Source organism: Pseudolabrys sp. FHR47, from assembly GCF_005153485.1.
Classification (GTDB): Bacteria; Pseudomonadota; Alphaproteobacteria; order Rhizobiales; family Xanthobacteraceae; genus Pseudolabrys.
In genome coordinates this window covers 2,279,323-2,335,845 of record NZ_CP039740.1, presented here as the reverse complement: position 1 = coordinate 2,335,845, position 56,523 = coordinate 2,279,323, and the positions used below count along the sequence as shown (strand labels likewise).

56 protein-coding genes and 1 tRNA gene (2 of these 57 cut by a window edge) are annotated in these 56,523 nt (G+C 63.2%); 15 read left to right on the top strand and 42 right to left on the bottom strand.

Going from position 1 to position 56,523, the window contains the following annotated elements:
* The 10 genes from lpxD to E8Q40_RS11515 all read right to left on the bottom strand — a co-directional run.
* Nucleotides 1–137: the start of a UDP-3-O-(3-hydroxymyristoyl)glucosamine N-acyltransferase gene (gene lpxD, locus E8Q40_RS11560; RefSeq protein ID WP_137044703.1), read on the bottom strand. It extends 916 nt beyond the left edge of the window; 137 of the gene's 1,053 nt are visible here — the first part of the coding sequence; it begins with the start codon at nt 135–137; the stop codon falls past the left edge of the window.
* A gap of 68 nt (nt 138–205) precedes the next feature.
* A complete protein-coding gene (gene bamA, locus E8Q40_RS11555) occupies nt 206–2,707 on the bottom strand; it encodes an outer membrane protein assembly factor BamA (protein ID WP_137044702.1) in 2,502 nt (833 codons plus the stop codon).
* A 168-nt stretch (nt 2,708–2,875) separates the two neighbouring features.
* Nucleotides 2,876–4,021, bottom strand: a complete 1,146-nt coding sequence (rseP, locus tag E8Q40_RS11550; RefSeq protein ID WP_137044701.1) for an RIP metalloprotease RseP — start codon at nt 4,019–4,021, stop codon at nt 2,876–2,878.
* 214 nt (nt 4,022–4,235) lie between these two features.
* Nucleotides 4,236–5,471 carry a 1-deoxy-D-xylulose-5-phosphate reductoisomerase gene (dxr, locus tag E8Q40_RS11545; RefSeq protein WP_168197809.1) on the bottom strand — a complete coding sequence of 412 codons (1,236 nt, stop codon included), beginning with the start codon at nt 5,469–5,471 and terminating at the stop codon, nt 4,236–4,238.
* 5 nt (nt 5,472–5,476) lie between these two features.
* Nucleotides 5,477–6,319, bottom strand: coding sequence for a phosphatidate cytidylyltransferase (locus E8Q40_RS11540; protein WP_137044699.1), 843 nt, complete (start codon nt 6,317–6,319; stop codon nt 5,477–5,479).
* Nucleotides 6,319–7,071 carry an isoprenyl transferase gene (locus E8Q40_RS11535; protein ID WP_137044698.1) on the bottom strand — a complete coding sequence of 251 codons (753 nt, stop codon included), beginning with the start codon at nt 7,069–7,071 and terminating at the stop codon, nt 6,319–6,321. Before E8Q40_RS11535 ends, E8Q40_RS11540 begins: the two co-directional genes overlap by 1 nt.
* A gap of 14 nt (nt 7,072–7,085) precedes the next feature.
* Nucleotides 7,086–7,643, bottom strand: a complete 558-nt coding sequence (frr, locus tag E8Q40_RS11530; RefSeq protein WP_137044697.1) for a ribosome recycling factor — start codon at nt 7,641–7,643, stop codon at nt 7,086–7,088.
* Nucleotides 7,644–7,754: 111 nt separating this feature from the next.
* A complete protein-coding gene (gene pyrH, locus E8Q40_RS11525; protein WP_137044696.1) occupies nt 7,755–8,468 on the bottom strand; it encodes a UMP kinase in 714 nt (237 codons plus the stop codon).
* Nucleotides 8,469–8,528: 60 nt separating this feature from the next.
* A complete protein-coding gene (tsf, locus tag E8Q40_RS11520; RefSeq protein WP_137044695.1) occupies nt 8,529–9,458 on the bottom strand; it encodes a translation elongation factor Ts in 930 nt (309 codons plus the stop codon).
* Nucleotides 9,459–9,570: 112 nt separating this feature from the next.
* Nucleotides 9,571–10,575 (bottom strand): 30S ribosomal protein S2, encoded by a 1,005-nt coding sequence (locus E8Q40_RS11515; protein ID WP_137044694.1) that lies wholly within the window; start codon nt 10,573–10,575, stop codon nt 9,571–9,573.
* Between the two features lie 694 nt (nt 10,576–11,269).
* Here E8Q40_RS11515 and E8Q40_RS11510 point away from each other — a divergent pair.
* Both E8Q40_RS11510 and zigA read left to right on the top strand, forming a co-directional pair.
* Complete coding sequence (locus E8Q40_RS11510) at nt 11,270–11,545, top strand: hypothetical protein (protein WP_137044693.1); 276 nt, start codon at nt 11,270–11,272, stop codon at nt 11,543–11,545.
* Between the two features lie 46 nt (nt 11,546–11,591).
* Complete coding sequence (gene zigA / locus E8Q40_RS11505; protein ID WP_137044692.1) at nt 11,592–12,794, top strand: zinc metallochaperone GTPase ZigA; 1,203 nt, start codon at nt 11,592–11,594, stop codon at nt 12,792–12,794.
* 61 nt (nt 12,795–12,855) lie between these two features.
* On the opposite strand, the gene nhaA is transcribed toward zigA, so the two are convergent.
* Nucleotides 12,856–14,673, bottom strand: a complete 1,818-nt coding sequence (nhaA, locus tag E8Q40_RS11500; protein WP_137044691.1) for a Na+/H+ antiporter NhaA — start codon at nt 14,671–14,673, stop codon at nt 12,856–12,858.
* 39 nt (nt 14,674–14,712) lie between these two features.
* A complete protein-coding gene (dnaE, locus tag E8Q40_RS11495) occupies nt 14,713–18,159 on the bottom strand; it encodes a DNA polymerase III subunit alpha (protein ID WP_137044690.1) in 3,447 nt (1,148 codons plus the stop codon).
* 647 nt (nt 18,160–18,806) lie between these two features.
* Here dnaE and E8Q40_RS11490 point away from each other — a divergent pair.
* Nucleotides 18,807–19,436: a hypothetical protein gene (locus E8Q40_RS11490; RefSeq protein ID WP_137044689.1), complete on the top strand. Its 630-nt coding sequence runs from the start codon at nt 18,807–18,809 to the stop codon at nt 19,434–19,436.
* On the opposite strand, the gene E8Q40_RS11485 is transcribed toward E8Q40_RS11490, so the two are convergent.
* Entirely contained in the window at nt 19,406–20,443 is a 1,038-nt protein-coding gene (locus E8Q40_RS11485; RefSeq protein ID WP_137044688.1) for a DDE-type integrase/transposase/recombinase, read from the bottom strand. The two genes, E8Q40_RS11490 and E8Q40_RS11485, sit on opposite strands and share 31 nt — an antisense overlap.
* 107 nt (nt 20,444–20,550) lie before the next feature.
* On the opposite strand from E8Q40_RS11485, the gene E8Q40_RS11480 reads away from it, so the two are divergent.
* From E8Q40_RS11480 to E8Q40_RS11470, 3 genes are read left to right on the top strand one after another with little or no spacing between them, the layout of a single operon-like run.
* A complete protein-coding gene (locus tag E8Q40_RS11480) occupies nt 20,551–20,847 on the top strand; it encodes a type II toxin-antitoxin system RelE/ParE family toxin (protein ID WP_137044687.1) in 297 nt (98 codons plus the stop codon).
* Complete coding sequence (locus tag E8Q40_RS11475; RefSeq protein ID WP_137044686.1) at nt 20,847–21,989, top strand: HigA family addiction module antitoxin; 1,143 nt, start codon at nt 20,847–20,849, stop codon at nt 21,987–21,989. Before E8Q40_RS11480 ends, E8Q40_RS11475 begins: the two co-directional genes overlap by 1 nt.
* 11 nt (nt 21,990–22,000) lie before the next feature.
* Nucleotides 22,001–22,495 (top strand): hypothetical protein, encoded by a 495-nt coding sequence (locus E8Q40_RS11470; RefSeq protein WP_137044685.1) that lies wholly within the window; start codon nt 22,001–22,003, stop codon nt 22,493–22,495.
* On the opposite strand, the gene E8Q40_RS11465 is transcribed toward E8Q40_RS11470, so the two are convergent.
* Both E8Q40_RS11465 and E8Q40_RS11460 read right to left on the bottom strand, forming a co-directional pair.
* A complete protein-coding gene (locus E8Q40_RS11465; protein WP_137044684.1) occupies nt 22,492–22,695 on the bottom strand; it encodes a histone H1 in 204 nt (67 codons plus the stop codon). The genes E8Q40_RS11470 and E8Q40_RS11465 overlap by 4 nt on opposite strands.
* The gene (locus E8Q40_RS11460) at nt 22,695–22,928 is read right to left on the bottom strand and encodes a hypothetical protein (protein ID WP_137044683.1); all 234 of its coding nucleotides are present in this window, start codon (nt 22,926–22,928) and stop codon (nt 22,695–22,697) included. Before E8Q40_RS11460 ends, E8Q40_RS11465 begins: the two co-directional genes overlap by 1 nt.
* A 251-nt stretch (nt 22,929–23,179) precedes the next feature.
* On the opposite strand from E8Q40_RS11460, the gene E8Q40_RS11455 reads away from it, so the two are divergent.
* Nucleotides 23,180–23,344, top strand: coding sequence for a Flp family type IVb pilin (locus E8Q40_RS11455; RefSeq protein WP_137044682.1), 165 nt, complete (start codon nt 23,180–23,182; stop codon nt 23,342–23,344).
* A 60-nt stretch (nt 23,345–23,404) separates the two neighbouring features.
* Here the strand turns inward: E8Q40_RS11455 and E8Q40_RS11450 are convergent, their stop codons facing one another.
* From E8Q40_RS11450 to E8Q40_RS11435, 4 genes are all read right to left on the bottom strand, one after another.
* The gene (locus tag E8Q40_RS11450; RefSeq protein WP_137044681.1) at nt 23,405–24,139 is read right to left on the bottom strand and encodes an ABC transporter ATP-binding protein; all 735 of its coding nucleotides are present in this window, start codon (nt 24,137–24,139) and stop codon (nt 23,405–23,407) included.
* Nucleotides 24,132–25,400, bottom strand: coding sequence for a lipoprotein-releasing ABC transporter permease subunit (locus E8Q40_RS11445; RefSeq protein WP_137044680.1), 1,269 nt, complete (start codon nt 25,398–25,400; stop codon nt 24,132–24,134). Before E8Q40_RS11445 ends, E8Q40_RS11450 begins: the two co-directional genes overlap by 8 nt.
* A gap of 172 nt (nt 25,401–25,572) precedes the next feature.
* Nucleotides 25,573–26,895: a proline--tRNA ligase gene (gene proS / locus E8Q40_RS11440; RefSeq protein ID WP_137044679.1), complete on the bottom strand. Its 1,323-nt coding sequence runs from the start codon at nt 26,893–26,895 to the stop codon at nt 25,573–25,575.
* Nucleotides 26,896–26,979: 84 nt separating this feature from the next.
* Nucleotides 26,980–28,572, bottom strand: coding sequence for an asparagine synthetase B (locus tag E8Q40_RS11435; RefSeq protein WP_137044678.1), 1,593 nt, complete (start codon nt 28,570–28,572; stop codon nt 26,980–26,982).
* A 228-nt stretch (nt 28,573–28,800) separates the two neighbouring features.
* Between E8Q40_RS11435 and E8Q40_RS11430 the strand changes: the two genes are divergently transcribed.
* The 6 genes from E8Q40_RS11430 to copD are packed head-to-tail and all read left to right on the top strand — an operon-like array spanning nt 28,801 to nt 33,956.
* On the top strand, nt 28,801–29,187 hold the full coding sequence (locus E8Q40_RS11430) for a DUF2946 family protein (protein ID WP_168197808.1): 387 nt from the start codon (nt 28,801–28,803) through the stop codon (nt 29,185–29,187).
* Between the two features lie 55 nt (nt 29,188–29,242).
* Entirely contained in the window at nt 29,243–31,294 is a 2,052-nt protein-coding gene (locus tag E8Q40_RS11425) for a TonB-dependent receptor domain-containing protein (protein ID WP_137044676.1), read from the top strand.
* Nucleotides 31,295–31,302: 8 nt separating this feature from the next.
* Nucleotides 31,303–31,758, top strand: coding sequence for a copper uptake system-associated protein (locus E8Q40_RS11420; RefSeq protein WP_137044675.1), 456 nt, complete (start codon nt 31,303–31,305; stop codon nt 31,756–31,758).
* A gap of 14 nt (nt 31,759–31,772) precedes the next feature.
* Nucleotides 31,773–32,315, top strand: a complete 543-nt coding sequence (locus E8Q40_RS11415) for a YcnI family protein (protein WP_137044674.1) — start codon at nt 31,773–31,775, stop codon at nt 32,313–32,315.
* A 2-nt stretch (nt 32,316–32,317) separates the two neighbouring features.
* Nucleotides 32,318–32,677, top strand: coding sequence for a copper homeostasis periplasmic binding protein CopC (copC, locus tag E8Q40_RS11410; RefSeq protein ID WP_137044673.1), 360 nt, complete (start codon nt 32,318–32,320; stop codon nt 32,675–32,677).
* A gap of 13 nt (nt 32,678–32,690) precedes the next feature.
* Entirely contained in the window at nt 32,691–33,956 is a 1,266-nt protein-coding gene (gene copD / locus E8Q40_RS11405; RefSeq protein WP_137044672.1) for a copper homeostasis membrane protein CopD, read from the top strand.
* Between the two features lie 247 nt (nt 33,957–34,203).
* On the opposite strand, the gene E8Q40_RS11400 is transcribed toward copD, so the two are convergent.
* From E8Q40_RS11400 to E8Q40_RS11300, 21 genes are all read right to left on the bottom strand, one after another.
* Nucleotides 34,204–34,476, bottom strand: a complete 273-nt coding sequence (locus E8Q40_RS11400) for a DUF1467 family protein (protein ID WP_137044671.1) — start codon at nt 34,474–34,476, stop codon at nt 34,204–34,206.
* A 27-nt stretch (nt 34,477–34,503) separates the two neighbouring features.
* Entirely contained in the window at nt 34,504–34,908 is a 405-nt protein-coding gene (gene mce, locus E8Q40_RS11395) for a methylmalonyl-CoA epimerase (protein ID WP_137044670.1), read from the bottom strand.
* Between the two features lie 31 nt (nt 34,909–34,939).
* Nucleotides 34,940–36,628, bottom strand: a complete 1,689-nt coding sequence (locus E8Q40_RS11390; protein ID WP_137044669.1) for a ribonuclease J — start codon at nt 36,626–36,628, stop codon at nt 34,940–34,942.
* On the bottom strand, nt 36,625–37,380 hold the full coding sequence (locus E8Q40_RS11385) for a biotin--[acetyl-CoA-carboxylase] ligase (protein ID WP_137044668.1): 756 nt from the start codon (nt 37,378–37,380) through the stop codon (nt 36,625–36,627). Before E8Q40_RS11385 ends, E8Q40_RS11390 begins: the two co-directional genes overlap by 4 nt.
* A 47-nt stretch (nt 37,381–37,427) precedes the next feature.
* The gene (nuoN, locus tag E8Q40_RS11380) at nt 37,428–38,867 is read right to left on the bottom strand and encodes an NADH-quinone oxidoreductase subunit NuoN (RefSeq protein WP_137044667.1); all 1,440 of its coding nucleotides are present in this window, start codon (nt 38,865–38,867) and stop codon (nt 37,428–37,430) included.
* Nucleotides 38,864–40,432, bottom strand: coding sequence for an NADH-quinone oxidoreductase subunit M (locus E8Q40_RS11375; RefSeq protein ID WP_137044666.1), 1,569 nt, complete (start codon nt 40,430–40,432; stop codon nt 38,864–38,866). The genes nuoN and E8Q40_RS11375 overlap by 4 nt, the downstream gene beginning before the upstream one ends.
* Before the next feature lies 1 nt (nt 40,433).
* The gene (gene nuoL, locus E8Q40_RS11370) at nt 40,434–42,530 is read right to left on the bottom strand and encodes an NADH-quinone oxidoreductase subunit L (protein WP_137044665.1); all 2,097 of its coding nucleotides are present in this window, start codon (nt 42,528–42,530) and stop codon (nt 40,434–40,436) included.
* A 7-nt stretch (nt 42,531–42,537) separates the two neighbouring features.
* On the bottom strand, nt 42,538–42,846 hold the full coding sequence (gene nuoK / locus E8Q40_RS11365) for an NADH-quinone oxidoreductase subunit NuoK (protein ID WP_137044664.1): 309 nt from the start codon (nt 42,844–42,846) through the stop codon (nt 42,538–42,540).
* Nucleotides 42,843–43,493: an NADH-quinone oxidoreductase subunit J gene (locus tag E8Q40_RS11360; protein ID WP_137044663.1), complete on the bottom strand. Its 651-nt coding sequence runs from the start codon at nt 43,491–43,493 to the stop codon at nt 42,843–42,845. Before E8Q40_RS11360 ends, nuoK begins: the two co-directional genes overlap by 4 nt.
* A 5-nt stretch (nt 43,494–43,498) precedes the next feature.
* The gene (nuoI, locus tag E8Q40_RS11355; protein ID WP_056911164.1) at nt 43,499–43,987 is read right to left on the bottom strand and encodes an NADH-quinone oxidoreductase subunit NuoI; all 489 of its coding nucleotides are present in this window, start codon (nt 43,985–43,987) and stop codon (nt 43,499–43,501) included.
* A gap of 7 nt (nt 43,988–43,994) precedes the next feature.
* The gene (gene nuoH, locus E8Q40_RS11350; protein ID WP_205995803.1) at nt 43,995–45,029 is read right to left on the bottom strand and encodes an NADH-quinone oxidoreductase subunit NuoH; all 1,035 of its coding nucleotides are present in this window, start codon (nt 45,027–45,029) and stop codon (nt 43,995–43,997) included.
* A gap of 7 nt (nt 45,030–45,036) precedes the next feature.
* A complete protein-coding gene (gene nuoG, locus E8Q40_RS11345) occupies nt 45,037–47,112 on the bottom strand; it encodes an NADH-quinone oxidoreductase subunit NuoG (RefSeq protein WP_137044661.1) in 2,076 nt (691 codons plus the stop codon).
* Nucleotides 47,109–47,600 (bottom strand): DUF3291 domain-containing protein, encoded by a 492-nt coding sequence (locus tag E8Q40_RS11340; protein WP_137044660.1) that lies wholly within the window; start codon nt 47,598–47,600, stop codon nt 47,109–47,111. Before E8Q40_RS11340 ends, nuoG begins: the two co-directional genes overlap by 4 nt.
* 3 nt (nt 47,601–47,603) lie before the next feature.
* On the bottom strand, nt 47,604–48,905 hold the full coding sequence (nuoF, locus tag E8Q40_RS11335) for an NADH-quinone oxidoreductase subunit NuoF (RefSeq protein WP_137044659.1): 1,302 nt from the start codon (nt 48,903–48,905) through the stop codon (nt 47,604–47,606).
* 20 nt (nt 48,906–48,925) lie between these two features.
* Nucleotides 48,926–49,684: an NADH-quinone oxidoreductase subunit NuoE gene (gene nuoE, locus E8Q40_RS11330; RefSeq protein ID WP_137044658.1), complete on the bottom strand. Its 759-nt coding sequence runs from the start codon at nt 49,682–49,684 to the stop codon at nt 48,926–48,928.
* Nucleotides 49,681–50,871, bottom strand: coding sequence for an NADH-quinone oxidoreductase subunit D (locus E8Q40_RS11325; protein ID WP_137044657.1), 1,191 nt, complete (start codon nt 50,869–50,871; stop codon nt 49,681–49,683). The genes nuoE and E8Q40_RS11325 overlap by 4 nt, the downstream gene beginning before the upstream one ends.
* Nucleotides 50,871–51,530: an NADH-quinone oxidoreductase subunit C gene (locus tag E8Q40_RS11320; RefSeq protein WP_137044656.1), complete on the bottom strand. Its 660-nt coding sequence runs from the start codon at nt 51,528–51,530 to the stop codon at nt 50,871–50,873. The genes E8Q40_RS11325 and E8Q40_RS11320 overlap by 1 nt, the downstream gene beginning before the upstream one ends.
* 9 nt (nt 51,531–51,539) lie before the next feature.
* Entirely contained in the window at nt 51,540–52,100 is a 561-nt protein-coding gene (locus tag E8Q40_RS11315; protein WP_137044655.1) for an NADH-quinone oxidoreductase subunit B family protein, read from the bottom strand.
* A gap of 7 nt (nt 52,101–52,107) precedes the next feature.
* Nucleotides 52,108–52,473: an NADH-quinone oxidoreductase subunit A gene (locus E8Q40_RS11310; RefSeq protein ID WP_137044654.1), complete on the bottom strand. Its 366-nt coding sequence runs from the start codon at nt 52,471–52,473 to the stop codon at nt 52,108–52,110.
* 285 nt (nt 52,474–52,758) lie between these two features.
* The gene (locus tag E8Q40_RS11305) at nt 52,759–53,475 is read right to left on the bottom strand and encodes a haloacid dehalogenase type II (RefSeq protein WP_137044653.1); all 717 of its coding nucleotides are present in this window, start codon (nt 53,473–53,475) and stop codon (nt 52,759–52,761) included.
* Between the two features lie 151 nt (nt 53,476–53,626).
* Nucleotides 53,627–53,703 (bottom strand) — tRNA-Asp (locus E8Q40_RS11300).
* Between the two features lie 222 nt (nt 53,704–53,925).
* On the opposite strand from E8Q40_RS11300, the gene E8Q40_RS11295 reads away from it, so the two are divergent.
* Both E8Q40_RS11295 and pepT read left to right on the top strand, forming a co-directional pair.
* On the top strand, nt 53,926–54,225 hold the full coding sequence (locus tag E8Q40_RS11295; protein WP_137044652.1) for an HU family DNA-binding protein: 300 nt from the start codon (nt 53,926–53,928) through the stop codon (nt 54,223–54,225).
* A 110-nt stretch (nt 54,226–54,335) separates the two neighbouring features.
* Entirely contained in the window at nt 54,336–55,589 is a 1,254-nt protein-coding gene (gene pepT / locus E8Q40_RS11290; RefSeq protein WP_137044651.1) for a peptidase T, read from the top strand.
* Here pepT and E8Q40_RS11285 read toward each other — a convergent pair.
* Entirely contained in the window at nt 55,586–56,047 is a 462-nt protein-coding gene (locus E8Q40_RS11285) for a TIGR00725 family protein (protein WP_168197807.1), read from the bottom strand. The two genes, pepT and E8Q40_RS11285, sit on opposite strands and share 4 nt — an antisense overlap.
* 67 nt (nt 56,048–56,114) lie before the next feature.
* Nucleotides 56,115–56,523: the 3' portion of an ABC transporter permease gene (locus E8Q40_RS11280; protein WP_246662808.1), read on the bottom strand. It continues 398 nt past the right edge of the window; the window shows 409 of its 807 coding nt (coding positions 399–807); the start codon falls outside the window, past its right edge; the stop codon is at nt 56,115–56,117.

Here is a 56,523-nt window from a genome sequence, read left to right as displayed (position 1 = left end):
GACGCACGATCAAGCGGCGCCACGTTGACTACGCGACGTCCGCCGGCGCTGCCCGCCGCCATGGTGGCGCCGGTCAGCGTGACGACTTCATCAAGCGTCAGCCCGCCTGACTCGCGGAGAAATAGCGGCTCGCTCATCCCGACCTTGCTGCACTTGCCTGACGCCAGCCCCGACGCCGGATGGCCGCCGCCCGGGCGGGCGGCGATCAGAACTTGGTGCCGCCGCCGAACCGGAACATCTGCGTTTTGTCGCAGACTTCGCCGCCCAACGTCGCCTGCGCGCAGTACTTCTTGAGCGGATAAGCGAAGTCGAAGCGCAGCGGTCCGAGTGGCGAATCCCAGATCAGGCCGACACCGACCGACGAACGGATGTTGCTGGCGCTGTCGAGACCAACCGCGAGGGTTTCACCGGTGACGCTCCACGATGTCGGACCTTCATAGCCCCAGACGTTACCCGCATCGGCAAAGGCCGCGACCTTGATACCGATCTCCTTCGGCAGGAAGTAAAGCGGCGTCTGGAACTCGACACTTGCACCCCAGAACTTGGTGCCGCCCAACGCGTCGTTGTTGGTGCCGGAGGTCAGATCGCGCGGGCCGAGACCATTGGTGGCGAAGCCGCGCACGATGTTCGGACCCATCTGGAAGTGATCCAGCATGCGCAGGTCCTTGCTGCCCCAACCCGAGATATTGCCGCCTTGCACCTTGAGCACGCCGACCACATCCGGCACCACTTCGTAATAAGTGCGCGCTTCGGCAGTGGTACGGATGAAGTTCACGTCGCCGCCGACGCCAGCGAAGTCCTGCTTGAGTTCGGCATAGAGACCAGACGTCGGGCTCTTGTTGTTGTCGAGCGTGTTATAGGCGGTGGTGTAGCCGACCATCGACACCGTAACCGGGCCATTGGCGAGTTCCTTGCGGACGGCCAGCGAAGCTTCGCCGTCGGCATAACACTCATCGCCAGGCGTCACCGGCAGAGCATGCGCGTGATAGCCCGACGGCGTGCCGGACGAGAATATCGAACCCGGCGTCGTGCCTGGATACTTACAGTTATTGTACTGATCCGGCAGCGTGATTTCCTGCCGGTAGATCGAATAACGCGGCGCGAACGACAGCTCCTCCGTCAGCGCAAAACCGAGACGTAGGTTGGTGCCGTAGGTCGTGATGTCGTACGAAACCGAGTTCGACGCGTCGTTCTTGCGCGCGAACAGATCGATGCCGCCCGCCATGCGGTAGCCAAGCAAATAGGGCTCGACAAAGTTCAGGTCGATGCCGCGGGTGCGCTGACCCCAGGTCACGGCCGCCTTCGCGAACTGGCCGCGGCCCATCAGGTTACGGTCGGCAACGCTGGCTTCGGCGATGAAGCCGTCGGCGGTCGAGTAGCCGCCAGCGATGGAGAATTCGCCGGTCGAGGTTTCCTCGACATTGACGTTGACCACGACGCGGTCGGGCGCCGAGCCCGGCTCGTTGGTGATCTTCACCGTCTTGAAGAAGTTGAGGTTCTTGAGGCGGCGCTCCGCGCGGTCGATCAACGCGCGGTTATAAGCGTCGCCTTCCGAAATATCGAACTCGCGACGGATCACATAGTCACGGGTGCGGATATTGCCGCGGATGTTGATGCGCTCGATATAGGCGCGCGCACCCTCTTCGACGACAAAGGCAAGATTGATGGTGCGCGTCTCGGGCTTGCGCTCGCCGCGCGGGCGCACGTTGGCGAAGGCGTAGCCGCGCTTGGCGGCCTCGATCGACATCGCTTCGACGCTCTTCTCGACCATGTCGGCGTTGTAGATGCTGCCGGGAGACAGCTTGACCCTGCTGCGCAGGTCGCTGGTATCGATGGCCCGAACGTTGGAGATCACCTCGACGGTGCCAACGCGATACTGCGGGCCCTCGTCGATCGTGAAGGTGATGACGAAACCCTTCTTCGACGGATCGTATTCGCCGACCGCCGAAACGATACGCACGTCGGCATAGCCGTGCTTGAGATAAAAGCGGCGCAGCAGGTCGCGGTCGGCCTCAACGCGATCCGGATCGTAAATGTCCGTGGTCTGCAGGAAGCTCAGGAAGTTGCTTTCCGCGGTCTTGATGACGTCCTTCAGGCGGCTGCGCGAAAACGCATTGTTGCCGACAAAACGGATGTCCTTGACGCCGGTCTTCTCGCCTTCCTTGATCTCGAAGACAAGGTTCACGCGATTGTTCGGCAGTTCGATGATCTTCGGCGTGACGGTAACGTCGAAGCGGCCGCTGCGCTGATAGATCTCGATGATGCGCTGCACGTCCGACTGCACCGTCGGCTTCGACAAGGTGCCGCGCGCTTTCGACTGCACTTCGAGCTTGAGCTGGTCGTCCTTGGCCTTCTTGTTGCCCTCGAAGGCGACCTGATTGATCACAGGGTTCTCGACCACGGTCACGACCAGACGACCGCCGGCATTGCTGGTGCGGACGTCTTCGAACAGACCGGTCGCGTAAAGCGCCTTCAGGCCCTCGTCGATCTCGGCGGCGCCGAGACGGCCGCCCGGGCCGGCGCGGAAATAGGAACGGATGGTGTCGGCTTCAACGCGCCGGTTGCCTTGCACGGCGATCGAACTCGCCGACTGGGCCATAGCGGGCGTGGAGGCGGAAATGGTCACACCGGCGGTCCCAACAAGGATACCACCGAGGAAGACCAGAGAGAGGGTCAGTCCCCGAACAACCCGCACACTAAGTCCCATGCGCAACGCGCCCTTTTTTTAGTCCCTGCGGCCGATACCGCACCTGGCCCCGACCGACTCTTTTTGGCCCGTCGTCGGGTAGCGTTGTACAGCGTTTTGGGCGCGCTGCAAACGAAACTGCCAGCCGGACTTTCCCTTTCCCCTCATCAAGTTGCAGCTCGGCAACGATTATGACGTCGCCAGATGGAGGATGTCATTAAAGGTTGCAAAAATCATCAACATCAACACGATCGCCAGCCCGATTCTGAACCCTACCTCCTGGGCGCGTTCCGACAGCGGGCGGCCCCGGACGGCCTCGACCGCGTAGAACAAAAGGTGGCCGCCATCCAGCAGAGGGATCGGGAACAGGTTGAGTAGGCCAATGGACACCGACAGAACCGCCGTCAGGTGCAAAAGCGCCACGAAACCGGCGGTGGCCACCTGGCCCGACACCTGGGCAATACGGATCGGACCGCCGAGCTGGTCGGCGCTCTCTCGGCCCGCGAAAATCCCGCCGATGTAAGAGAGGGTTCGATCGACCACGAACCAGGTTTCCTGGGCGCCGGCCACCAAGGCAGCGACAGGTCCCATCGTCTCGGTCCGAATGTCTCCGGGAGCCATCGACCGGCTGATGCCGAGCACGCCGAGACGGTGGACGTTGCCGAAGTTGTCTTTCACTTCCCGCATCTGCGGTACGGCGGTGAGTTGGACGCGCTCGCCACCACGATCGACCTCAACCGCGAGCTTCTCGCCCGCGCTGATGCTGACGATACGCTGCATATCGGCAAAGCTGCTGATCTTGTTGCCGTTGATCGACAGCACCAGGTCGCCTGGCTTGAACCCGGCAGCCTGGGCGGCGCTGCTGTCCTGGATCGTATCGACGCGCGCGGTGGTGGTCTGTTTGCCGGCGACCATGAAGACGCCGGCGAAAATCAGGATCGCGAGGATGAAGTTGGCGATGGGGCCGGCTGCGACTACGGCCGCGCGCGGGCCAACCGGCTTGTGGACGAAGGAAACCTTGCGCTCCTCTTCGCTCATGGCCTTGGCGGCCTCGTGGTCGGGCACGCTCGCAGCGTTGTCGTCGCCGAGGAATTTTACGTAGCCGCCAAGCGGAATGGCCGACAGCTTCCAGCGGGTGCCGTAACGGTCGTTGAAGCCAACAATCTCGGGCCCGAAACCGATCGAGAAAGCCATGACCTTCACGCCGCACCAGCGCGCGACCAGGAAGTGGCCCAGCTCATGGAAGAACACGACGATGGTCAGGACGAACAGGAACGGAACGATGTAGCCGGCCGCCCCGCCACCGAAGGCGCCCAATTGCTCGAAAACGCTCATCTGAAATCCTCGTCCCGGCCCAGACGGGCCACACTATGTCCGAAAGGTGACTAGTGCCGCCGATTTGAAGTTCCTGTGCAGTCTACCGCAAATTCTTTCAGGAACTTCAAATCGATAAGCGGCACTAGTACGAATATACTTGCCAGTGCCCTTTCGTTTCCGAAGTTCGTGTCTGAGGTTGCCTCAACGTATCACGAACTTCGGAAACAGGGCACTAGAATGCCTTTACGGCATTATTGAGCAAGAGCTCACGGGCCAGTCCTCTCGCGGTATGGTCAACGGCGAGAGCCGCCTCGACGGATACCGGCTCGGCCAGAAGCCCACGCCTGGCGGCGGCTTCGAGGGTCGCCTCGACCAGCGCCGCGATCCCGGGGAAGCTCAGGCCCCCGGCCATGAATTGGGCGACCGCCACCTCGTCGGCGGCATTGAGCACCGTCGGCGCCGCGCCGCCCGTCATCATCGCCTGCCGGGCCAGAGCGAGGGCCGGAAACCGGGTGAGGTCCGGGTTCTCGAAAGTCAGTTCGCGCAAGGCTGCCAGATCGAGCCGTGGCACCGGGCCGTCGAGCCGCTCCGGATAGGCGAGGCAGTGGGCGATCGGCACCCGCATATCCGCCGGTCCGAGCTGGGCGACCACCGAGCCGTCGCGGAACTCGACCAGCCCATGCACCACGGACTGCGGGTGCACCAGCACCTCGATCTCGTCGGGCGCAAGACCGAACAGGTGATGCGCCTCGATCACCTCGAGGCCCTTGTTCATCAGCGTCGCGGAGTCGATCGTGACCTTCGGGCCCATCGACCAGTTCGGATGCTTGAGTGCCTGATCCGGCGTCGCTGCCCTGATCTGGTCCAGCGTCCAGGTCCGGAACGGTCCACCCGACGCGGTGAGGATCACCCGCGACACGTCCTCCCGCCGACCCGCACCGAGCGCCTGGAACACGGCGTTGTGCTCGCTATCCACCGGCAGCACCGCCGCGCCGGACATCTTCGCACGGCGCATGAACAAAGAGCCGGCACAGACGAGGCATTCCTTGTTGGCAAGCGCGACGGTCGCGCCCCGCTCGATCGCGGCCAAAGTCGGCTTCAGGCCGACGGCACCTGCAATCGCCGCCATCACCCAATCGGCCGGGCGTTGCGCGGCTTCGATCAGGCCCGCCGCGCCCGCCGCGGTTTCGATACCGGTACCGGCAAGCGCCGATTTGAGATCGGCGTAACCGGCGTCATCAGCGAGCACGGCGACACGGGCGCCGAGATCGCGCGCAATCGCAGCCAGCGCCGCTGCATTGCTGTTCGCGGTCACCGCTTCGACGCGGAAGCGTTCCGGCGAGCGTTTGATAAGATCGACCGTACTCGAGCCGATCGATCCTGTAGCGCCGAGAATGCTGACGCTGCGCGCTTTCGTTTGCGGCTTCGACGATGATAGCCTGGTCGCTGCGAGCCCGCCGACACTCATGCCGCTCACCATATCAACAGGCCGCGCGCCGGCTCGTCGAAACCGCCGCGCCACAGACCGATGGCAACCGCGACGATCACCGCCGCCCAGAAGCCGTCGAGCCGGTCCATGACACCGCCATGGCCGGGAATGAGCTGACTGGCATCCTTGGCGTTGAAATGGCGTTTGACCTGCGATTCAAGAAGATCGCCTGCCTGCGACACAATCGACAGCACAAACGCGACAGCGGCAATGGCCGCGATGTTGAGCCCGCCGAACATCGTAGCGACCGCCCATGACGCGACGATTGCGCCAATGGTGCCACCGACAGCGCCCGACCAGGTCTTCTTCGGGCTGACCGAGGGCATCAGCTTCGGTCCGCCAATGGCGCGGCCGGTGAAATAAGCCAGCACGTCGGTAGTCCATACGACGGCGAACAACAGAACGATGGCGGCGAAACCGGTCCAGTCCTCGCCGCGCAGGACGATCGGTGCCAGCATCATGCTGCCGGCATAGCCAATACCCGCGACGATCCACAGACGTTGCGTGCGTGGCACAAAAATCGATGCGGCGAGCGCGCCCAGCACGATCAGCAGCACCGCCGCGACGGGATGGTCGGTCCAGGCCAGCACCGCGGCCGCCACGATCGCACCGCCGCACGACACGAGCATCAGCCGGTGATCGCGACCGGCAACCAGGCCGATCCACTCCCAAAGCACCGCGAGCGCCGCGAGCACCCAGAAAACCGCGAACACCCAGCCGCCCAGATACGCCACACCGATGGCGACCGGCGCCATCACGGCGGCGGAGATAACGCGAAGCAAAAGATTGCTGGGCTTGCGCTCTGACGTGTCGGCCGGCGCCGTCATCACGATGCGGTCCTGGCAGCGAGACCGCCGAAGCGTCGCTCGCGCTGACGGAAGCTGTCGATCGCCGCCTCCAGCGCCGCGCGGTCGAAATCGGGCCAGTAGGTCGGCACGAAGACGAGTTCGCTGTAGGCCGACTGCCACAGCAGGAAATTCGACAGGCGCTGCTCGCCGCTGGTGCGGATGATCAGATCGGGATCGGGAATATCCGGCGCATCGAGGAAGCCCGCGAAGCTGTCCGGCGTAATATCGTCCGGCTTGAGCTTGCCATCGGCGACGAGTTGCGCGGCGCGTTTCGCCGCGCGCACGATCTCCTGCCGGGCGCCGTAATTGAAGGCGACCACCAGCGTGAGGTTCGTGTTGTTGCGGGTCAGTTCCTCGGCTTCGGTAAGCAGCCGCGCAATGTCGGGTTCGAGCCCTTCGCGCTCGCCGATGATGCGCACGCGCACGCCGCTCTCATGCAGTTGCGCGAGATCGTTGCGGATGAAGCGGCGCAGCAGCCCCATCAATTCGCCGACTTCGCTCGCCGGGCGCGACCAGTTCTCGGCGCTAAACGAGAAGATTGTGACGACCTTGATGCCGAGTTCGCCGGCGGCGCGGATCGTGCGTCGCACCGCTTCGACGCCGCGGCGGTGGCCCTCCACCCGCGGCATGCCCCGCGCCGACGCCCAGCGCCCGTTGCCATCCATGATGATGGCGACGTGATGCGGCACTTCCGTGGAAGCCGCGGTCTGCTGGTGCTCGGCGTCGGACATTCTCTGGCTCGACCTCAGACCGTGAGGATTTCCTTTTCCTTCGCAGCGAGCAACTGATCGACTTCGGCGATGCCGGCGTCGGTCGCCTTCTGGATCTCGGCGGTGAAACGCTCGATCTCGTCTTTGCCGTGATCCTTCTCGAGCTTCTTGAGCGTGTCGAGTGCGTCGCGGCGCACATGGCGCACGGCGACGCGCGCGGTCTCGGCATATTTGTGCGCGAGCTTCACCAATTCCTTGCGGCGATCCTGGTTCAGTTCGGGAATGCGCAGGCGGATGGTCTGACCTTCGGTCGCCGGCGACAGGCCGAGGTTGGAATCGACGATCGCCTTCTCAACTGCCTTGACCAGCGACTTGTCCCAGACGCTGACCGCGATCAGACGCGGCTCCGGCACCGTGACGCTGGCGCACTGATTGAGCGGCATGCTCTGGCCGTACGCGTCGACCATCACCGGATCGAGCAGATGGGTCGAGGCCCGGCCCGTGCGCAGGCCCGAGAGTTCGGTCTTCAGCGACGCGGCGGCTCCGGCCATACGACGCTTGATTTCGTTCATGTCATGAGTGGCATTGGCCATGACGCTTCCCCTGCTTGTTTAGGCGGCCGCCGTTCGATCGTATCGCGTGTGGCCTTCACCGTGCGCACATCGCAGCGGTAAGCCGGATTTAGTTCGTCCAGGCGGATTCGACTAGCCGACCAGCGTCGAACGCCCCTCGCCGCGCAACACAGCCTCGACCGCCCCCTTGGCCGCCATCGAGAAAACGATGATAGGCAAGCGGTTCTCGCGGGCAAGCGCGAAGGCCGTGCCATCCATCACCTTGAGGTCCTTTTCGAGGGCTTCCTGGTGGCTCACGCGGTCGTAGCGCGTCGCGGACGGGTCTTTCTTGGGGTCGGCGGTATAGACGCCATCGACATTGGTCGCTTTCAGCACCGCCTGGCAATCAAGTTCCGCGGCGCGCAGCACCGCAGTGGTATCGGTGGTGAAGAATGGATTGCCGGTCCCGGCGGCCAGCAAGACGACCCGGCCTTTGGCCAGATTCTTCATCGCGCGCTTGCGGTTGTAGGTCTCGCAGACAGCGGTCATGGCCAGCGCCGACAAAGTGCGCGCCTCGACCCCGGCGCGCTCGATAGCAGCTTCCAGCACCAGGCAGTTCATCACCGTGGCCAGCATGCCCATCGTGTCGCCGACCGGGCGCGGCACGCCGCGGTTCGACACTTCGACACCGCGGAAGATGTTGCCGCCACCGACGACGACGCCGAGTTCGACGCCCAGCTTCGCCGTCGCGGCGAGATCCGCGGCGATGCGCTCGACAATGGCCTGATCGATGCCGAAGCCCTTGTCGGCGGACAGCGCTTCGCCCGACAATTTGACGATGACGCGTTTGTACTTGGGATCAGCCATCGGCCCGCGGTCCCCTCATTGCGAGAGCGGCGGCGCCTTATGCACCGCCGCTTCCTTCGTTCAGTTCGGCTTGACCGCCGCCGCCACCTCGGCGGCGAAGTCCGATTCCTGTTTCTCGATGCCCTCGCCGAGCGCATAGCGCACAAAGCCGGTGATCTTGATCGGACCGCCGACCTTGCCTTCGGCTTCCTTCACCGCCTGCGCGACGCTCTTCTTGCCGGAGTCGTCGAAGATGAAGGGCTGCTCGAGGAAGGTCTGCTCCTTGTAGAAGGTCTTCAGGCCGTTCTCGACGATCTTCTCGATCATGTTCTCAGGCTTGCCCTGCTGACGGAACTTGTCGGCGAGCACGTCCTTTTCGCGCTTGATGACGTCGGCCGGCACGCCCGACGCGTCGAGCGCGATCGGGTTCGACGACGCGACATGCATCGCGAGCTGGCGGCCGAGCGCGGTGAGTTCGTCCACGTTGCCTGGCGATTCAAGGCCGACGATGACGCCGATCTTGCCGAGGCCCTCGGACACCGCGGTGTGCACGTACTGGCCGATCACGCCCTTGCTCACTTCGAGCGAGGCGGCGCGGCGCAAGGTCATGTTCTCGCCGATCTTGGCAATGGTGTCGTTGAAGGCATCGGCGACGGTGATCGAACCGACCTTGGTCGCCTTGATCTTCTCGACATCGGTGCCGACGTCAAACGCAACATCCGCGCTCATCAACACAAGACCCTGGAACAGATCGTTGCGCGCGACAAAGTCGGTTTCCGAATTCACCTCGACGACCACGGCCTTGGTGCCCTTGACCTTCACGCCGATCAGACCTTCGGCGGCGACGCGGCCGGCCTTCTTGGCAGCCTTCGACAAGCCCTTCTTGCGCAGCCAGTCCTGGGCCTGGGCCATGTCGCCGGCAGTCTCGTTCAGCGCGGCCTTGCAATCCATCATGCCGGCGCCGGTCGACTCGCGCAGCTCCTTGACCATCTGTGCGGTGATATTTGCCATCGGTAAAATCCTTTATCCGCCAAGGCGGCCAAAGTCCGGGACTTTGGCCGCTGGCGTCTTTCGTTCAGAGCGAGTTGCCGGCACCCTATATGGGGGCCGGCCGATCATTTTGTTACTCGGCGTCCGCGAGCATGGTCTTCGCCTTGGCGATCCAGCCATCGACGCGACCCGGCAGGCCGACTTCTTCGCCGACATTATGCGCAGCGGTCGGTGACAGTTCGGCGATCTGCGAATAGTGGAAGATGCCGAGATCGTTGAGCTGCTTTTCGATCGCGCCCGAGACACCGGGCAGCTTCTTGAGGTCGTCGGCGACGCCGCGCGGTCCCGGAAGCTGTTCGAAGCCGAGGTCGGCGGTGGCCGGGGCCGTCGGGATCGGCTCCGCAATCGGCTTTTCCGAGGCGCCGAGATCGACGCCGCGCTCGCCCTGCGCTCGCGCGATGCCGTCGATGGCGGCCTTCGCGATCAGGTCGCAATACAGCGACAAAGCGCGGCTGGCGTCATCGTTGCCCGGCACGACGTAGGTGATGCCGTTCGGATCGCAGTTGGTGTCGACGACGGCGGCGACCGGGATGTTGAGCCGGCGCGCTTCCTTGATCGCGATGTCTTCCTTGTTGGTGTCGATCACGAAAATCAGGTCGGGCACGCCGCCCATGTCCTTGATGCCGCCGAGCGAGCGATCGAGCTTGTCGCGCTCGCGCTGCATCGTCAGGCGCTCTTTCTTGGTGTAGCCGCCGGCATCCGCCGAGTTGAGGATCTCTTCCAGCTTGCGCAGGCGCTGGATCGAGCCCGAGATCGTCTTCCAGTTGGTCAGCGTGCCGCCGAGCCAGCGCGAATTGACGTAGTACTGGGCGCAGCGCTTGGCAGCGTCGGCGATCGGGTCCTGCGCCTGGCGCTTGGTGCCGACGAACAGGATGCGGCCGCCCTTGGCGACGGTATCCGACACGGCCTTGAGCGCCGTGTGCAGCAGCGGCACGGTCTGGGCGAGGTCGACGATGTGAATGTTGTTGCGGGTGCCGAAGATGTATTGACCCATCTTCGGGTTCCAGCGGTGGGCCTGATGGCCGAAATGGACGCCAGCCTCGAGAAGCTGACGCATCGAGAAGTCAGGAAGAGCCATAGATATTCTCCGGTTGATCCGCCGCGGAGGGTGTGTGAGCCCTTAAATTAGCCTTTGATTTTCAAAGGGAAATTGGGCCACCGGACGGCTTCTTCGCCCATTGTCGGGGCGAGAGGCCAACTCTCCGCGTGAGTGATGAGCCGGGCTTATATAGGCATGAATCGCGGGTGGCAAGGCGCCGGATGGCCCTTAAGGCCCTGAAAAGACGCACGTCATCGCCCCTGTTCTTTGAAGGCCCGGGGCGGCCTGCCTTCCCCTTCCCCCCTCGGCATACGCCGAGGGGATGGAGCGCCGCGAGGCGCTCTTCGATTTCGCACCTTGCGGTGCGCGGTTCTCCATAACGCGGAGAACCTGCGCCCCGCGGCGCTCCATCGCGGTGTCATTACGGCGGCGGGCCGCGCTTCTGGCGGCTGATCCGCTCTCGCGGGTAGCGCTCACCATCAGCAAGCTCCTTGCAGCCGGTCATATTGCCGGCGGGCGGAGCCCCGTCGCCGCCCGAGCGCCCGGCGTGCGTTTCGCCAGGCCCGCAGGCACCGCGCCCTGCTCCGTCAAAAAGACGCCTCTAGATGACGCCCTCGGCCGAGCAGGACGGTTATAGGAATAATCGCCGTAGGAATTAAAGTCAAGAGTCCTCGCGCCTCGTTCTTGACTCAATTACGTTATGTTATAACATTGCACTCATAGGATAGCTCCCATGCACAAGCTCCGCGACCAGATGCTCGCCGCCCCGGAATTCTTCGACCCCGAGCGGCTGCCGGCCCGTTTTAGCGAGGCCCAGGACCTGCTGCGCAAAGCCATCGCCAAGGCCGAATGCACCGGCATCACCGACGACACGCTGGCCGCCACGCTCATCAGCGAAGCCATGCCGCGCCTCGTCGCTGCCTACGGCCCGGCCCATGCCGCGCGCATCATCGCGATGTTCGCCGCCTGCCTCACCGCCGGCGCGCCGTCCAACGACCATCTGCAATGAGCCGACGCGCTCGTCTTACCGACAATGGACTCCCAAGAAGACTCCCATGAGCAAACTCCCCGTCACCGTCCTTTCGGGCTTTCTCGGCGCCGGCAAAACGACGCTGATGAATCACGTTCTCAACAACCGGCAGGGCCTGAAGGTCGCTGTGATTGTGAACGACATGAGCGAAGTGAACATCGACGCCGACCTGATCAGGGATGGCGGTGCGAACCTGTCGCGGACGAATGAAACGCTGGTCGAAATGACCAATGGCTGCATCTGCTGCACCTTGCGCGAGGACCTACTCAAGGAAGTGCGCAAGCTGTCGGAGGAAGGCCGCTTCGATTATCTGCTGATCGAATCGACCGGCATTGCCGAGCCCCTGCCCGTCGCCGCCACCTTCTCGTTCCGCGACGAGAACGGCGACAGCCTGTCCGACGTCGCACGCCTCGACACCATGGTAACGGTGGTCGATGCCGCCAATCTGCTGAAGGACTATGCTTCGCGCGACTTCCTGCGCGACCGCGGCGAGTCGCTCGGCGAGGACGACAAGCGCACCCTGGTCGATCTGCTGGTCGATCAGATCGAATTCGCCGATGTGGTCGTGCTCAACAAGATCGCCGACGCAACCGAGGCGCAGGTGCAGGCGGCACGGCAGATCATCCGCTCGCTCAATCCCGACGCCGATCTCATCGAAACCGATTTCGCGCAGGTGCCGTTCGACCGCGTACTCGATACCGGCCGCTTCGATTTCGAAAAGGCCGAACAGCATCCGGTATGGGCCAAAGAATTGTACGGCTTCGCCGATCACATGCCGGAAACGGAAGAATACGGCGTGAAGAACTTTGTCTATCGCGCGCGGCGTCCGTTCGATCCGGAGAAATTCCAGCAGTTTCTCAATGAGCCCTGGCCCGGCGTGATCCGCGCGAAAGGTCACTTCTGGCTGGCGACGCGGCCGGAATGGCTCGGCGAACTCAGCCAGGCCGGCTCCATCGTGCGCACCGGCGCGCTCGGTTTCTGGTGGGCGGCGGTGCCGGAAGCGCGCTGGCCGCGCGATCCGAACTGGCAGCAAATGCTCAAACGCAACTGGAGCACGCTCTACGGCGACCGCCGTCAGGAGATCGTGTTCATCGGCACCAACATGGACGAGGAAGCGATCCGCGCCCGGCTCGATGCCTGCCTCGTGCGCGGCAAGCCCGGCATGGACATCGCCGCCTGGCGCAAGCTGACCGACCCGTTCCCGGTCTGGCAGCGGCAGGCGGGTTAGGCGCTTTTCTTTTGACGCGTTTTCTTCACGCGAGCCGGTGTCCACTTCGCTCGAAAACGCTTTAGCTCTCCTCCGGCGCCTTGGCGTTCCACAGAATGGCGACGCCGACGATGGCCGACAGCACCGAGGCGGCGAATACGGCGATCTTGGCGGCGGCGTAATCCGTCGCCACCGGAAAGGCCTGCCCGGCGATAAAGAGCGACATGGTGAAGCCGATGCCCGCGAGCGCGCCGGCGCCCGTGAGTTGCCGCCATGAATATTCCTCGGGCTTGACCGCCAGGCGCAGCGCCACCGCCAGCGCCGAGGCGCCGACGATACCGAGCGGCTTGCCGATCAGAAGCCCCACCCCGATCGCCAGCATCAGCGACTGGTGGCCCTGGAACACGTCGAGCGAGAACGCGACGCCGGCATTGGCCAAGGCGAACAGCGGCAGCACGATGTAGCTCGAGCGGTCGCCGGCGTGGCGCAGCAGGCGATCGGCCGGCGATTCAAACCGGTCGAAGATCGCATCGAGCGCGCGCAACGCGGCCGCCGATGGCCCATGGCGCAGCGCCTCGCCCGCGCGCTTGGATTCGGTGCCCATGATGGTGTTGGCCTGCGTGATCAGCGCCTGCATGTTCGCCGGCGGCCGCGTCGGAATGAACAGCGCCAGCAGCACGCCGGCGAGCGTCGCATGCAAACCGCCGGCATGGACGCAGGCCCACAGCACGATGCCAAGCACCGCATAGGGCGTAACGCTATAGAAGCGCCAACGGTTGAGCATCGCCAGCCCGATGAGCACGATGACGGCGCCGCCGAGCCAGCTCATGTGAAGCGAGCCGGTATAAAAAATCGCGACCACAACGATCGAACCAATATCGTCGACGATGGCGGCCGCGGTGAGAAAGATGCGCAGTTCGACCGGCACGCGGCTGCCCATCATGGCGATGAGTGCGATGGCGAAGGCCGTATCGGTCGCCATCGACGTGCCCCAGCCGTGCAGCCACGGCCCGGCCGGAATGATAGCGAGATAAAGCAGAGCCGGCACCACCATGCCGCCGATGGCGGCGGCAATCGGCAAGGCCGCCAGCCGCGGGCTCGACAGATGGCCGACGGTGAACTCGCGCTTGATCTCAAGGCCGACGACAAGAAAGAAGATCGTCAAGAGACCGTCGTTGATCCAGTGCAGCAGCGACAGATTGAAGGACGCGCCGCCGAGCGAGAAACCGAACGGAATGTTCCAGAACTGCGCGAAGGCTTCGCCGGCCATCGAATTGGTGAGCACCACGGCCAGCACGGTCGTGAGCAGCAACAGGATGCCGGCCGACGGCGCCCAACCGGCGAAATCGAGCGCCGCGATGCGGAAGCGATGGCCGAGCCGGTTGAGCAGCGCATCGAGGAACGAGCTTTCGTCCCACGGCCCGTCGTAGCGGCGGTTGTTGATGAAGAAAGTCGGCGTCACGAACACGCCGCTCTCCTTGGCGCTGTCGATATCGCGCTGAACATGAGCGGCCGCTTTCTGCGCGGCATCGCTGTTGACGTCCTCGAGCGGGATGCCGAGCAGTTCGGCCGCGGCGCCTAAGTCGTCTTCGGTCAGTTCGCCCGACCGCGTCATCAGGAGGACATGGGCTTCCCAGAATTTGGCCGGGTCGCCGCGTTCGATCAGCTCGGCGGCGCGCAGCGCCAGTTCGCTGCCGGTCAGCGGCTTGTGGCGGAAGATGTAACAGAGCCGGTCGCTCAGTTCCTCGCGCACCTCGATGATGCGCTCATTGGCGGCGCGGCAATAGGGACAGGCATAGCTGCCGTACTCGACGAGCGAGATCTGCGCTTTTTCCGAGCCGAGCACATGATCGGTTTCGGGATCGACCTGACGGTCGAGATAAGCACGGATCGTCGTCAAGGCCGACCTCTTCACCGATTGAGCGACGGACGCCCGCCCTCAGAGCGCCTCGACCTGCACGACGCCGGGCACCGCCTTGATGGCGCCGGCGATCTGCGGCGATACCTTATAGCGCCCATCGAGCTTGATCTCGACCTCGCGGCCCTGCGCCAGCAGGAGGATCATGCTGACCTCGCCGGCGCCGCTGGCGCGCGGCGGCGCCGGCTCGAGCCGCTTGGCGACGCCCTCGAGCGGCGCGGCTTCGCGCAGGAACACGCGCAAGCCCTTCTGCAGGTTGGCGGCGGCCTGGTCGAGCGGTTCGGCCGACTGGATGCGGGCGCGCACCTCATCGCCCTGCACTTCCGCCGACAACACCATCAGCACGGCTTTGCCGGGTTCGAGCAGATCGCGATATTCGGCGAGGCCTTCGGAGAAGATCACCGCCTCGTAGGCGCCGGAAGCATCCGACAAGCCGAAAATCCCCATCTTGTTGCCGGTCTTGGTGCGCCGCTCCTGCCGCGACACCACGGTGCCGGCGACCTTGCCGGCGGTGGCACCGCTTTTCACGGCGCGCGAAAACTCGGCCCAGCTCTGCACGCGCATCTTCTTGAGCACGGCGGCGTAATCGTCGAGCGGATGGCCGGAGAGGAAGAAACCGATCGCTTCGTATTCGCGCTTGAGGCGCTCGGCCGGCAACCACGGCTCGACATTCGGCATCGCGATCGGCTCAGCCTTGCCGGAGCCGCCGAAGAAATCGTTCTGGCCCACGGCCTGCGTCTCGTGGGTGCGCTGGGCGATGCCCATCACCTTGTCCATCGCCGCGAAGACGCGGGCGCGGTGCTTGTCGAACTCGTCGAAGGCGCCGGCGGCGGCGAGACTTTCCAGCACGCGCTTGTTGACGGCGCGCGGATTGATGCGCGCGGCGAAGTCGGCGAGATCGGCGAACGGCTTCTGTCCCCGCGCTTCGACGATCGATTCCACCGCCTGGCGGCCGACACCTTTGAGCGCCGCGAGCGCGTAAATGATGGTGTTGCCTTCGACGCCGAATTCGACGCCGGAACGGTTGACCGATGGCGGCTCGACCTTGATGCCGAGACGCTCGGCCTCGGCGCGGAATTCCGACAGCTTGTCGGTGTTGCCCATGTCGAGGGTCATCGAAGCAGCAAGAAATTCGACCGGGTAATTCGCCTTCATATAGGCGGTCTGGTAGGCGACCAGCGCGTAGGCTGCGGCGTGCGACTTGTTGAAGCCGTAGTCGGCGAAGCGCTCGAGCAGTTCGAAGATCGCTTCGGCCTGCGCCTTCGGAATATCGTTCTTGGCGCAGCCCTCGACGAAGATCGAGCCCTGCTTCTGCATCTCGGAGCGGATCTTCTTGCCCATGGCGCGGCGGAGCAAGTCGGCGTCGCCGAGCGAATAGCCGGCGAGCAACTGCGCGGCCTGCATCACCTGCTCCTGGTAGACGATAACGCCGAAGGTTTCCTTCAGCACCGGCTCCAGTTTCGGGTGGATGTATTCCGGCACTTCGTCGCCATGCTTGCGCGCGCAGTAGGTCGGGATGTTCGCCATCGGGCCCGGGCGATAGAGCGCGACCAGCGCGATGATGTCCTCGAAACGGTCGGGCTTCATGTCGAGCAGCGCCCGGCGCATGCCCTGACTTTCCAGTTGGAACACGCCGACCGCTTCGGCGCGGGTCAGAAGGTCGTAGGTCTTCTTGTCGTCGAGCGGGATGGCGCCGAGATCGACCTCGACCCCGCGCAATTTCAGAAGCTCAACCGCCGTCTTGAGCGTGGTCAGGGTCTTGAGGCCGAGGAAGTCGAACTTCACCAGCCCCGCCTGCTCCACCCACTTCATGTTGAACTGGGTGACCGGCATGTCGGACTTGGGATCGCGATAAAGCGGCACCAGCTCGTTGAGCGGCCGGTCGCCGATGACGATGCCGGCGGCATGGGTCGAGGCGTGGCGCGTCAGGCCCTCGAGCTTCCTGGCGATGGCGAAGGCGCGCGCCACGGTCGGATCGCTCTCGGCCTCGGCCTGCAGCTTGGGCTCGTCTTCGATCGCCTTGGCGAGGCTGATCGGCGCCGCCGGGTTCTGCGGCACCATCTTGCAGAGCCGGTCGACATGACCGTAGGGCATCTGCAGGACACGGCCGACGTCGCGCAGCACGCCCCGCGCCTGCAAAGTGCCGAAGGTGATGATCTGTGCGACCTGATCGCGGCCGTAGCGCTCCTGCACGTAGCGGATCACTTCTTCGCGGCGGTCCTGGCAGAAGTCGATGTCGAAGTCGGGCATCGACACGCGCTCGGGATTGAGGAAGCGTTCGAACAGCAGGCCGAAGCGCAAGGGATCGAGGTCAGTGATGGTCAGCGAATAGGCCACCAACGAGCCTGCGCCCGAACCGCGGCCCGGGCCGACCGGGATGCCGTGATCCTTTGCCCACTTGATAAAGTCAGACACGATAAGGAAGTAGCCGGGATACTTCATCTTCTCGATGACGTTGAGCTCGAAGTCGAGCCGGTCCCGGTAGTCCTTTTCGGTGAAGCCTTCGGCGATGCCGGCGGTTTCGATGCGGCGGGCGAGACCGGCCTCGGCCTGCTGGCGCAGTTCGGTCGCCTCGTCCGTGCCCATGGCAAAGCGCGGCAGGATCGGCTTGCGCGTCTTCGGCCGGAAGGCGCAGCGCTGTGCGATCTCGACCGTCGAGGCGATCGCCTCCGGCAGGTCGGCAAACTGCGCCACCATTTCGGCGCGGGACTTGAAGCGGTGCTCGGGCGTGAGCTGACGGCGCTCGCCATCGGCGACGTAGCGGCCCTCGGCGATGCAGATCAGGGCATCGTGGGATTCGTAATCGGCGCTCGAGGCGAAGAACGGCTCGTTGGTCGCGACCAGCGGAATGCCACGCTCATAGGCGAAATCGATCAAGACCTTCTCGACGCCGCGCTCGACCGCGGTGCCATGGCGCTGCAGCTCGATATAGAGACGGTCGCCGAACAGCGCGGCGAGCCGGTCGAGGCGCGTCGCGGCGACCTGGCTCTGCCCGGCGGCAATCGCACGATCGAGTGGCCCCGACGGCCCGCCGGTCAGCGCGATGATGCCCTTCTCGATGCCGGCGCGCTCCTCCTCCAGCCATTCGATGCGGGCGCGCGGCGGCTCGTTCGGCGGCGACTCCATGAAGGCGCGCGAATTGAGCCGCATCAGGGTGCGGTAGCCCTCCTCGCTCGCCGCCAACAGCACAAGGCGCTGGCGTTCATGGGCGGCAAGCGCGGCGCGCGGCCCGTTCTCGGTATCGCCAAAGTCGACGGCGAGCGCGACGCCGACGATCGGCTGGATGCCGGAGCCGGCCATCTTCTCGGAGAATTCCAGCACACCGAACATGTTGTCGGTGTCGGTCAGCGCCAGCGCCGCCTGCTTGTCGGCCTTGGCCAGATCCGCAAGCTTGCCGATCGGCAGCGCGCCCTCGAGCAGCGAGTATGCGGAATGAACGTGCAGATGCACGAAATCGAGATCGGCCATGATGTGCGTTCGGCGGCTTTGAAGCGATTCCCTTGGGTCCCCACAGTGGGGACACGCGGCCGCCTCGTCCACCCTCGCCGGCGCATCGCTGCCGGTTCTGCCGATTTTACACAGGGCACGAGGCATACAGGGCCGGCCCGTCCTCCCGCCCGATCCCCAGGCGGCATGGACAGCCGGAACCCTCGACCTTTATCGCGCGAACCGACCCGTCATGCCGGCGAAGGCGTCGGGGAACGCCGGCCGGACATGACTAGACGCGGGCTACGCTACAGACAGCAGTGGTACGCAACAGACACGTTGGCTAAACGTGAAACTCTCAACTGGAACGCACGGCGAGACACTAACCCGAGACCGGTACAGGCAACCGATCTTTCAGAGATTCCCGATGACCTGGGACCAGATCGCGACCATGCCGACGAACAGCGACAGGGCGGCAAGCGTGGCGGCTTCCTGAACGACGATCTTGAACATGTGACCCTCCACAAGAACGTAGAGAGAACATAGTTCACTTTCTGTTCTAACGTCAAGCGGGGGTAGTGGGTCAGTTTGAAAAAAGGCAGCCCGGAGCGGGCGAAGATTAACAGACAGTTATCGGGATTCGGCCCTCCGCCCCTTGGCAGCCGCCGGAGGCGATGGGACAGTTCCGTATGTCCTATTACTGGCAGAAAGTCCTCAAAACTGCAGGTCGCGAGACCATTAGTTCCTTCGGCTGGAACAAGAAGACGCTCGCAGCGGTGCTCACCGCCTTGGGAACGGTCATTGTGGCGGGACTGCGAGGAGACTTGTCAACGATGACATCAAGCGCATCTGGATATTTCTGGTTAGCGCTTGCTCCGTTTCTTGCGGCTTTAGTTCTGTTCATTTGGAGCATAATCGAAACGCAAGCCCAGATGTATGCGGACCTCAGTGCGGCGACCGCATTTGAAATTCACACCCTGAAAACTGAATCTCGATTGGCATCTGCCAGAACGCCGAATTACGGCGCATGGAGCCACGTCGATCGACTTTCATTGAAACAAGCCGCATTCCTATGGTCTGATGAAGAACCGGGAATTTCCATGTCAAAAAATGTGACTGCTTGGTACTACGCTCTCTCTTCGGCAATTCAAAAAGGAGAGTTGAAATTTGAACCTCACTATTCAGGTCCAATGTCGAAACATATCCAATATGACATGCTTAAGAAGAATCCGAATCTCGATACTGTGGTCACGCGATCACACTTGAAAGAGTTTGCATCCATTCACAACTACACGCCGAACTTCTTAAAAGACTCCTGACGTTGCTGCCAAAGCCAAACGACCGCCTCGCACCTGATCCATTTGATTGCTGCCGCCTTGTCTGCAAACCCATAGACCGCTTCGGTTTCGCCGCTCCGAAATGTGACGCGGACGAAATGCCCCTCGCCGATCTTGTTGGCTTCAACGTCGAACGTCGGTTCAGTTACGCGCTCGGCTTCCCAAGCTTCCAGAACCGCTACGATGTCCGAAACATCCCAAAGGCGATCCGTGACGCCAGCGGCCATGGCCGGGCTTATCTTCAATGTCTGATGAATGCGGACGAAGTTGTAATACATCGTGTGCAGTGCGACCGCCGCAGTGTGGTTTTCGATCTTCTTTGAAAATGCATTGGTCAGCCGCGTGAAGCGACGCATATGCATCCGCATCGTCAGATTCTGGCGTTCCGCATATGACGTGCTGACGTGCCTCACGTCCGGGTTGCCGGTGACGCGCTTTTTCTGAGCGCCGATGCAAACCGCCGGGCTGTAGCGACGCTCGCCGCTCGGGGCAGCGCCGTAAATCTTGTTGAGCATCGCGTAATCAACGTCAGCGCCGAACACGGTATCCACGGCCTGCAAATAAGGCCTGTGGCCGTCGCTGGTAAGCTGGACGCGGTTCGCGAGGCGCGACTTTAGGTCATCCACGAAACGCAGCGCGCTGTACGTTGTACGGTCGCCCACAAGCCATGAAACCAGAAGCTTGCTGTCCGCGTCGATCGCGGTCCACGTCCAGACGTCACCGGCATCCGCCGGGGCGGACTTGGCGCGCTTCACGTTGTCATTCTTGGCGTAAACAAACGACCAGATTTCATCCATCTGGATACGTTGCGAGGTCAAGCCCCGGACGTGTTGGTCATGGTAGGCGGCGCAGGCCTGCCCCACGTCCGCCAGTAGCTTCGCCACGGTGTTTTTGCTCGCCCCGGTGACCCGCGTAATGGCGCGGATGGCCATTCCCTCGCAGAGCAGGGTCAGGATTTGAGCGCGGGTCTTCGGGTCCAGCTTGTTCATGCTGGGGAACCTACTGCACAAATCGCCTTCTGTCAAGCATATGGGTCAGTTTAAGCCATTGCCTTTATCGGTGTTGAATGCTATGTGAATCAATGCAATAAGGCGGGATGGATGTGCTGTTTTCGACCCCTGATTTGAGCCTTATCGAGACCGATGAAGCGGGAAAAACCCGTTTCCCGGTGGCGGTAATAAGGTCCGCGCGTCGGAAATTGACTGTTTTACGAGCCGCGCCGGACGACCGCGCGTTGCGTACCTGGAAAAGCCTCCATTACGAGCGCCTCAAGGGCGCGCGGGACGGACAGAGGTCAATCCGGCTGAACGACCAGTTCCGTATGGTTTTTACGTTGGACGAAACAACGAATCCCCAGACGGCCACGATTATAGCGATTGAGGACTACCACTGATGAGCAATCCGAAACCTGCCCCTGTGGAGCATCCCGGGACGTTCATCGTCGAGGAGTTGACTGCCCGTGGATGGCAGCAGGCAGACCTCGCTTACATCCTTGGAATGTCTCCGCAACAGTTGAACCCCCTGCTGACCGGCAAGACCAGCATTACCCCTGACCTTGCTGCGCGACTGGGCGCGGCTTTTGACATGCCCGCTGACTTTTTCGCGAACTTGCAGAAGATGTACGACCTCAATCAGGTGAAGCCTGTTGACCCGGGCGTTCGGACGCGTGCGTCATGGCTTGCTCACTTTCCCGTTCGCGAAATGATAAAGCGCGGGTGGATCGAAGAAACCGAACCAAGTTTGCTTGATGCTCAAATGCTGCGGTTCTTTGGAAAGAACCGAGTGGAGGACATCCCGTTCATTGGACATGGAAAGGTTGGCGCGCACGCTGCCAGAAAAGGCAGCGACTATTCGCAGACAACAGAACTACAGTATACGTGGCTGCACCGCGTAATGAAGATAGCCGAGATGATAGATGCTCCGCTTTTCTCCGAAGAGAAGCTGCGGGACCATCTGCCCATCATCCGTTCGCATCTTTTGGATAAAGATGACCTTTCGCAGATTCCTGAATTGTTGCGCCGTTGCGGCGTTCGCTTTGCACTTGTGGAGTCATTGCCGGGGTCCAAAATAGACGGCGTGTGCGTCTGGATTGATGGACAACCTGCAATCGGCATGACCACAAGGCTGGATCGTCTTGATAATTTTGCATTCGTTCTGCGCCACGAGATTGAACATGTTTTGCGCGGCGACGGGCGCGAAGAAACATTTTCTCCGGTAGATGAAATTGGGCCGGATGTCGATTTAGAAAACAGACCCGAAGAGGAAATTATAGCTGACAAGGCTGCAACGGAATTTTGCATTCCTCAGCACCAGCTTGAGTCCTTCCTTATTAGAAAGGGCAAATTCATCTCTGAGCAAGACGTCATTGCCTTTTCAGGACGCCTTGGCATTCACCCGACTATAGTCATCGGTCAAATTCAGCACCGTAGAAAGAACTATGGCTGGCTCCGGAAATATCAGACCAGCATCCGTGAGTATCTATTCGATTGGAAATTTGTTGATGGATGGGGCCGCGTATGCCCCACCGGATTATAGGGAACAGACCAATGGCAAACTTCGATGAACAGGTTCTCCGCGCTTGGGATGAGTTTGAACAGGCGACAGGTGCAGACGCTATTAATCCCGACGATTTTTTGGCTTGGGCACTCGAAAACAATAAGCTTGCCCCTCGCCCCCAAGACCTCCGCAAGCTTTTGCGAAAGCAGGTAACCAGCGCACTTCGAACTGCGATCCGTCGTGATGACGGCGGGTTTAGCTATCGTGCGAAACAGTGCGTGAAGATTATTGAAAACGGGGTTCAGATCCCGCTTTGGTTTGACACGGACAGCGGCGGAACCAGCAACCTGCGACAAAAGGCAATCAGGCAGCGCCGCGATGGAATTGCCAACGATGTCTATCGTGCCGTGTGCGACGTGGAGCACATGAACAAGGTCTTCCCAGAGGATCAGCTAAGCTTCCACCTCGACTTTGTCGATGACGTAGCGGAGCGCCGCATTGCGGAAGCAACGTCGTCGGAAAAAGACGACGACGAAGCGGCCTAGCGTTTCTTCCACCGCGCGTCCGCGCCCGCCTGTGCGATTTCTGAGCGCTGCTGAGGCGTGAGGACGCGCGACCGTGCTTTGCCGCCTTTTTTTCCCGCCTTCACCTTGGCGGCGACCGGCGGCCGGTCCTCGACCTCCCCCGTGGCAATGCCGACGATGGCTTTGGCTAGCTGGTTAGGGTCGCGGGGGCGCTTGGTCATTAGCCCCCCTCGAATTTGATTTCAGCGGCGGTCAAGTAATACCCTTTGTCGTGGATGCCCATTAGTACTGCATCCGTATTGACGCCCACTCGGGCAGTTTCGCCGGGATTCATTTCCAAGGATTTGAACGGTTTCCACGGACCCTGCTCAGTAGGCAGATTTGCGCCCGAAGCATCGCCCGTAAAACCGTAAACCTTTGAACTAATTGTAGAATTAAATACGTACACCTTCATGACGACCTCCAACGCCAATATGGCCTCGAATTCGGCCTCAGGCCAGCCCGGCAAAATGCCTTATTCAAACTGACCCACTACCCAAGCGGGAAATTTGCCGCCTTCCCGATCTCTGACCAAGCGGTGATGGAACCCGCGCAGATTGTGTCACAATTTTATTCGCGCGAATTAACGCTCCCTTTAACCCGCAGCTCTAGGTTGTCCTCACCCGTTGAACAGGGCGGGTTTGGCACTGTCTGGAGTAAATGCGTATGTTCAACAAGCTCATGGCCTTCGCCAGAGACGAGAGTGGCGCCACGGCCATCGAATACGGCCTCATCGCCGCCGGCATCGCGGTTGCGATCATCGCGATGATCAACACCATTGGCACGCAGCTGAATACGGCCTTCACCTCGATCTCGACTCAGCTGAAATAAACCGCGGTCGAGCGCGAGCACGACAATCGAAACCACCCCGCCCGGGGTGGTTTCTTCGTTTCAGTCCATCTCCACCACGAGCCCGTCACGGATAGTCACGCGCCGGTCCATGCGGGCGGCGATGTCCATGTTGTGGGTGGCGATGATGGTGGCCAGCCCCGAAGCGCGCACGAGCTGCGTGAACGCGGCGAAGACGTGCTCGGCAGTCTTGGTGTCGAGATTGCCGGTCGGCTCGTCGGCAAGCAGGATGCGCGGCGCATTCGCAACGGCGCGGGCGATGGCGACGCGCTGCTGTTCGCCGCCGGACAGTTCAGCCGGGCGGTGGTTCAGGCGCGCCTTCAGGCCGAGATAGCTCAGCAATTCGACCGCCCGCGTCTTCGCCTCGCTGCGCCCCAAGCCGCGAATGAGCTGCGGCAGAACCACGTTTTCCAGCGCCGTGAATTCCGGCAGCAGATGGTGCGACTGGTAGACGAAACCGATCTCGGTCCGGCGAATGCGCGTGCGCTCGGCATCCGGCAGGTTCGCGGTCGCCTTGCCGCCGATATAGACGTCGCCATGGTCGGGATGCTCGAGCAATCCGGCCAGATGCAACAGCGTCGATTTGCCGGCCCCCGACGGCGCCACCAGCGCTACCGACTGTCCCGGCCACACCGCCAGTTCCGCGCCACGCAGGATGTCCAGGGTCGTCTCGCCCTGGCTGTAGTGACGCTCAACCTGATGCAGGAACAGGATCGGATAATCCTGCGTCTCCTGCTGTTCGATCTCGACCTGCGTTTCGACGATGACCTCACTCATAACGCAGCGCCTCCACCGGATCGAGGCGCGCGGCGCGCCAGGACGGATACAGGGTGGCGAGAAGCGACAGGATCAGCGCCATGAGGACAACGGCCACGGTCTCGCCGGTATCCATGCGCGCCGGCAGATGCGACAGGAAATAGAGCTCGGGCGAGAACAGTTCGGTGTTGGTCAGCCACGACAGGAAGCGACGGATGCTCTCGATATTGAGGCAGACCACGACACCGAGCAGGAAGCCGACAATGGTGCCGACCACGCCGATCGCCGCGCCGGTGATCAGGAACACGCGCATGATGGCACCCTGCGTCGCGCCCATGGTGCGCAGAATGGCGATGTCCTGGCCCTTGTCCTTCACCAGCATGATCAGGCCGGAGACGATATTGAGCGCCGCCACCAGCACGATCAGCGTCAGGATCAGGAACATGACGTTGCGCTCGACCTGCAGCGCGTTGAAGAACGTGGCATTGCGCTGGCGCCAGTCGATGATGAAGATCGGCCGCTGCGCCGCCTCCTGCACCGCCTTGCGGTAGACGTCCACACGGTCGGGATTGTCGGTATAGACCTCGATAGCGGTGACGTCGCCGGCGCGGTTGAAATAGGCCTGCGCTTCCTTGAGCGGCATGAAGACCATGGCGCTGTCATATTCCGACATGCCGATCTCGAACACAGCAGCGATCTTGTAGACCTTGATGCGCGGCGTCGTGCCCATCGGTGTCACCGCCCCGCGCGGCGCCACCAAAGTGATGTTGTCGCCGGCTCGCAGCGAGAGCTGATCGGCGAGGCGCCGGCCGATGGCAACGCCCTGCCCTTCGTCGAAGCCGCCGAGCGAACCCTGCTTGATGTTGTTGACGATGGACGGCAGGCCTTCCATGTCCTTGAGACGGATGCCGCGCACCAGCACGCCGCCGGCATTGAACGGCGAGGACGCCAAAGCCTGGCCCTCGACGATCGGCGCGGCGAGCCTGACGCCCTGCGCCTTGGAAATGCGGGCGGCGACCTCGTCCCAGTCGGTCAGCGGCTTTTCCAGCGGCTGCACCAGAAGGTGGCCGTTGAGGCCGAGGATCTTGTCGAGCAGTTCGGCGCGAAAGCCGTTCATCACCGCCATGACGATGATGAGGGTGGCGACGCCCAGCATGATGCCGAGGAAGGAAAACCCGGCAATGACCGAGATGAATCCTTCTTTGCGGCGCGCGCGCAGATAGCGCAGCGACAGCATCCATTCGTACTGGGAGAAAGGCCGCGTGCCGCTCGGCTCAGGCATTGGTGAGGAACCCCATAGGGTCTGGGTTTTCACACGATTCGGGCGGTTTCGTGGGTGAAAAAGCCAAGCGCGGCCACAGGTTTATTCTCAATCTCGTCATGCCGGGACACAGGCGAGCGAAAGCGCCGCCATCCTCCGGACGGCTATGCCCGGCCATGACGGCAGGGAACAGTTAGCGCCCCAGCAAATCCACCGCGGCGGCCGGCGACATCTGCTCTTTCTCGCCGGTCTTGCGGTTTTTTACCTCGACCTTGCCCTCTGCCAGGCCACGAGGTCCGACCATCACCTGCCACGGCAGGCCGATGAGATCGGCATTGGCGAACTTGGCCCCGGCGCGCTCGTCGAGGTCGTTGTAAAGGACATCGACGCCCTTGGCGGTGAGTTCGGCGTAAAGCTGGTCGCAGGCGCCGTCGGTCGCGGCATCGCCCTGCTTGAGGTTGAGGAGCGCGACCTTGAACGGCGCCACCGGCTCCGGCCAGACGATGCCGGCTTCGTCATGCGAGGCCTCGATGATCGCCGCGACCAAACGCGATGGGCCGATGCCGTAGGAGCCCATGTGGACGGGCACTTCCTTGCCGTCCGCAGTGGCGACCACGGCCTTCATCGGAGCTGAATATTTGGTGCCGAAATAGAAGATGTGGCCGACCTCGATGCCCCGCGCCGACACCTGGGCATCGGCCGGCACCGCGGCGAACTTGTCGGCCTCATGCATGTCTTCGGTCGCCGCATAGAGCGAGGTCCACCGATCGACGGTCTTTTGCAGGCCGGGAATGTCGTCGAAATTCACCTTCTCGTCCGGCACCGCCATATCGAGGTAGTCCTTGTGACAGAACACCTGGGACTCGCCCGTGTCGGCCAGCACGATGAATTCGTGGGACAGGTTGCCGCCGATCGGGCCGGTGTCGGCGCGCATCGGGATCGAAGTCAGACCGAGGCGCTTGAAGGTGCGCAAATAGGCGACAAACATCTTGTTATAGGAGTGCCGCGCGCCGGCCTCGTCGACGTCGAACGAGTAGGCGTCCTTCATCAGGAATTCACGGCCTCGCATCAGGCCGAAGCGCGGGCGCACCTCGTCACGAAACTTCCACTGGATGTGGTAGAGGTTGAGCGGCAAGTCTTTGTAGGAACGCACCGAGGCGCGGAAAATCTCCGTGATCATTTCCTCGTTGGTCGGACCGTAGAGCATCTCGCGCTCGTGCCGGTCTTGGATCCGCAGCATCTCCTTGCCGTAGGCGTCGTAGCGGCCGCTCTCGCGCCACAAATCGGCCGACTGAACGGTCGGCATCAGAAGCTCAATGGCGCCGGAACGGTTCTGCTCCTCGCGCACGATCTGCTCGATCTTGCGCAGCACTTTGAGGCCCAGCGGCAGGAAGGCATAAATGCCGGCCGCTTCCTGGCGCATCATGCCGGCGCGCAGCATCAGGCGGTGCGAGACGATCTCGGCCTCGCGGGGCGGTTCGCGGAGCGTAGGCAGGAAATAGCGGGACAGGCGCATGGGTGTCGGAGCCGGCTTTTCGAGGGAATTCAGGGAGGAAAGTGAAAGCGGATCGGCGCTGAAAAGACAAGGCCCCGCTTGGGCCTAGAGGCTGAAATGCGCGTAGGCCTTGAGCTTTTCGAGGTGCTGGACCACCGGGAAGGAAATCCAGGCCCGGTCGGTCAGGTGCGGCACGCGGGCGACATCGATCACCGCGGCGAGCCGCCGCAGGTAATAGAGCTCCTCCTTGGACTGCACCTTGAAGGCCGCGAATTCCTGCTGGCCTTCGTGCAGGTCCCGGTCCGAATAGACGTCCTCGAAGCGGCTCATCCACCCGTCCCGTCCGGGGTCGAGGCCGGCGCCCTCACCGAAGGCAACCTTGGCGCGGTCGCGGATGACCGTCGGCAACTGGTCCGGATAAAGATCATAAAGTTCGCGCAGCGGCATCTTGCCGGTCGGTAGCCCATCGACGGAACGGACCAGCGCCTCCGGCGAAAGGCCAAGCGCGTAGTTGACCACATTAGGGTCAAGGAACGGCTCGCGCATCTCCAGCGAGTACCGCATCGAGCAGCGATCGACGCGCTGCAGGCTGACGCGATGCATCAGCGACAGACATTCGTCCCGGCAGAAGGCGCCTTCGGCCGGCGCCTCGTGGAACGCGATCTCGAGCGGGGCATAGCCGCAGAACAGTTCGTCGGCGCCCTCGCCGCACAGACCGACGCGGAATCCGTCGCGGTGCATGGCCTTGCTGGCTTCCAGCGACGCCAGCGCGCTGCGCACCAGGTTCGGCTCGAAGGATTCGGTGGCGGTGACGACATCGTCGATCGCGGCGAAAGCTTCCGCGCTCTGCGTATCGAAGGCCACGAGCCGCAGGTCGTAGCCGGTCTTCTCGGCATAGGCCTGCGCGAAACGATAATCCGGCGCATTCGGCCCGCCAACGAAATAGCCGGGCGCTTCGGGACGGAATTGCCGCGCATAATGCGCGACCAAAGTTGAATCGATGCCGCCCGAGAACCAGGTCGCAACCGGCAGGTTCGGCGGCAGACGTCGTTCGACCGCGCCGCGCAGGATATCGTCGAGCATCCGCGCCGAGCTTTCGATCGGCACATCGACGCGCGGCCAGATCGGCGAGCGATAGCGCGCCACCGCCTTCTTCGACATCGCATAGCCCGGCGGCAACAGCATCACATCACCGACCGGAACGACATCGAGCAGCGGCTTCATCTCCGAGCAGAACAGAAAGCTCGCGCCCTGCTGCATCACATAGAGCGGCTTGACGCCGAACGGATCGCGCGCGGCCAGGAATTCGCCGCTCGAAAGATCAACGGCGACGAAGGCATACATGCCGTTGAGACGTTCGAGCGCGCGATGGCCCCAGACCTGCAGCGCATTGGCCAGCACTTCGGTGTCGGAATGGGTGCGGAACGTCACGCCGAGTTCTTCCATCTCCCGACGCAGTTCGACGTGATTGTAGATCTCGCCGTTGTAAGAAACGGCCAGCCTTCCGAAGAACGAAATCTGCGGCTGGGTGCCGTGCTCGGCATCGACGATGCGCAGGCGCCGTGTGCACATCGCGACGTTCGGGAACGGCGTGAACAACGGATCGGTGATGTCGCCGCGGTGCAGGATGCCGTCGATCAGGCGCGCGACGGTGAGTTCGGCATCGGCCCAACCGATCGCGACCGCAAATCCGCACATCCGCCACGTCCCCGTTATCGCCCTGGGCGCCTCGTTGACTCGGAAGGTCCTGAGTCGGGGCGCCGTTTAGGATGTGTTTACGATAGCGACCCTGCGGTTAACCGCTGATTAAACACCAGACCCATGCGATTTTGCCGGTGCAATCGCACATCTTCCGCGGCCATGCGGCGCTCGAAGGGCTGGCACCGGCCAAAAGTTAATGGTACGTGAATGCCCGGGAGTATCGGGATGCGTCTGGGCTGGCGTCAGTGGATATCGGTTCTCGCGATGTACGTCATCGCGCTGAACACGATTCTCGTGGCCGCATTGGCTCCCGTGCCAGCTGTCGGATCGTTCGATCCCCTCTCCGCCATCTGCCACAGCATCGCGCAAACCGCCGACCAGACGGCCGCACAGGTGCAGGACGGACAGCCGGCCAAGCCGAGCAAGGCCTGCGATCACTGCAGCCTGTGCAGCGCGACGACGGCATCCTCACACGACGTCGACAGCGTGCTGGCCGGCATTCTCGCGCCCGGCCGCCTGCTGCGCGTTCTGCACCCATCCGACGCCGCGCATACGACGAGCGTCGATTCCTCCCCCAGCCTCGCCCGCGGTCCTCCGTCTCGCAACGTCTGAACGTCACGCGACGGTTTCGTCGCACGCTCGTCGTTTGTGAAAAAGGACCTGAATTATGCCCACCAGCCGCCTGCTCGGCTGCGTATCGCTATGTGCGATCGCGCTGGCTTCTCCCGCTTATGCTCAATCTACCGTTCAACTGCCTCAAGTCGTCGTCCAGGGCGACGGCAACACGTCGCTGGTGTCTCCCGGCACTGCCGGCGCGGAACGCGAACTCCGGCAAACGCCGGGCGCGGTCGAGGTCATTCCCGACACTCAATTCAAGAACGCGCCGGCACAGACCATCAAGGACGTCGTCGACTGGACGCCCGGCGTCTGGGCGCAACCGAAATGGGGCGACGATACCCGTTTGTCGATCCGCGGCTCCGGCCTGTCGCGCAACTTCCATCTGCGCAGCACGCAGCTTTATCTCGACGGCATCCCGATCAATACCTCGGACGGTTACGGCGATTTCCAGGAGATCGACCCCTCCGCCTATCGCTACACCGAGGTATTCAAGGGCTCGAACGCGCTGCGTTACGGCGCCAATTCGCTCGGCGGCGCCATCAATTTCGTGACGCCGACCGGCCGTGACGCCCCGACCTTCGAAGGCCGGCTCGACGGCGGCGGCTTCGGCTATTTCCGTCAGGCGGTCAGCTCCGGCAAGGCGTTCGGGCCGTTCGACTATTTCATCACCGGGTCGAACTTCACCAACCAGGGCTATCGCGACCATAGCGACGGCAAGGGCCAGCGTCTCAGCACCAACTTCGGCTACCGTTTCAACGAAAACATCGAGACGCGGCTGTATCTCAACTTCAATCACATCCGGCAGCGCATCCCGGGCGACCTGACCAAGAGCGTGGCCCTGACCAGTCCCAAAACGGCCTGGAGCGACAACGTCACCAACGACCAGCAGCGCAATATCGATACCGGACGTATCGCCAGCAAGACGACCTTCCGTATCGGCAACGCGACCGTCGATGTCGGCCTGTTCGGCGTCGACCGCCATCTGATGCATCCGATCTACCAGTGGCTCGACTACCGCTACAAGGACTACGGCGCCTTCGGACGCATCGTCAATGACGGCGAAATCGGCGGGTACCGCAATCGACTCGTCGCCGGCGTCAACATGCTCAACGGCAAGATCGACGCCCTGCAGTACGTCAATTCCGGCGGCAACAAGGGCGCGCTGACCCGCTCGGTGGTGCAGAAGCCGGAGAACTACTCGGCTTACCTTGAGAACTCGTTCTACGTCCTGCCGACGGTCGCGCTGGTCGGCGGCCTGCAATATCTCTATGCGGTCCGCGAGCAGGAAGTGATCTACACGACGTCGGGCGACGTCAACGGCCGTGCCACCTATTCGATCCTGAGCCCGAAGGCCGGTGTGCTGTGGGACGTCGATCCGACCTGGCAGGTCTACGGCAACGTCTCGCGCAGCGGCGAAGCGCCGAGTTTCGGTGAAGGCACCGGATCGACCGTGCCGTTCTACAGCATCAGTGCTCAGACGGCGACGACCTATGAGATCGGCACCCGCGGCCGGCGGCCCGACTACACCTGGGATCTCACCGCCTATCGCTCCGCGATCAAGAACGAGTTGCTCTGCTATTCGAACTCGTTCGGCACCTGCAACATCACCAATGCCGATCGCACCGTTCACCAGGGTCTGGAAATCGGCTTCGGCGTGAGCCTGCTGAAGTCATTGTGGTCGCCCGGGCCCGATCCCGACCGCATCTGGCTGAATGTCGCCTATACGCTCAACGATTTCCGTTACGATGGCGACGCGACGTTCGGCAACAACAAGCTGCCGGGGGCGCCGCCGCAATATGTCCGCGCCGAAGTGCTCTACAAGCATCCGTCGGGCTTCTCCTTCGGGCCCAACATCGAATGGGCGCCGAACGAGTACTATGTCGACAGCGCCAATACGACGACGACGGCCTCCTACCTCTTGTGGGGTCTGCGGGCCGCCTATGACACCAAGACCTACAGCGCCTATGTCGAAGGCCGCAATCTGACCGACGAGAACTACATCTCGGCGGTCAGCATCATTGATCGAGCGACCGCGGCGTCGCGCCTCTACAGCCCCGGCAATGGCCGTGCTGTCTATGCTGGCCTGCGGCTGAAACTGTAGGAGGCGCCATGAACCTCCTGCGCACGACGATGATCGTCGCCGCTGTCGTCCCGACAGCGGCGACGGCATGGGCGGAATGGTATGAGCCACCTCAGGCGGGTGCCATCCGTCACGCATTAGTGGCGGCATTCGACAAGCCCGAGCAGCGCCTTGTCGTCGATCCGGTCGCCGTCGTCGGCGACCATGCGGTCGCCGGCTGGACGCAAGGCGACATGGGCGGACGCGCGCTGCTGCGGCTCAAGAATGGCGCCTGGGCGATCGTTCTCTGTGCCGGCGATCAACTGCTCGACCCGAACGCCCTGCGCCACGCCGGCCTCACCGAGACCTCCGCCAAACAACTCGCCGCCGCGACCCGAGACGCGGAACGTCAGACGCCGCCTGCGCGCGTCGCGATGTTCTCGCGCTTCGAAGGGCTCGTCTCCATGGAAGATCATTCCCACCCTCAACCGCACCCGAAACACTGAAAAGGACAACGACCATGAACAGGACCGCATCGATCATGCTCGCCTCCGCGCTGCTCGCGGCCATCGGCGCCAGCCAAGCGCTCGCTCACATCACGCTGGAACGGAAAGAAGTACCGGTCGGCTCATTCTACAAGGCGGTACTCGGCGTGCCGCATGGCTGCGACGGTTCGGCGACCGTGAAGGTCTCCGTGCAGATTCCCGAGGGCATCATCGCGGTGAAACCGATGATGAAGCCGGGCTGGACGCTCGAGGTGAGGCGCGGCGACTACGCGAAGCCCTACAGCTACCTGCACGGCGCCAAGCTGACCCAGGGGCCCAAAGAGGTGACCTGGTCAGGCGGCAATATTCCCGATGCCTATTACGACGAGTTTGCGATGCAGGCCTTCGTCGCCGGCGAACTGGCGCCGAACACGACTCTCTACTTCCCGGTCGTGCAGACCTGCGAGAAGGGCGAGCATCGCTGGATCGAGACGCCCTCGACGCCCAAGACGGGCAGCGGACATGGCGAGCCGGCGCCGGCCCTGAAGTTGTTGCCGGCGGCAACGAAGGCGCATTGAACATGAAACGGTTCTTCATAACAGGGCTTCTGATGGCCCTCGCGCTGGCGCCGATGGCGGCGCTGGCGCATGGCCATCTCGATCACGCACAGCCGGCGGTTGGTTCGACTGTCGCAGCGCCGAAGGAAGTGTCGCTGTGGTTCACTGAAGCGATCGAGGCGAAGTTCTCTTCGATCGTTGTGCAAGACGCCAAAGGCACGGCTATGCAGATCGGCAAGGCCGAGGTCGCGGCGGACAACAAGGCCAACCTCAAGATCAAGGTGAAGCCGCTGCTGCCCGGCGTCTACAAAGTGACGTGGAAGATCCTGTCGGTCGATACGCATCGAACGCAGGGCAGCTTCAGCTTCACCGTCGCGCCGTAACGAGGCGCCGCGCGTGCTGCTCGACCCGCTGGTCATCGTTCGCGCCGTGCACTTTGCCGCCTGCACGGTGGCCATGGGCACGCTCGTCGTCGCGCTGCTGGTGCGCGCGGCCGGGCGCGGCGGGCCGACCGGCGGCGCGGGTTTCAATGGCCACTGCCGCGGGCTCGCCCTGGCCTCGCTCGCAGTGGCCGTCGTGTCCGGCGCGGCCTGGCTGGCCCTCGTCGCGAGCAACATCCTCGACGTCCCCACCGCCGAGGTGTTCGACGATGGCGGCCTCGCCACGGTCGCGCTGGACACGCGCTTCGGCCGCATCGCCTGCTTGCGGCTGGCCCTCTTTCTGGCGGCAGGCGCCCTACTGCTGTGGCGGGGGCCTGGCTGGCCCGCCTTGGGCGCGACCGCAGCGCTTGTGGCGTCCATCGCGCTGACCGGCCATGCCGGGGCCGGGACCGGGGCAACCGGCCTTTTTCACTTAGCTTCCGATGTAGTTCATCTCGTCGCCGCCGGAGTCTGGCTCGGCGCCCTTCCCGCGCTGGCGCGGCTGCTATGGCGGAGCCGGACGGAACCCGCACAGGCCGACCTCGCGGCGGCGGTTACGCGGCGCTTCGGAACATTTGCCCTGATCGCCGTGGCGGCCCTGCTCGCCAGCGGCATCGTCAATACGGCGATCCTGGTCGGATGGCCCGCCGAGGCTCTCACCACGACCTATGGCCGGGCGCTAGCCGTGAAAATCGGGCTGTTCGCCGCCATGCTGGGGCTGGCGGCGGTCAACCGGTTCCGGCTGACGCCGGCCTTGCCCAGGCCCGGCGCCCTCGCCGCGCTGGCCGGAACGACGCTGGCGGAGGCAGCCCTCGGCCTCGGCATCCTCCTGCTCGTCGGGCTGCTCGGTACCCAGCCGCCCGCCGCGCACGTGCACACATCTTCGGCGGCGATCAATCGCGAGGCAGCCTATGTCCATATCCACACATCCCAAGCCATGGCGGACCTCATCATCGATCCTGGCCGTGCCGGCACCACGAGGGCGACGATCCAGCTATGGCACGAAGATTACAGGCTGTTTGCGGCAGATCGCGTCGTTCTCACCCTCGAACCGGCAGCGAAAGGCGTTGCTGCCTTAACTCTCGATGCCGTATCCACGGCCGAGGGAACCTGGGTTATCGACACCTTGCGTATACAATCCGGCGGCGCGTGGACCGCACGTATAGCAATCGAACAATCCGGTAAGGCATTCACCCTCGAGGGTTCGGTCGTATTGGCGCAGTGCAGCAACGATTGCTGGTGACACACCTGATTCCTTCGACTAGCATTCAAACACCGCGAAGAGGATAACCGGCGCAAAGATCGGCGTTCCGACAAGCGGTGCAAGTCAGACGGTCCAAGTCTTGGGAGGAAAGTCTCCGGCGCGGAAATCGCAGCCGTCCCGATCAAAAAGCCGCAAAAGGCTCGGGGCTGAGAGACAGATACAACGACGAGCAGGGCAAAGCGCCCTGCTCTTTTTTTTGCCCGGCGCCGGAGCGAAACGCCGTGCGTCAGGACACCGGCGGCTGCGAAATGCGCTTGAGGAATTCGAGCGGCAGCAGGTCGTAGATATACGCAAAATACATCGCCGCGAAGATCGCCGCCGAGATGATGGTCGTATAGAACGCCTTGATCCAGACGCGATGGATCGCCGGCGCACCGGGATCGGTGCCGGGGGCGAAATCGCCGCTCTCATGTTGGCTGCGCACGCCGAACGGCAGCACGGCGAAGAACGTCACCCACCAGACGAGGACGTAGATCGCGATGATGGTGGTGACGGTCATGACCGGTCCTTGAACTGATGACGGTTCTCAAGCCTGCTCGAGTTCGACCAGGGTGCCGCAGAAATCCTTCGGATGCAGGAACAGCACCGGCTTGCCATGAGCACCAATCTTCGGCTCGCCGTCGCCGAGTACGCGCGCGCCCTGGCTCTTGAGCTTGTCGCGCGCGGCGATGATGTCGTCGACCTCGTAGCAAACATGATGGATGCCGCCGTCCGGATTCTTGTCGAGGAACTTGGCGATCGGCGACGTCTCGCTCATCGGCTCGAGCAGTTCGATCTTGGTGTTCGGCAGACTGATGAACACGGTGAAGACGCCATGGTCCGGCTGCGCCACCTTGTCGGTGACATCGGCGCCGAGCGTGTCGCGATAGACCGCTGAAGCCTTGGCGATATCGCGCACGGCGATGGCGACGTGATTGAGACGACCGATCATTGAACTCCCCTACCTTTCATTTCCGTTCTCATCATACGACGAGCACATGCACGTGGCACATGGGCTTCTTGCCCCAGCGCTGCGACACCGCCGCGCGCACGGCGCGGCGCACGGCCTCCGCCAGGGCATCCGGGTCACCGCGGCGCTTGCGCGGCAAGGTCTCGCAGGTCGACTCGATCGCCTCCAGCACGGCGTCCTGGATCAGTTCGCCACCGGCGTCGCGTTCCGGAATGCCGATCATGTCGAATTCCGGATCAGCGGCGAGTTCGCCGCGCTCGGTGACCGCCAGCGCCACCGAAACGGCGCCGCCGAAAGCGAGCCGCTTGCGGTCGGCGACCGTGCGCGCATCGGCCTGGACCAATAAATAGCCATCCTTGTAGGTGCGGCCGGCCGGCACTTCGTCGATGATGGCGGCCTTGCCCTCGACCAGCCGGACCAGATCGCCGTTACGGCATTGGACCACTTCGGGAATCCCCATGGCGCGGCCGAGCTTGGCGTGCTCGGACAGATGCAACGCCTCGCCATGCACCGGGATCAGGATCTTCGGCTTGACCCAGGACAGGAGCTGCTCGACCTCGCCGCGGCGCGGATGGCCCGACACGTGGACCATGTGGGTGCGGTCGGTGATGACTTCTATGCCCTGGTCGATCAGGCCGTTGACGATGCGGCCAACTTCCTTCTCGTTGCCTGGAATGGTGCGCGCCGAGAAGATCACAGTGTCGCCGCGCGACAAGGTCACGTCGGGATGCTGGTCTTCGGCGATACGCGCCAACGCCGCGCGCGACTCGCCCTGGCTGCCGGTGCACAGCGCCACCACCTTGTCCGGCGGCAGGTAGCCATAGGCATCCACCGAGCGGAACGGCTTGACGCCATCGAGTAGGCCGAGCTCGCGCGATATGGCGACGACACGGTCCATGGCGCGGCCGACCACCACGACGTCGCGGCCGCATTCCTGCGCCGCCAGCGCCACGCTACGCAGCCGCTCGACGTTCGAGGCAAAAGTGGTCACGGCGACGCGGCCCTTGGCATTCCGGATCAGGCCCGCAATGGTCTTCTCGACGTCGGCCTCCGACGGCGAAATGCCGTCGCGCACCGCATTGGTGGAATCGCCGACCACGGCGAGGCATCCCTCCTCGCCAAGGGCGCGCAGTTTGGCCTCGTCGGTGCCGGACCCCAGCATCGGCGTCTTGTCGATCTTCCAATCGCCGGTGTGCAGCACGGTGCCGGCCGGCGTGCGAATGATGAGCGCGGTCGCCTCTGGAATGGAGTGCGCCATCGCCACCATCTCGACGTCGAAGGCGCCGACATTGAAGCGGCTGCCGGGACGGACGATGGTTACCGGAATCTCGGGCACACCCGCCTCGCCGGCGCGTTTGCTCTCCAGCAGCGCCGCGGTGAACGGCGTGGCGTAGACCGGCACCTTCAGCTTCGGCCACAGATCGAGCAGCGCGCCGAAGTGATCCTCATGCGCATGCGTGATGACAATGCCGGCGAGATTTTTTCGCTCGGACACCAGGTACCCGATATCCGGCAGGATCAGGTCGACGCCGGGCAGGTGTTCTTCCTGCGCAAAGGACACGCCGAGATCGACCGCCAGCCACGACCGTTTGTGATCGTTGCCGAGGCCGTAGACCGACAGGTTCATGCCGATTTCGCCGACGCCGCCGAGCGGCGCGTAGACCAAATCGGTTTTTGAATTGTCTTGTCGTTGAGTATTCATGCTGCTCCAAATCCAAATACTTCGCCGGCGGTGACGGCGGTGACGCCATCCTCGCCGCGCACCAGAAGGCGGCCTGTCTCATCGAGGCCGTCGAAAATTCCCGAGAACTCGCGTTCCGGCAGGCGCACGCGGATATCCTGCCCGAGCCCGGCGGCGCGCCTGAGCCAGGCTGAGCGGATGGCGGCAAAGCCCTGCCCGCGATCCCATTGCGCAAGGCGCGTCTGTATCGCACGCGCCAGCCCGCGCAGCAGCGCTTCCGACGTCACATTGGCTCCGGCGGTCGCCAGATCGGTCGCCGGATAGGCCGTGTCCGCCGGATGGCTGGCGCAATTGACGCCCATGCCGATGACGGTCGCGAAAGGCGGCCCGCTCTCGGCCTCGATCAGGATGCCAGCGATCTTGGCGCCGCCGAGCAACAGGTCGTTCGGCCATTTGACCTTGAGCAGCGGCCCGAGCTGCGACGCACCTTCGGCCACCGCGTCATGCAGCGCCAGCGCCGCGACGAAGGAAAGCTGGGAAGCGACCGCCTGCGGCGCAGGATCGGTCAGAAGCAGCGAGGCATAGAGATTGCCGGCGGGCGAAGCCCATTCCCGGCCGCGGCGGCCGCGGCCAGTCTCCTGCACCGCCGCGGTGATCCATAACGGGCCGCGTTCGCCGGCACGCGCACGCGCCAGCGCTTCGGCATTGGTGGAGCCGAGACTGTCAAAAGCTATGTGCCGGACCCCCGCCAGGTCCGTGGCTTCGCGGTTCATTTCGAAAGGACACGCCGGCGCGCGATCGCGCGCGCCTCAGACGTCTCCTAAAAGAGCGACTTCGCCGCCGCCGTGGCCGCGCCGACCAGCGGGCCCGGATACAGGAAGAAGACGATGTTGAGCGTGCCGAACACGGCGAGCACCAGGCCGAGCAGAGCCGGCATGCGCTGAAACGCCGGCGCGGGCTGGTCGAAATACATCACCTTGACGATGGCGAGATAGTAAAACGCGCCCACGACGCTCGACAGCACGCCGAGCACGGCGAGCGTGAACAGCCCGGCATTCACGGCGGCTAGGAAAACGTAGAATTTGCCGAAGAAGCCGGCGAGCGGCGGCACGCCGGCCAGCGAGAACAGCAGCATCGCGAACATGAAGGCCATGGTCGGCTTGGTGCGCGACAGGCCGGCGAGATCGCTGATGTTCTCGACCGCGACGCCGTCGCGGCGCATCGCCAGGATGCAGGCGAAGGTGCCGAGCGTCATACCAACATAGATCGCCATGTAGATGAGCACACCTTGCACGCCTTCGGCGGTGCCGGCGGCGAGACCGACCAGCGCGAACCCCATATGGCCGATCGATGAATAGGCCATCAGGCGCTTGATGTTCTTCTGGCCGATGGCGGCAAAAGCGCCGAGTGCCATCGAGGCGATGGCGACGAAGACCACGATCTGCTGCCAGGAATGCGTGACGCCCGGAAACGCGACGATGGTGGCACGCACGAAGATGGCGATGCCGGCCACCTTCGGCGCGGCAGCGAAAAACGCCGTGACCGGGGTCGGCGCGCCTTCATAGACGTCCGGCGTCCACATGTGGAACGGCACGGCAGAAATCTTGAAGCAGAAGCCGGCGAACAGAAACACGATGCCGAAGATCAGCCCCGTGCCCGCTCCGCCCTGCGCGGCTTTGGCAATGCCGGCGAAGTTCACGGTGCCGGTGAAGCCGTAGATCAGCGAGGCGCCATAGAGCAACATGCCGGACGACAACGCGCCGAGCACGAAATACTTCAGGCCAGCCTCGGTCGACTTGGCGCTGTCGCGGTTCGATGAGGCGATGACGTAGAGCGGCAGGCTCATCAGCTCGAGGCCGAGATAGAGCGCGATCAGGTCGTTGGCCGAGATCAGCACCATCATGCCGAGCGTGGCCAGCAGCACCAGCACGCCGTATTCGGCCTTCTGCAGGTTCTCTTTGGTCAGATAATCCAGCGACAGGATCAGCGTGCCGGCGGAACCGGCAAGTGTGAGCAGCTTTAGGAAGCGCGCGAAGTCGTCGATGACGAAGCTGCCGCCGAACATCGTCACACGGCCGGCCGGCAGCCAGACGATCAAAGCGCCGATGCCGATCAGCAGCAGGATGCACAAGGTGTTGACGAAGCGCGCCGAACGCTCGCCGGCAAACACCGCGAGCATCAGCAGCGCCATGGCGCCGATCGCGAGCACGATCTCCGGGAAAATCGGCTGCAGCGCGTTTATCGAGGTCAAGGTATTCATCGCGTGGCGCTCACCGGGGTAACGCTGGCCTCAAGACGCGGATCGGACGTGGCCGCCGCCTTGGTGTTCTTGGTGCCCTCTTCTTTGGCCGTCTTCACCGCCTTGCCATAGCCGTCGAGCAGATGCGCAATCGAAGCCGACGACATGTCGATCACGGGCTTTGGCGCGACGCCGAACAGGATGGTCAGAATGACCAGCGGCGCGAAGATAAAGGCTTCGCGGAGCCCCATATCCTTGATGCCTTCGACCGCCGGCTTGAGCGTGCCGAAAGTCACCTTGCGATACAGCCACAGCGCATAGGCCGCCGACAAGATGACGCCGATGGTGGCGAAGGTCGCGACCGGGATGTTGGCCTTGAAGGTGCCGATCAGGGTCAGGAATTCGCCGATGAAGCCCGACGTGCCCGGCAGACCGACATTGGCCATGGTGAAGACCATGAAGACGAAGGCAAACACCGGCATACGATGCGCCAAGCCGCCGTAGAAGGCGATCTCGCGGGTGTGCATGCGGTCGTAGATGACGCCGACGCAGAGGAACAGCGCGCCGGAGACGATGCCGTGCGAGATCATCTGGAACACCGCGCCGGCGACGCCCTGCTGGTTGGCGGCGAAGATGCCCATGGTGACGTAGCCCATGTGCGCGACGGAGGAGTAAGCGATCAGCTTCTTGATATCCTCCTGCATCAGCGCCACCAGCGAGGTGTAGACGATGGCGATCACCGACATGGTCCAGACCAGCGGTGCGAAGTACTCGGACGCGATCGGAAACATCGGCAGCGAGAAGCGCAGGAAGCCGTAGCCGCCCATCTTCAGCATGATCGCGGCCAGGACGACCGAGCCCGCGGTCGGCGCCTCGACGTGCGCATCCGGCAACCACGTATGGACCGGCCACATCGGCATCTTCACCGCGAAAGAGGCAAAGAAGGCCAGCCAGGCCCAGTATTGCAGCCCCGCCGGGAAGCCGTGGCGCAACAACGCCGGGATATCGGTCGTGCCCGCCTGCCAGTACATCGCCATGATGGCGAGCAGCATCAGCACCGAGCCGGCGAAGGTGTAGAGGAAGAACTTGAAGCTCGCATAAACGCGGCGCGGACCGCCCCAGATGCCGATGATCAGGAACATCGGGATCAGGCCGCCTTCGAAGAACAGATAGAACAGCACCAGATCGAGCGCGGCGAAGGTGCCGATCATCAGCGCTTCCAGCACCAGGAAGGCGATCATGTATTCCTTCACGCGGCGCTGCACCGAGGTCCAGCTCGCCAGAATGCAGATCGGCATCAGCGCCGTGGTGAGGATCACGAAGGGCAGCGAAATGCCGTCGACGCCCATGTGATAGGACGCAACACCGAGCCAGTCGTGCTTCTCGGTGAACTGGAATTCCGACGAGGACGGATCGAAGCCGCGCACCAGCACCAGTGACACGGCAAAAGTGATCGACGTGGTCCACAGCGCGATCCAGCGCGCGGTACCTTTGGCGATCGGGCCGTTGCCGCGCGCCATGATCAGCACGAGCAGCGCGCCGAGGATCGGCAGGAAGGTGACGACGGAGAGGACGGGCCACGACATCTCAGTGAACCCCCGCCGAGAACATGAACCAGGTGATGAACAAAGCCGCGCCGATCAGCATGGCGAAGGCATAGTGGTAGAGATAACCGCTCTGCAGCCGCACCACATTGCGGGTGACGTCGAGGACGCGGGCCGAGACCCCATCCGGGCCGAAGCCGTCGATGAGCCAGCCGTCGCCCTTCTTCCACAGCGAATAGCCAATCCACTTCGCCGGGCGCACGAAAATGAAGTCGTACAGCTCGTCGAAGTACCATTTATTGAGCAGGAACTTGTATAGCGCCTCGTGCTGCCTCGCGAGTTCGACCGGAATATCCGGACGGCGGATATAGAACTGCCAGGCAATCGCGAAGCCGACGACCATCATCACGGTCGGCAAGAGCGCGATGTGCGTCGGAACGTGATGAATGGCATCGAGGATGTGGTTGTTCGGCCCGAACTTGAGCGACTCGCGGAAGAAATGCTCGACGCCGTGGCCGGCGAAGATTTCCTTGAACGGCAGGCCGGCGAGGATCGAGCCAGCCGCGAGAACGGCAAGCGGGATCAGCATCACCATCGGGCTCTCGTGCGCTTCCTTCCAGTGCTTCACATCATGCGGCTTGCCGTGGAAGGTCTTGAACACCAGGCGCCAGGAATAGAACGAGGTCAGCAGCGCGGCGGCGACGGTACAGACGAAGGCGTAGAGCGCCATCGGATTCTTGGCGACGAAGGCGGCCTCGATGATGGCGTCCTTGGAGAAATAGCCGGCGGTCAGCGGGAATCCGGTCAGCGCCAAAGTACCGATCAGCATCACGATATAAGTGAACGGGATGCGGTCCTTCAGGCCGCCCATGTGGCGGATGTCCTGCTCATGGTGCATCGCGTGGATGACCGAGCCGGCGCCAAGGAACAGCAGCGCCTTGAAGAAGGCGTGCGTGAACAGGTGGAACATGCCGATCGAGTATGCGCCCGAGCCCATGGCGACGAACATGTAGCCGAGCTGCGAACAGGTCGAATAGGCAACAATGCGCTTGATGTCGTTTTGCACGAGGCCGATGGTGGCGGCGAAGATCGCCGTGGTCGCGCCGATGAAGGTGACGACGGTCTGCGCATTCGGGGCAAGTTCAAACAATGGCGACAGCCGCGCGACCATGAAGACTCCGGCCGTGACCATGGTCGCGGCGTGGATGAGCGCGGAGACCGGCGTCGGGCCTTCCATCGCGTCGGGCAGCCAGGTGTGCAGCAGGAACTGCGCCGACTTGCCCATCGCGCCCATGAACAGGAACAGGCAGATCAGCGTCAGCGCATCGGCGTGCCAGCCGAAGAAGTTGATCATCTTGCCAGTCAGCGTCGGCGCCTGGGCAAAGATGGTGTCGAAATCGACGGCGCCGGTCATGGCGAACAGCGCGAAGATGCCAAGCGCGAAACCGAAATCGCCGACGCGGTTGACGACGAAGGCCTTGATGGCGGCCGCGTTCGCCTCCGGCTTGTAGTACCAGAAGCCGATCAGCAGATAGCTGGCGAGACCGACGCCTTCCCAGCCGAAGAACATCTGCACCAGATTGTCGGCGGTCACCAGCATCAGCATGGCGAAGGTGAACAGCGACAGGTAGCCGAAGAAGCGCGGCCGGTACGGCTCCTCGTGCATGTAGCCGATCGAGTAGAGGTGCACGAGCGCCGACACGGTGTTGACGACCACCAGCATCACGGCTGTCAGCGTATCGATGCGCAGCGCCCATTCGATGCGCAGATTTCCGGACACGACCCAGTCCATGATCGGGATGCGGACGTCCGGGCCGTTGAAGCCGACCTGCACCAACGCGATCCAGGACAGGATCGCCGACACCACCAGCAAGGTCGTGGTGATCAGTTCGGCCGTGCGCGAGCCGGCCGCGGCCGGCTCGACCGGACCGTGTCCGTGGTCGTCGTGGTCGTGGGCGCCGTGCGCGTCGTCATGCGAATGATCGTGCGCGTGGGCATGATGGGCGTGCGACGCGGCGCCCTCGTCCTCGACGCCCGGCGGCGGCGCTTCGCCAGGGAAACGGGCGCGCGCGCCAAGCAGCGCGATCAGGCCGGCCAGAATGGCCCCGAGCAGCGGCAGGAATACGATAGCCTGATACATCGGGGGCTTAACCCTTCATCATATTGATGTCCTCAACCGCGATGGTGCCGCGGTTGCGGAAGAAGACGACGAGAATGGCAAGGCCGATGGCGGCTTCGGCGGCGGCGACGGTGAGCACCAGCAGCGCGAAGACCTGCCCGGTGATGTCGCCGAGATGGGTCGAGAAGGCCACCAGGTTGATGTTGACCGACAACAGGATCAGTTCGATCGACATCAGGATGATGATGACGTTCTTGCGGTTCAGGAAAATGCCGAAAATGCCGAGGGTGAACAGGATCGCGGCAACCGACAGATAGTGACCGAGCCCGATGGTCATGCCGCGCTCCCCGCGTCCTTGCTGGAGATTTCGTTGGAGCCGAGCCCCTGCCCGGTCTTCACCTTGACGACCTTCATCGCCATGGCGGGCGTGCGCGCCACCTGGTCGGCGATCGACTGGCGCTTGACCCGCTCTTTATGACGGAGGGTCAGGACAATGGCGCCGATCATCGCAACCAGCAGGATCAACCCTGAAATCTGGAAGAAGTAGACATATTTCGTATAGAGCACGAGGCCGATGGCCTCGGTGTTGGTGACATTGGCAGGGATTGGCGCGGTGATTGCGCCCTTGGTCGCCGGCGCAATCGCCCAGGTACCCACGACCAGCAGGATCTCGGCGAGGAAGATGCCGCCGATCACCATGCCGACCGGCAGATATTGCAGCACGCCCTGCTTGAGCTCGGCGAAATCGACGTCAAGCATCATGACGACGAACAGGAACAGCACGGCGACCGCGCCGACATAGACGACGACCAGGATCATCGCCAGAAATTCGGCGCCCATCATCACGAAAAGGCCGGCGGCGTTGACGAAGGCGAGGATCAGATAGAGCACGGAATGGACAGGGTTCTTCGACGCGATCACCATGAAGGCGCTCGCGACCAGAACGCAGGCAAAGAGATAGAAGAATACGGCGGCGGCGGTCATCGGCGTTACCTATACGGCGCGTCGAGCGCGATGTTCTTGGCGATCTCGCGCTCCCAGCGGTCGCCATTCGCGAGCAGGCGCGCCTTGTCGTAATAGAGTTCTTCGCGGGTCTCGGTGGCGAATTCGAAGTTCGGCCCCTCGACGATAGCATCCACCGGGCAGGCTTCCTGGCACAGGCCGCAATAGATGCACTTCACCATATCGATGTCATAGCGCGTGGTGCGACGGGTGCCGTCGTTGCGGCGCGGACCGGCCTCGATGGTGATGGCCTGCGCCGGGCAGATCGCCTCGCACAGCTTACAGGCAATGCAGCGCTCCTCGCCGTTCGGATAGCGGCGCAGCGCATGCTCTCCGCGGAAGCGCGGCGAGATCGGGCCCTTTTCGAAGGGGTAGTTCAGCGTTGCCTTGGGAGCAAAGAAATAGCGCATCGCCAGCGCGGTGCCGACGACAAACTCCCAGAGAAACAGTGCTTTGGCTGCGCCGACTAACCTCATCGCGCCCTCACTTGATCGCCGCTTTGGCCAAATGGCCGTATTGCAGGAAGCCGGCGACGATGGCGACCATCGCCAGCGACAACGGCAGAAACACTTTCCAGCCGAGACGCATCAGCTGGTCGTAGCGGTAACGTGGCACAATCGCCTTCGCCATGGCGAAGCCGAAGAACAGGAACAGTGCCTTGAGCACGAACCAGATGACGCCCGGCACCCAAGTGAAGGGCGCGTAAGGCACCGGCGGCAGCCAGCCGCCAAGGAACAGGATGGTGCCCATGGCGCACATCGTGGCGATCGCCACGTATTCGCCGAGCATGAACATCATATAAGGCGACGAGCCGTATTCGACCATGAAGCCGGCGACCAGTTCGGATTCCGCTTCGACGAGGTCGAACGGCGGGCGGTTGGTTTCCGCCAGAGCCGAAATGAAGAAGACGACGAACATCGGGAACAGCGGCAGCCAGTACCACGACAACAAGCCGTAGGGACCATTCTGCGCCTCGACGATCTTCGTGAGGTTCAGAGAACCGGCGCACAGCAGCACCGTGATGATGACGAAGCCGATCGAGACTTCATAGGACACCATCTGCGCCGCCGAGCGCAGCGCCGCGAGAAACGGATACTTCGAGTTCGACGCCCAGCCGGCCATGATGATGCCGTATACGCCGAGCGACGAGATCGCAAAAATATAGAGCACGCCGACATTGATGTCGGCGATGGCCCAACCGACATTGACCGGGATCACCGCCCAGGCGGCAAGCGCCAGCACGCAGGTGACCAGCGGCGCCAGCAGGAAGACGCCTTTGTTCGAGCCCGCCGGGATCACCGGTTCCTTGAACACGAACTTCAGCAGGTCGGCGAAGGATTGCAGCAGGCCCCACGGGCCGACGACGTTCGGGCCGCGGCGCATCTGCACCGCCGCCCAGATCTTGCGGTCGGCGAGCAGAATGTAGGCGATGCCGACCAGCAGCACGACCAGCAGCAACAGCGACTGCGCCAGGATGATGATCAGCGGCCAGAGCGTGGTCCAGAAGAAATCCATGATCCGCCCCCTACTCCGCCGCCGTCAGCGCCGGCTTGCCGGCCGCAGCCTTGGCCAGCGCCGAGCATTCCGCCATCACGGCCGACGCGCGCGCGATCGGATTAGTGAAATAGAAGTCCGAAACCGGCGACACCATCGCCGACTTTTCCGCCGTGCCGCCGAGCGATACCAGCTTCTCGATGCTGGCCGCCTCGCCCGGCGCGATCTGGTCGATGCGGGCAAGATGCGGATAGGCCGCATACAATGCCTGGCGCAATCCAAGCAGCGAGTCATAAGGCAGCTTGGCGCCGAGCGCCTCTGACAGGGCGCGCAGGATCGCCCAGTCCTCGCGGGCATCGCCCGGCGGAAACGCGGCGCGGGTCGTCAGTTGCACGCGGCCTTCGGTATTGACGTAGGTCGCAGATTTCTCGGTGTAAGCAGCGCCCGGCAGGATGACGTCGGCGCGGTGGGCACCGCGATCGCCATGGGTGCCGATATAAACGACGAAGGCTCCGGCCGGCACGTCGACTTCATCGACGCCGAGCAGAAACATCACATCAAGTGCGTTCGCCTTCAGCATCGCCCCGGTATCGAGACCGCCCTCGCCCGGCACGAAGCCGATATCGAGCGCGCCGACGAGGCTGGCCTCGCTATGCAGGATGTTGAAGCCGTTCCAGCCGTCCTTGATGACGCCGAGCGACTTGGCCGCCTTTGCAAGCTGCGCGAGGATCGCAGCGCCGTCGTCACGATTGAGCGCGCCCTGACCGACGATGAACATCGGCTTCTGCGCCTTCGCTGGCGCGTGGTCGACGAACTGCGCCAGGCTGTCGGGGCCGGCGCCCAGATAGTTGTAGGTGTAAGTCAGATCGGCCTGCTCGCCGACGACGCCGACCAGCAAATTGCCTTGGCGCCAGCGCTTGCGGATGCGGGCGTTCAGCACCGGCGCTTCCTTGCGCGGATTGGTACCGATCAACATGATCGCGTCGGCCTGTTCGATGCCGGCGATGGTCGAGTTGAAGATGTAGCTGGCGCGGCCGTGTTTGGGATGCAGCGGCGAGCCCGGGTAACGCGCGTCGATGTTCTTGACACCGAGCTTCGCCATCAGATCCTTGAGTGCGAACATCTCCTCGACGCCCGCCAACTGACCGGCCAGCGCGCCGATGCGCGACGGCGAGACGCCCCGCATCTTTGTCGCTATGGCGGCAAAGGCTTCCTTCCACGACGCCGGGCGCAGGCGGCCGTTCTCACGCACATAAGGCTGATCGAGGCGCTGCGTGCGCAGACCGTCGACGACGTGGCGCGTCTTGTCGGAAATCCACTCTTCGTTGATGTCGTCATTGGTGCGCGGCAGGATGCGCATCACTTCGCGGCCGCGTGCATCGACACGGATGGCCGAGCCGAGAGCGTCCATGACGTCGATCGACGGTGTCTTCGACAATTCCCACGGCCGCGCCGTGAAGGCGTAAGGCTTCGAGGTCAGCGCGCCGACCGGGCACAGATCGACGACGTTCGACTGCAGCTCGGAGGTCATCGCTGCTTCGAGATAGGTCGTGATCTCCATATCCTCGCCGCGGCCGATGGCGCCGAGTTCCGACACGCCGGCCACTTCCGCCGAGAAGCGGATGCAGCGCGTGCACTGGATGCAGCGGTTCATCGAGGTCTTGACCAGCGCACCGATATACTTGTCTTCGACCGCGCGCTTGTTCTCGTGATAGCGCGTGTGATCGACGCCATAGGCCATGGCCTGGTCCTGCAGATCGCACTCGCCGCCCTGATCGCAGATCGGGCAATCGAGCGGATGATTGATCAGCAGGAACTCCATCACGCCTTCGCGCGCCTTCTTCACCATCGGCGACTTGGTGAACATCACCGGCGGCTCGCCATTGGGGCCGGGCCGCAGGTCGCGAACGTTCTGGGCGCAGGAAGCGACCGGCTTCGGCGGGCCGCCCTTCACTTCGATCAGGCACATGCGGCAGTTGCCGGCGATCGACAGCCGCTCATGGAAGCAGAACCGCGGGATTTCCGCGCCCGCCGCCTCGCACGCCTGGAGCAGCGTGTACTCCGGCGGCACGTCGATTTCCTGGCCGTCGATAACAACTTTCGTCATGCCGCGTGCTCGCTCGGCGCCGGGCAGCGCGCCGTTTTCCAGTGTTGGGCGCCCGCGATCTGTTGCCAGCCGAAGGCGTAGTCAGTCGGACCGTTCTGCGTCAGATGATCAAGCCGCGCGATGCCGTCGTCCAAAGTCGGCCGCGTACCGGCTTCGATCCACCACATCGCGTTGGTGACCTCGATGTGCTCGAACCACTCTTCGCGCTTCTGGTAGAAGCGGTAATGCAGTGTCTTCCAGACGAAGCGCTCGAGCGCCGCGACGTTCTCCCAGACCGTCAAATTCGGCAGCACGCGCTTGTCGCCATGCACGCCCATATCCATGGCGTTGCCGCTGTCGTCCTTGAGCCGCCAGACGAAACCCTCGATCTGATCCGCCAGCCCGTTCACGCGCGCGACATTGTCGACGAACTCGCGCATGCGCGGATCGTCGAGCGGATACTTGATCCGCGCGATGTTGAACTGGGCGAGATGGCCGGCGTCGGTCATTCCCTACTCCGCCGCGACCATGACAGGTTCAGGATGCGGATTGGCCGAATACTGGTCGATCCGCTCTTCGATCTCGTGACGGAAATGCGCGATCAGGCCCTGGATCGGCCAGGCAGCGGCATCGCCGAGCGCGCAAATGGTGTGACCTTCGATCTGCCTGGACACTTCCAGCAGCATGTCGATCTCACGCTTCTGGGCGCGGCCTTCGGCCATGCGCGTCATCACGCGCCACATCCAGCCGGTGCCTTCGCGGCACGGCGTGCATTGGCCGCAGCTCTCGTGCTTGTAGAAATAGGAGATGCGCGCGATCGCCTTGATGAGGTCCGTCGACTTGTCCATCACGATCACGGCGGCGGTGCCGAGGCCGGAGCGCAGCTTCGACAGCGAGTCGAATTCCATCGGCGTGTCGATGATCTGCGCCGCCGGCACCATGCGCACCGACGAGCCGCCGGGGATCACGGCCTTGAGATTGTCCCAGCCGCCGCGAATGCCGCCGCAGTGCTTGTCGATCAGCTCGCGGAACGGAATGCCCATCGCCTCTTCGACGTTGCAGGGCTTGTTCACATGGCCGGAAATGCAAAACAGCTTGGTGCCGACATTGTTCGGATTGCCGATCGATGAGAACCATGAGGCGCCGCGACGCAGAATGGTCGGCGCGACCGCGATCGACTCCACATTGTTCACCGTGGTCGGGCAGCCATAGAGACCGACATTGGCCGGGAACGGTGGCTTCAGGCGCGGCTGGCCCTTCTTGCCTTCGAGGCTTTCGAGCAGCGCGGTTTCCTCGCCGCAGATATAGGCGCCGGCGCCGTGGGCGACGTAAAGGTCAAAGTCCCAGCCGTGGATATTGTTCTTGCCGATCAGCTTGGCCTCATAGGCCTGATCGATGGCGGCTTGCAGATGCTCGCGCTCGCGAATGAACTCGCCGCGCACATAGATATAGCCGGCATGCGCGCCCATGGCGAAGCCGGCGATCAGGCAGCCTTCGACCAGATGATGCGGGTCGTGCCGCATGATCTCGCGGTCCTTGCAGGTGCCGGGCTCGGACTCGTCGGCATTGACGACGAGGTAATGCGGACGCTCGCCGATCTCCTTCGGCATGAACGACCACTTGAGACCGGTCGGGAAGCCGGCGCCGCCGCGGCCGCGCAGACCCGAGGCCTTCATCTCGTTGATGATGCCGTCGCGGCCCTTCTCGATGATCGCCTTGGTGCCGTCCCAGGAGCCGCGCGCGCGCGCGCCCTTCAGGCCCCAGTCATGGAGGCCGTAGAGGTTGGTGAAGATGCGGTCCTTATCAGCGAGCATGTGCTTTCTCTGCGCGATCTTCAGTTCGGTTTCGGCTTCTTGTCGGCGCTGGCTTTGGACAGCGGCGGCTTCGGCTCCGGCGCTTCGCGATGGCTCGCCGCGGCGCTCGGCTTCTTGGCGTCGCTGTCAGTCAGCGCCGCACCGGCATTCTGCGGCTTCGACGCATAAATCGCCGCATCGGTCAGCGTGGTCGGCCCGCCTTCCGGCGCCGAGAACTGGCGGCCGTTCTGCGGGCCCGGCTTCGGCGGCTTGCCGGCGGCGAAACCGTCAATGATCTTCTCGAGACTCTCGGGCGTGAGATCCTCGTAGGTATCCTTCCAGATCAGGGCCATCGGCGCGTTCACGCAGGCGCCCAGACACTCGACCTCTTCCCACGAGAAGTTGCCGTCGGCAGACACTTCGAACGGCTCATGCGCGATCTTGTTCTTGCACACATGGAACAGATCGTCGGCGCCGCGCAAACGGCATGGCGTCGTGCCGCAGACCTGAATATGCGCCTTCTTGCCGACCGGTTGCAGCAGGAACATCGTGTAAAAGGTCGCCACTTCCATGGCGCGGATATGCTCCATGCCGAGCATGTCGGCGATGTAGCGGATCGCGGCTTCGGGCAGCCAGCCGTGATGCTGCTCCTGCGCGCGCCACATCAACTGGATGACGGCGGAAGCCTGCCGGCCTTCCGGAAACCGCGCGATGATCGTCTTCGCCCAAGCCAGGTTTTCCGGCGTGAAGGCGAACTCCTTCGGCTGAACGGCTGCGGGCGCGGTGCGGCGAACGCTCATCGATCAACTTCCCCGAACACGATATCGATGGAGCCGAGAATGGCCGACACGTCAGCGAGCAAGTGCCCCTTGCACAGCCAGTCCATCGACTGCAGGTGCGCAAAGCCCGGCGCGCGGATCTTGCACTTGTACGGCTTGTTGGTGCCGTCAGCGACCAGATAGACGCCGAATTCGCCCTTGGGCGCTTCGACCGCGGCATAGACTTCGCCAGCCGGCACGTGGAAGCCTTCGGTGTAAAGCTTGAAGTGATGGATCAGCGCTTCCATCGACTTCTTCATTTCGCCGCGCTTGGGCGGCACGATCTTCTGATCGACGGCCGAGACCGGGCCCAGACCTTCGGGCGCGCGCAGCTTGTCGCAGCACTGCTTCATGATCCTGGCCGACTGGCGCATCTCTTCCATGCGGATGAGATAACGGTCGTAGCAGTCGCCGTTCTTGCCGATCGGAATATCGAAATCGAGTTCGCTGTAGCACTCGTAAGGCTGCGACTTGCGCAGGTCCCAGGCCGCGCCCGAACCACGCACCATCACGCCGGAGTAGCCCCAGTTCCAGGCGTCCTCGAGCTTCACGATCGCGATGTCGACATTGCGCTGCTTGAAGATACGGTTGCCGGTGAGCAGCGTATCGAGGTCGTCGACGACCTTCAGGAACGGATCGCACCAGTCGTAGATGTCGTCGATGAGCTGGCGCGGCAGGTCCTGATGCACACCGCCGACGCGGAAGTAAGCCGCATGCATGCGCGAGCCGGAGGCCCGCTCGTAGAACACCATCAGCTTTTCGCGCTCTTCAAAGCCCCACAGCGGCGGGGTGAGCGCGCCGACGTCCATCGCCTGCGTCGTGACATTCAAGAGATGCGACAGGATGCGGCCGATTTCCGAATAGAGCACGCGAATGAGCTGCGCGCGCTTCGGCACCTGCAATCCGAGCAGCTTCTCCACCGCGAGGCAGAAGGCGTGTTCCTGGTTCATCGGCGCGACGTAATCGAGCCGATCAAAATACGGGATCGCCTGCAGATAGGTCTTCGCTTCGATCAGCTTCTCGGTGCCGCGATGCAGGAGGCCGATATGCGGATCGACGCGATCAACGACCTCACCGTCGAGCTCAAGCACCAGGCGCAGCACGCCGTGCGCCGCCGGATGCTGCGGACCGAAGTTGATCGTGAAATTACGGATGGCTGTCTCAGCCATTATGGCGTCGCCTTCTTCTCGGGCTCGCCGGCGAGCTTGTTGCCCTGCCCCGGCTCTTTGGCCTTCTCATCGCCCGGCAGCACGTAATCGGTGCCTTCCCAGGGCGAGAGGAAATCGAACGAACGAAACTCCTGATTGAGCTTCACCTTGTCGTAGACGACGCGCTTCTGCTCGTCGTCATAGCGCACCTCGACGAACCCGGTCATCGGGAAGTCCTTGCGCAGCGGATGCCCCTCGAAACCGTAATCGGTGAGAATGCGGCGCATGTCGGGGTGGCCGGTGAACAAGACGCCGTAGAGATCGTAGGTCTCGCGTTCGAACCAGTCGGCGCCGCGGAACACCTCGATGACCGACGGCACCGGTGTAACCTCATCCGTCATGACCTTGACGCGGATGCGCTGGTTCAGGCGCGGCGACAGCAAATGATAGACGACGTCGAAGCGCTGCTCGCGGCCCGGATAATCGACGGCGGTGATGTCGATGATGCAGACGAACTGGCAGGCCGGATCGTCGCGCAGGAACTTGACGACCTTGACGATGTCGGCGGCGTTGGCGGTGATGTTGAGTTCGCCGAACGCGACCTCATGACCGGTCACCGCATCGGGCAGCGCGGCCTTAATCGAGGCGCCGAGATTGTCGAGCGTCGTGAGAATGTCCATGACCCACCGTCACCGCTCGATCGTGCCGACGCGGCGAATTTTCTTTTGCAGCAGCAGCACCCCGTAGAGCAGCGCCTCCGCCGTCGGCGGGCAGCCCGGCACGTAGATATCGACCGGCACGATGCGATCGCAGCCGCGCACCACGCTGTAGGAGTAGTGATAGTAGCCGCCCCCGTTGGCGCAGGAGCCCATCGAGATGACGTAGCGCGGTTCCGGCATCTGGTCGTAAACCTTGCGCAAAGCCGGCGCCATCTTGTTGGTCAGCGTGCCGGCGACGATCATCACGTCGGACTGCCGCGGTGAGGCGCGCGGCGCAAAGCCGAAGCGTTCGACGTCGTAGCGCGGCATCGACACCTGCATCATCTCGACCGCGCAGCAGGCGAGACCGAAGGTCATCCACATCAGCGAGCCGGTGCGCGCCCACGTAATGAGGTCGTCGGCCGCGGTAACGATGAAGCCCTTATCGGACAATTCGTTATTGATGCCTGTGAAAAAAGCATCGTCGGACCCGATCGGCTTGCCGGTGGCCGGGTCGAGAATGCCTCTGGGAGCTGGTGCGACGAGCGTCATGGCTGGCTCAATCCCATTCGAGCGCGCCCTTCTTCCATTCGTAAATGAAGCCGATGGTGAGCACGCCGAGGAACAGCATCATCGACCAGAAGCCGAACACCCCAACCTCCTTGAAGGCCACCGCCCACGGGAACAGGAAGCTCACTTCAAGATCGAAAATAATGAAGAGGATGGCGACCAGGTAGAAGCGCACGTCGAATTTCATGCGCGCGTCGTCGAAGGCGTTGAAACCGCATTCGTAGGCCGACAGCTTTTCCGGATCGGGCTGCTGGAAGGCGACGAGGAACGGGGCGACGAGAAGCGCCAGCCCGATCACGAGCGACACGCCGATGAAGATCACGAGGGGCAGATAGTCCTGCAGCAAACCGCTCATTGGCGACCCCTATAATCTTTCCGCCCCTGCCCCCTCGAGGCGGCCTTTTTCGTCCCGCGAGTCGCCGCGGTCGGCACCCTTGTTCCCGAGCAAAACCCACAAAAAGCCAAGGCTTTGTTTGGAAACGTTGCAAGGACGAAGCGGCTGAGGCTTAGCGCAGCGCACAACTGCTTGGCAAGCCGACTTTACCCCCCGTCGGCCGTCAAAAACGGGCGCGCGCAATGCAATCTGTGGATCGCGGTAGACCTATGCCGAGTGCGGCACCGGCGCGGCGAATCCGCCCGCTTAAGCGCCCAGTCTGTCCGCCAGGTCGGCAAGATCGCTACCCGCCACATCCACCGGGACGCTCGGCGATTTCTCTCCCTTGCCCGGACCGTGCTCGTTCGGCCGGGCGATATGTCCGGTCCGCAGGCCGCACGCGGCCGCCGCGGCAAGGTCGCTCGAATGCGCCGCCACCATCATGCACTGCCAGGGTTCAAGATCGAAGGCAGCGCAGGCAGCCAGGTAGACTTGCGGCTTCGGCTTGTAGTCGCCGGCGATCTCGGCGCCGAGAATGGCGTCCCATGGCAGGCCGTTGCGGCGTGCGAGGTCGACCATCAGCGAAATATTGCCATTTGACACCGGCGCGATGCGGAATTTTGCCCTGAGCCGCGCCAGCGCCGCCGGAACCTCGGGCCAAGCGTCGAGCCGGTGCCAGACCAGGGTCAGATCGTCGAGCACCTCGTCGGAAAAGTTCTCCAGGCCGAACCGCGGCGCCATACGCACCAGATTGGCCCGGTGCAGGACGTCGAGTTTGCTGAACGGCAGCCGGCCGGAGCGGACCTCCTCCATGCCCGGCTGGTACTCGTCGCGCCAGGCGTCGGCAAAGGCCAGCCAGTCGAGGTTGAAGCCGAGAGCGCCCAGAATCCGTTCGGACTCGCGGGCGACCGAGGTGCGCCAGTCGACCAGAGTTCCGAAGACGTCGAAAAACAGGGCTTTGACGCCGAGTTTGGGGCTGGGCATGGGGCGGTCCTCCGGTCAGTTAGAGCGCTGCCCTGTCACGGCAGCGACCTAACTTGTCCTGCGCTTCGGCAGCTTGCCACCAACTATCGCACAATGAAAAAAGCTCGCCAAATGGCGAGCCTTCTTAAGTCTCTGATTTTCATCGGAGAAATGGCGGGAGCGACGGGACTCGAACCCGCGGCCTCTGCCGTGACAGGGCAGCGCTCTAACCAACTGAGCTACGCCCCCGCGGGCGTGGGGCGTGAGTTATAGGGGGGCCTGCCCCAAGTCAAGGACAAGTCTCGGACAAGACAGGGACAAGTCGAGGACCACCGCACCGCCGCATGCCCCAAGTTGCGAAAAAGCCCTATTTATCGGAAGAATCATGGCCAGACCGGCATCGAATCGTCTATGCGGGCACGATGGTTTGGCGCTCCGCCACACCTTGAGGATCAAGAGGAGGGTCCCCTGATGGCTACGGCAACGAAGGCTCCGGCAACGGTTACCCTGAAGCATCTCGCTGCGGCGCTCGCCGAATCCCACGAGATGTCGAAGAAGCAGGCCGAAACCGTCCTGGGTGATTTTGTCGGCAACATTGTCAAGCATCTGAAGAAGGGCGAGCGTATTCGCATCGGCGGACTCGGCATCCTTCAGGTGCGCAAGCGCGCCGCGCGTATCGGCCGCAATCCCGCTACCGGCGAGCAGATCCAGATCAAGGCGTCGAAGAAGGTCGCCTTCCGCGCCGCCAAGGAGCTCAAGGAAGCGGTCTGAGGCTTTCTTCAGTCTCGCTGGACTCTCCGGCATCATCGACGGCAGGCTCGCGGCTTGAATGCCCGACCTGCCGTTTTTGTTTTTCATGACACGCGACTGAGAGTCCCGGAATGCCAGCGTTCCCCGCTTTCGACTACACCGTCCTTGCGCGTTTCCTGCGTTACGTCGTCATCGACACGCAGTCCGATCCGGAGTCGCCGTCTACGCCCTCGACGGAGAAGCAGAAGACGCTGGGCCGCCTGCTGGTAAGCGAATTGCGCGATATCGGCCTCAGCGACGCCGATATGGACGATAACGGCTATGTCTATGCGACGCTGCCGGCCAACACCGACAAGACGGTGCCGGTGATCTGCTTCTGCTCGCACATGGACACCTCTCCGGATTTCTCTGGTGCCAACGTGAAGCCGCAGATCGTGCGCAACTATCAGGGCGGCGACATCGTCCTGCCCGGCGACAACGCGCGCGTGATCAGGCCCGCCGACCATCCGGCCCTCGCCAGCCAGATTGGCAACGACATCGTCACCTCGGACGGCACCACCCTGCTCGGTGCCGACGACAAGGCCGGCCTCGCCGAGATTGTCGATGCCCTGCGCTTCCTCGCGGCGCACCCCGAGATCAAGCATGGCACCATCAAAGTGCTGTTCACGCCCGATGAAGAGATCGGCCGCGGCGTCGACAAAGCGGACCTCAAGCGCCTGGGCGCCGATTTCGCCTACACAATGGACGGGTCCACGGCCGGCACCATCGAGGACGAGACCTTCTCGGCCGATGCCGCGACCATCATCATCACGGGGCTCGCCGCCCATCCCGGTTTCGCCAAGGGCCGGATGGAAAACGCCATCAGGATTGCCGCGCGCATCGTCGATGCTCTGCCCAAGGACACTTGCACGCCGGAGACGACGCAAGGCCGCGACGGCTTTCTGCACCCGGTCGCGGTGACGTCGCAGCTTGGCGAGGCCAAACTGCAATACATCATCCGCGACTTCACCGAAGACGGGCTGCGGGAAAAGGCAGCACTGCTGGAGAGCACGATCAAGGACGTGATGCGCGACTTCCCGCGCTCGTCTTACACGTTCGAGGTCAAGGAGCAGTACCGCAACATGAAGGTCGTGCTCGACCGCCACCCGCAGATCGTCGACAACGCCATGGAAGCGGTGCGCCGCGCCGGCCTCAAGCCGGAGAAGGACAGTATTCGCGGCGGCACCGACGGTTCGCGGCTGTCCTTCATGGGCCTGCCCTGCCCCAACATCTTCGCCGGCGGCCACGGCTTCCACTCGCCGCTGGAATGGGTCAGCGTTCAGGACATGCAGGCCGCGGTGCGCACCATCGTGCATCTGGCGGCGATTTGGGAGGAAAGGGCTTAAGGTAGCCCCAGCGACAGCTTGCAGACGCCGTCAATCGCGGCATCGACGCTGTCGCATGACACCACGCCTTTGACACTCGCCGCGCCCAGAAGCCCGAACACCGGCCGGCCGAATTGCAGGCCCAATGCTACTTCGGAGAGCGTGCCGTAACTGTCGCCGATGACGACGATGCAGAACCCGGCGCGGGCGACGATCGCGTTGCGCGCTTCGCCGAGGCCGGTAGCGATCGGTACGGTCACATAGGGATTGGCGGCCGTGGCTTCGGTGTCCGGCAAAAGGCCGATGCTGATGCCTTTCTCGGCCGCCACGCCCCGGCACACCGCTTCCATGATGCCCTGACGGCCACCACAGACCACGGTGAAGCCGATACGCGCCAGTGCGGCACCCACCTGCTCGGCAGCGGCCAGTTGCCCCTCGCTCGCCTCGCGCGGGCCGATGACGGCCACCGGCTGGCGCACGGGCGTTCCAGAGCGCCGCTGCCGCCAAATCGCCTGTTCCCGAAGGGACATCGCCTCATTGCTCAAATCAGCGGACAATATCCTGCCTCTCGTGCCGGGCCGCCGCGATTTCGCCGACGGCGATGATGCAGGAGCATATCGCCATCAGGATCAGCGACAATGCCGCAGCGGCCGGAAAATCCGAGCCACTCTCCGAGATCATGCTGTAAAGCTGGAGCGGCAGGATGTTGACCTGCGTGCCGACCAAAGCCAGCGCCGTGCCATAGGCCCCGACCGCCACCGCCGCGATCAGGCAGAAGGCCGACACCGCTGTCGGCAAGATCTGCGGAATCAATATCTGACGGATCACCTGGCCCCGCGTGGCGCCGAGCGATTCCGCGGCGGCGAACTGAGCGCTATCGAAATTGACGAGCACCGGCAGCATCAGCATGACGACGCGCGGGATCAGATAATACGACGCGGCGAAGGCCAGACCT

Coding starts and splice junctions, on each gene's coding strand:
- bamA (WP_137044702.1), bottom strand. CDS start 2,707: ATGGGACTTAGTGTGCGGGTTGTTCGGGGACTGACCCTCTCTCTGGTC.
- rseP (WP_137044701.1), bottom strand. CDS start 4,021: ATGAGCGTTTTCGAGCAATTGGGCGCCTTCGGTGGCGGGGCGGCCGGC.
- dxr (WP_168197809.1), bottom strand. CDS start 5,471: ATGAGTGTCGGCGGGCTCGCAGCGACCAGGCTATCATCGTCGAAGCCG.
- E8Q40_RS11540 (WP_137044699.1), bottom strand. CDS start 6,319: ATGACGGCGCCGGCCGACACGTCAGAGCGCAAGCCCAGCAATCTTTTG.
- E8Q40_RS11535 (WP_137044698.1), bottom strand. CDS start 7,071: ATGTCCGACGCCGAGCACCAGCAGACCGCGGCTTCCACGGAAGTGCCG.
- frr (WP_137044697.1), bottom strand. CDS start 7,643: ATGGCCAATGCCACTCATGACATGAACGAAATCAAGCGTCGTATGGCC.
- pyrH (WP_137044696.1), bottom strand. CDS start 8,468: ATGGCTGATCCCAAGTACAAACGCGTCATCGTCAAATTGTCGGGCGAA.
- tsf (WP_137044695.1), bottom strand. CDS start 9,458: ATGGCAAATATCACCGCACAGATGGTCAAGGAGCTGCGCGAGTCGACC.
- E8Q40_RS11515 (WP_137044694.1), bottom strand. CDS start 10,575: ATGGCTCTTCCTGACTTCTCGATGCGTCAGCTTCTCGAGGCTGGCGTC.
- E8Q40_RS11510 (WP_137044693.1), top strand. CDS start 11,270: ATGCACAAGCTCCGCGACCAGATGCTCGCCGCCCCGGAATTCTTCGAC.
- zigA (WP_137044692.1), top strand. CDS start 11,592: ATGAGCAAACTCCCCGTCACCGTCCTTTCGGGCTTTCTCGGCGCCGGC.
- dnaE (WP_137044690.1), bottom strand. CDS start 18,159: ATGGCCGATCTCGATTTCGTGCATCTGCACGTTCATTCCGCATACTCG.
- E8Q40_RS11490 (WP_137044689.1), top strand. CDS start 18,807: ATGTCCTATTACTGGCAGAAAGTCCTCAAAACTGCAGGTCGCGAGACC.
- E8Q40_RS11485 (WP_137044688.1), bottom strand. CDS start 20,443: ATGAACAAGCTGGACCCGAAGACCCGCGCTCAAATCCTGACCCTGCTC.
- E8Q40_RS11480 (WP_137044687.1), top strand. CDS start 20,551: ATGGATGTGCTGTTTTCGACCCCTGATTTGAGCCTTATCGAGACCGAT.
- E8Q40_RS11475 (WP_137044686.1), top strand. CDS start 20,847: ATGAGCAATCCGAAACCTGCCCCTGTGGAGCATCCCGGGACGTTCATC.
- E8Q40_RS11470 (WP_137044685.1), top strand. CDS start 22,001: ATGGCAAACTTCGATGAACAGGTTCTCCGCGCTTGGGATGAGTTTGAA.
- E8Q40_RS11465 (WP_137044684.1), bottom strand. CDS start 22,695: ATGACCAAGCGCCCCCGCGACCCTAACCAGCTAGCCAAAGCCATCGTC.
- E8Q40_RS11460 (WP_137044683.1), bottom strand. CDS start 22,928: ATGAAGGTGTACGTATTTAATTCTACAATTAGTTCAAAGGTTTACGGT.
- E8Q40_RS11455 (WP_137044682.1), top strand. CDS start 23,180: ATGTTCAACAAGCTCATGGCCTTCGCCAGAGACGAGAGTGGCGCCACG.
- E8Q40_RS11450 (WP_137044681.1), bottom strand. CDS start 24,139: ATGAGTGAGGTCATCGTCGAAACGCAGGTCGAGATCGAACAGCAGGAG.
- E8Q40_RS11445 (WP_137044680.1), bottom strand. CDS start 25,400: ATGCCTGAGCCGAGCGGCACGCGGCCTTTCTCCCAGTACGAATGGATG.
- proS (WP_137044679.1), bottom strand. CDS start 26,895: ATGCGCCTGTCCCGCTATTTCCTGCCTACGCTCCGCGAACCGCCCCGC.
- E8Q40_RS11435 (WP_137044678.1), bottom strand. CDS start 28,572: ATGTGCGGATTTGCGGTCGCGATCGGTTGGGCCGATGCCGAACTCACC.
- E8Q40_RS11430 (WP_168197808.1), top strand. CDS start 28,801: ATGCGTCTGGGCTGGCGTCAGTGGATATCGGTTCTCGCGATGTACGTC.
- E8Q40_RS11425 (WP_137044676.1), top strand. CDS start 29,243: ATGCCCACCAGCCGCCTGCTCGGCTGCGTATCGCTATGTGCGATCGCG.
- E8Q40_RS11420 (WP_137044675.1), top strand. CDS start 31,303: ATGAACCTCCTGCGCACGACGATGATCGTCGCCGCTGTCGTCCCGACA.
- E8Q40_RS11415 (WP_137044674.1), top strand. CDS start 31,773: ATGAACAGGACCGCATCGATCATGCTCGCCTCCGCGCTGCTCGCGGCC.
- copC (WP_137044673.1), top strand. CDS start 32,318: ATGAAACGGTTCTTCATAACAGGGCTTCTGATGGCCCTCGCGCTGGCG.
- E8Q40_RS11400 (WP_137044671.1), bottom strand. CDS start 34,476: ATGACCGTCACCACCATCATCGCGATCTACGTCCTCGTCTGGTGGGTG.
- mce (WP_137044670.1), bottom strand. CDS start 34,908: ATGATCGGTCGTCTCAATCACGTCGCCATCGCCGTGCGCGATATCGCC.
- E8Q40_RS11390 (WP_137044669.1), bottom strand. CDS start 36,628: ATGAATACTCAACGACAAGACAATTCAAAAACCGATTTGGTCTACGCG.
- E8Q40_RS11385 (WP_137044668.1), bottom strand. CDS start 37,380: ATGAACCGCGAAGCCACGGACCTGGCGGGGGTCCGGCACATAGCTTTT.
- nuoN (WP_137044667.1), bottom strand. CDS start 38,867: ATGAATACCTTGACCTCGATAAACGCGCTGCAGCCGATTTTCCCGGAG.
- E8Q40_RS11375 (WP_137044666.1), bottom strand. CDS start 40,432: ATGTCGTGGCCCGTCCTCTCCGTCGTCACCTTCCTGCCGATCCTCGGC.
- nuoL (WP_137044665.1), bottom strand. CDS start 42,530: ATGTATCAGGCTATCGTATTCCTGCCGCTGCTCGGGGCCATTCTGGCC.
- nuoK (WP_137044664.1), bottom strand. CDS start 42,846: ATGACCATCGGGCTCGGTCACTATCTGTCGGTTGCCGCGATCCTGTTC.
- E8Q40_RS11360 (WP_137044663.1), bottom strand. CDS start 43,493: ATGACCGCCGCCGCCGTATTCTTCTATCTCTTTGCCTGCGTTCTGGTC.
- nuoI (WP_056911164.1), bottom strand. CDS start 43,987: ATGAGGTTAGTCGGCGCAGCCAAAGCACTGTTTCTCTGGGAGTTTGTC.
- nuoG (WP_137044661.1), bottom strand. CDS start 47,112: ATGACGAAAGTTGTTATCGACGGCCAGGAAATCGACGTGCCGCCGGAG.
- E8Q40_RS11340 (WP_137044660.1), bottom strand. CDS start 47,600: ATGACCGACGCCGGCCATCTCGCCCAGTTCAACATCGCGCGGATCAAG.
- nuoF (WP_137044659.1), bottom strand. CDS start 48,905: ATGCTCGCTGATAAGGACCGCATCTTCACCAACCTCTACGGCCTCCAT.
- nuoE (WP_137044658.1), bottom strand. CDS start 49,684: ATGAGCGTTCGCCGCACCGCGCCCGCAGCCGTTCAGCCGAAGGAGTTC.
- E8Q40_RS11325 (WP_137044657.1), bottom strand. CDS start 50,871: ATGGCTGAGACAGCCATCCGTAATTTCACGATCAACTTCGGTCCGCAG.
- E8Q40_RS11320 (WP_137044656.1), bottom strand. CDS start 51,530: ATGGACATTCTCACGACGCTCGACAATCTCGGCGCCTCGATTAAGGCC.
- E8Q40_RS11315 (WP_137044655.1), bottom strand. CDS start 52,100: ATGACGCTCGTCGCACCAGCTCCCAGAGGCATTCTCGACCCGGCCACC.
- E8Q40_RS11310 (WP_137044654.1), bottom strand. CDS start 52,473: ATGAGCGGTTTGCTGCAGGACTATCTGCCCCTCGTGATCTTCATCGGC.
- E8Q40_RS11305 (WP_137044653.1), bottom strand. CDS start 53,475: ATGCCCAGCCCCAAACTCGGCGTCAAAGCCCTGTTTTTCGACGTCTTC.
- E8Q40_RS11295 (WP_137044652.1), top strand. CDS start 53,926: ATGGCTACGGCAACGAAGGCTCCGGCAACGGTTACCCTGAAGCATCTC.
- pepT (WP_137044651.1), top strand. CDS start 54,336: ATGCCAGCGTTCCCCGCTTTCGACTACACCGTCCTTGCGCGTTTCCTG.